Below are 57,671 nucleotides of genomic sequence, written 5' to 3'. Positions count from 1 at the left end.
GGCACCTGAAAGCAGATGGACTTACCTCCACCCGTGGGCAAGATTGCCAATGTATCTTTCCCTTGAAGCACACTTGAAATGATCTCATCTTGCTTTTCCCGGAAAGAAGCAAAGCCCCAATACTGTTGAAGAATTTGTTGAATACCCATGTCGGAATTTGGATTCGCCAGATTTAAGGATTTTAGGATTTGGATTTGTTCAAGTCAAGACTTTCCAGATTGCTACAACTCTCCTGTTAATACGGATAACAAGTTGGTCGGGACTTAATCCAAAAATCTCCGAATCTGACGAATCCAAAATCAATACTTATTTTTTGGGTGTCGTAATCTTTTTACCTCTAAGCTACGTGCACCAAAATTGATTAACAAACCTTTGTCAAGCTTATACGCTACGAGATAGTTCAATCCTTGTGCTAAATGTACATCCTCCAGTTTCACCTGCGCTTTGAGTTCAACCATTATTTCATCTGCTACCAGGAAATCGACTCTTCGTGTACCAATTTGCTCTCCTTCATAGAAAATAGGCACTTCCAATTCCCGCTTAAATGAAAGTTCCGTTTTTGTTAATTCGATCGCCAATGCTCTTTGGTAAATCACTTCCTGGAAACCATTCCCCAAAGTGCTATGCACTTTCATTGCACAGCCTATTACTTTATATGTGAGTGCGTCCTCAATCTTATCCATTTTTCTTATTTAGAATTTACAAGAATAACAGACAAGTATTTGGATTCGGTAGATTAATGGATTTTGGGATTCGGTCGCGAATGTTTGGTCGTGCCAAACGAAAAGGCAATCCTCAGCTGCAAACATAAAAGGATAAATCCAAAGATAATTTAACAATGATCCAGTTTTAAACAACGAGTCAATTTAACTAATCCGAAGAAATCATAATTTCATGAAGGAGTGATGAGCACCTCAGAACAATCCAAAAATCATCTAATCCAACGAATCCAAATTCAGACCACCCTTTTCACGAACAACCTCACTGAATTCACTGCCAGTACCACATCACTCAATCCCATTACCAGTGCGCCGAATGTTGGAGTAAGCAAACCAAATGCGGCCACAGGAATAGCGACAATGTTATAAATAAAGGCCCAGAACAAGTTTTGTTTGATGGTTAAGAATGTGTGCTTACCTAACCCTAATGCAAGAGGAAGATTCTTTAAACCGTAATCCATCAAAACAACATCTGCCGTTTGCACCGCAACCTGCGATGCCTCGCTTAAGGAAATGCCAACGGTTGCCTTTGCAAGAGCCGGGGCATCATTTATACCGTCACCAACCATTGCAGTTGGCGTTTGGCTGCTCAATTCTTCAATTTTTTTAAGCTTTTGTTCAGGTGTTTGTTCTGCTATTACAATGTCAATATGTAGCTGTGCGGCTATTTGCTCACATTTATAGCGCCTGTCGCCACTTAGCAAAACGGTTTTAATTTTTTTCGAATGCAGATAGTCAATCACTTTTGTTGCTTCCGGCCTTAGCTCATCTTGCACATCAAGCCACCCAACAAGTGAATCATTCTTTACAATATATACATTGTGATCGCCGTCTTTAGTAAGTGTTTCCGCAACTTTATAAGAGCCTGCCCAGTATTCATTTCCCTCGTTGTCAAAAGCATGCATGCCTTTTCCTTTTATCTCTTCTACTTTTTTCCAGCGCATAATATCATTGCGTTTCCAGGAGGTAGTTATGCTATCGGCTATCGGGTGGTTAGAAAATTTTTCCAGTGAATACACCAGCCTTTTGAACTCATCATCATTCATTGAGGCTTCTTCTATGTGCCAACTATTAATAATAAATTTTCCCGTAGTAAGTGTGCCCGTTTTGTCAAACACCACCTGTGTGATGTTCTTAAACGCTTCAAGACTTTTCGCATTTCTGAAGAGCACTCCATTTTTTGCCGCACGACCGAGCCCAACGGCTATTGCTGCGGGCGTTGCCAGTCCCATTGCACATGGGCACGCAATCACCAGCACTGCAATGCTTCGCATGAGCGCAGGTGTAAAGTCTTTGAGAAAAATATAATTGAGGATAAATGTCAGAGCTGCGATTCCCAACACCAGCGGAACGAAGATCGCGCTGATCTTATCTGCCAGCAGTTGGGCCGGAGGTTTATCTCCTTGCGCTTTTTTAACAAGGTCGATGATATTTGAAAGAACAGAATCTTTTGCTTCGGCCGTTACAATTGCTTTAACCGTGCCATCTGCAATAATACTTCCACCTACAAGTTTGTCTTTTGCATGCTTTTCAAGTGGTAAACTTTCTCCGGTAATGATTGCTTCGTTCACACTTGCATCGCCCCATAATATTTTACAATCTGCCGGAACCTGTTCGCCAGACTTTATTAAAACAAGGTCGCCATTTTTTAGTTGGGTGTTTTCTATCGGCAGAATCACTTCTTTGTGGTCACCATCAAAGGCAATCATATTTGCCATTACCTTTTGCGATTTCGCAAGTTTGTTCAACGAGCGTTGAGTAGTTTGCACGGACGCATCTTCGAGATAATTACCAAAGAAAACGAGTGTTATGATGGTCGCAGTTGTTTCAAAAAAAAGATATTCATGTCCCCAGCCAGCCAATACTCCGATAAGGCTGTAAACAAAGGCTGCGGTCGAACCCAACGCAACAAGAACATTCATATTCGGATAACCGCTTCGCAGGCTTTTAAAGGCACTTTTTCCAAAAAAACTCATACCTGTTATGTACACAGGTAAACACAGGGCCAATTGCACCCAACCATTCATCAGCCAATGTATGTGCACCCACTTGTCAAGCATGTGCAGCATTAGCACCAGCGTGAACGGCAAACAGATAAGCACATATCTCAACTGCTTATTCATGCCTTCGCCACTGTGATCGTGGTCGTGGGCATGGCCATCGTGATGGTGCACTACTTTATATCCCAGGTCTTCAATGCCGTTTTGCAGATGCGAGGCGTCAGTGCCTTCCACAATTTCGAATGCCACATCGCCGTCGATGGGGCTCACCTTTACATTTTTAGCACCCTGTTTTTCGAGATATTTTGATATGGTGAGCGCACAGTTGGCGCAATCCATTCCTTCTACTTTCCAGTTTTTTGCTTCCATAATTCACCTTTTTTGTCACCCTTGCAAGTTACAACCGCTTTAAACAAACTGTCATGACGAAGGGCAGCTCTTATAGAAACGATGTTGCAAAAGCGGGCGTTATGGCACACAGATGACGCTAATGGGAGAAATAACTGAATAATTGAGTAACTGAATAACTGAATGTTTCTGTTCATCAGGGTCTTTAGTTCGCCACCACTCAGTTATTCAGTTACTCAGTTATTCAATTATTTAAAAAATCGGCGCAAATCAGTCTAACCTGCGTCATCTGCGTGCTCCCTCCTATCTTTGCAACATGCAGCAGACATTTACACTGGATGAACTGCCTGTGGTGGCAGAAAAATTTTGGCAGGAAAATGAGGGGAAAAAGGTGTTTTCCTTTCACGGCAATATGGGCGCGGGAAAGACAACGTTTATAACGGCGTTGGCTAAGGCTAAAAACGTAAAAAACACCATTAGCAGCCCCACCTATTCCATTATTAACGAGTATGGGTATGATAACGGCAAGATCTATCATATGGACCTTTACCGGCTCAAGGACACTGAGGAAGCCATACAAGCAGGGGTGGAAGATGCCCTATACAGCGGGAACATTTGCCTGGTAGAATGGCCGGAAAGAGCTGTGGAATTGTTTCCGGACGATAATGTAAATGTTTACCTGGAGGTTGTTAACGACTCAACACGTAATATTTCAATAAAATAGAATAGTTATTTTTGAAGTAGGGATAAATAATTACCCTGCATTCAGGAAGATATTTTATGTTTGACTCCCGGATTTTTTTATTTGAAAAATAAATGATTCTTGCCTCATGGCGCAACAAAGACCTCTTATAAGCACTTCTTTCAGCTACGAAACACTCGAAGAAACATTGGATGTTAAGCCGAAAGGCGAGTCAATAAGCATTGGTATTCCCAAAGAAACTGCCTTCCAGGAAAATCGTGTGGCACTTACGCCGGAAGCCGTAAGCGTGCTGGTAAGCAATGGCCACCATGTGTACATAGAGCACAATGCGGGCGATGCCTCTCACTTTCGCGACAAAGAATACAGTGAGGCTGGCGGGAAAATCGTTTATAACAAAGAAGATATTTACAAAGCACCTATAGTAGTGAAATCTGCGCCGGTGGTGGAAGAAGACCTTCCTTACCTGCAAGCCGGCCAGGTCATCATTTCTCCAATGCACCTGAGCGTAATGAAATCTGAGTGGCTGGAGAAAATGATGGAAAAACGCATTACTGCACTGGCATTTGAGCACCTGAAAGATGATAGTGGCACATTGCCAATAGTTCGCAGCATGAGCGAGATTGCCGGCAATGCGGTGATGCTGATCGCGGGTCAATACCTTGGTTCTGCCAATCACGGCAAAGGCGTGTTGCTCGGAGGTATTTCCGGCGTTCCACCCACAAAAGTGATCATCATCGGAGCAGGCGTTGTTGGCGAATACGCTGCAAGGGCTGCTCTGGCATTGGGTGCGTCAGTGAAGGTTTTTGATAACAGCGTTTACAGATTAAAAAGATTGCAGAATAATATCGGCCAGCGACTATGGACCTCGGTTCTTGAGCCAAAAATCTTGGCGAAACAACTGAAAACTTGCGAGGTAGCTGTTGGCGCACTTGGTTCAAACGGAGGAAGAACACCTATTGTGGTTTCAGAAGAAATGGTGAGCAATATGCGCCCCGGCAGTGTGATCATTGACGTGAGTACCGACCGTGGCGGCTGTTTTGAAACTTCAGAGATTACGAGCCATGAGAATCCTATTTTCATGAAATATGGCGTTATTCATTATGGCGTTCCAAATATTCCGTCGGGCTTTTCGCGTACCGCCTCCCAGGCCATCAGCAATGTGTTGATGCCTTTGTTAATTGAAGCTGGAGATGCAGGTGGTTTCGAAAACCTGATCTGGCACAAGGTCAATTTGCGCAGTGGCATCTACCTGTTCAAAGGCGCTTTGACAAATTTCCACCTCAGCGAAAGATTTGACTTAAAATATACTGACCTGAATTTGTTGATCGCCAGCCAGCGTTAGTTGTTATTTTAAAGTTTGATTTTATAGATTTAATTTGTCGGGGTTCACCCTAACCGAACCTTATGAACCGTTTAATACACCCTATCCTTTTATTATTTTCATGCCTGCTTCTTTCTTATGGTGGCATATCACAGTCGATCGTCAATTCTACAGGAAACAGCTTGCAGACCGCTACCGTTAGCATTGAATATTCAATAGGAGAAATAGGCATCACCACATTATCCTCCACACAAAATTTCGCCACACAAGGTTTGCTGCAACCTATCATTATCCATTTCAAGGACTGCAATTTATTTCAGTTTATTCCAAACGCCTTTACACCAAATAATGATAACAGAAATGATTTTTTTGGTGTAAAAAACTGGCCGGAAGCTACAGACTTCGAACTAAGTGTTTATAACAGGGCCGGACAGCTTGTTTTTAAAACGAACAATATACTCGAATGCTGGGATGGCAATTATCATGGAATGCAGCAACCGGCAGGCACATACGTATATATCATTTCGGCAAATACTGCGCAGTGTGGACGCGTTATCAACAAAGGCACAGTTATACTAATCCGCTAACCCCTTTAACCCTATTTCAGTGAAAAAAAGTTTACTTTCTTTAATTGCAATTATTATTTGCATCAGCACTTATTGTCAAGCACCACAAGGATTAAATTATCAAGCCATTGCGAGAAATGCTGATGGAAGCGTTATTTCAAATCAGTCCGTTACAGTAAAATTCAGCGTACTGGAAAATAGCGCAACCGGAAGGGCTATATATCAGGAAACTCATTTAGCAACTACCAATAATTTTGGATTGTTCACCCTTTCTATAGGCAAAGGAAATGCGACCTCAGGGAATTTCTCTTCAATAAATTGGGGATCTGGCTCTAAGTTTTTGAGTGTAGAAATAGCATTGAAAGGAAATGCCTTTTCGTTACAAGGTACTACCCAATTGCTCAGTGTGCCTTATGCTTTATATGCTGAAAAGAGCGGCAGCAGCCCGAAGGGAGATCAGGGCGTGCAAGGGCCAGCCGGACCGCAAGGCCCACAAGGTATGCAGGGCATACAAGGCATTCAGGGGCCTACAGGTCCCCAAGGCCCAGTGGGTGCACAGGGTGAAAAAGGCCTACAAGGGCAAGCAGGGCCTCAAGGCATGCCTGGGCCAACAGGCGGTACAGGATTGACTGGACCAACAGGGCCACAAGGGCAAACGGGCCCACAAGGCTTAAACGGCAAAACCATTTTGAGCGGCACAATTGCTCCTGCAGCAAATATTGGCACCGATGGCGACTTCTATCTGAATACTGCTTCACTTGAAATATTTGGCCCTAAAGCGGCCGGAAACTGGGGCTCGCCTGCAAGTCTTAAAGGCAACCAGGGAACACCGGGATTAAAAAGTTTGATTGCCATTGAAAATGTTCTAACCAGCCCCGATTGTCCGCTTGGAGGGGTTATTGTAAAAACGGGTGTCGACCAAAACAACAACAATGTGCTTGATGCCAGTGAAGTCGACAACACTAAGCCGATTTGCTTTAGTCAAAATGTTGCGCTGGATAAACAAATAATATTACCGATAACTACCATGGGCCCTTCATTTTCGGGTACGAACTCCACCACACCGCAACAGTTCGGTGCGCTGCTGAAGTTTAATAAACATAATTACCCGGGAGTAGATTCCATCATTTTAGTGTGTACACCGTGGGTTAATGATGCGAGCTATACAGCCAACCTGCAACTTTACAACCTAACGGATAAATTACCTATCGCCAATGCTTCAATAGTAACAAATAATGTGTTTAATTATAGTAATCCAGTAGGAACTATTCTTCAAACGAAGAATTTGTATGACTACTTGCCGGACTATGATGTCACGTTGACTGTAAGTTTATTTTCCAGCGCCGCCAACAGACAAGTCTCGGCCGGCTACTGCTATCTATATCTTTTCAGAAAATAATCAACCAAACAATTTCTTTTACTGGCTGTTACCCTTTTTGAAAAATAATAAAAAGGGTAACATTGCTTTATGAGCAGAGATCTCTACTTCGTCGCGATCATTCCCCCGCAAGATATTTGCGATGAAATAACGTCTTTCAAAAAGGAAATTGCCCGTGATTATGACAGTCACAGAGCACTGAAAGTTATACCACACATTACTTTAAAGGCTCCCTTCAAAATGCCTGCGGCGCACCATGCAGGACTGTTTGACTGGTTCAGAAATATCTATATCAACACAGGATCATTTACAATAGACCTTGAAAATTTTGGAGCATTTCACAACAAAAACAATCCGGTGATCTTTGTGCATCCTGTTATGAACGTGCAACTGGCTGCTGTTCAAAAAGAGATCATTCGAAGTTTTCACAATCATTATCCTGAAATAACGATCATGGATGTTGAACACAAGTTTACACCTCACATGACGATTGCTTACAGGGATTTAGAATTCTCACGCTTTCAAGAAGCATGGAAAGTTTATCATGATAAACAGTACAAGAGAGCTTTTACAGTGAATGATTTTCATTTACTGCAACATGATGGTGTGAAGTGGAATGTTGTAGAAACGTATGGGTTAAGTAAAAAGTAACCCGCCCTGCCCCTCCCGGGAGGGGATGCGTACCAGTCGTGATTAAATGCGCCTTTCCTTTAAAAGGTGTAACTTTCAATATAAGGAGCACGTTATGAAATCTGTAAGGCTCGCTATTTTGCTTGCATTCATATTCATCGGCGCAAAGGTCTTTGCAAATGATGAACCACCTTTCTATATACAGCAACTCGACAACAGGAACGGCCTCTCCAACAGCGCCATCAACGCTCTGTTTAACGACAGCGACAACCTGCTTTGGATCGCAACTTGGGACGGACTCAATCTATACGATGGCACTAGTTTTCACGTATTTAACTACAGCAAAGAGAACAACACTTCAAGCATTGGCAATAATGTGGTGCAGCAAATTCAGCAGGACAAAAATGGTTTCATTTGGATCAGCACAATTGAAGGCTTGTCGAGATATAGCAAGCACACAGGCACTTTTGCCAATTATTTCTATACGCATTCTCCACGTTTAGGCATAAGTGAAAGAGAATATGCTTTGCTGAATGATTCTTCCAAAAACATTTACTGCCTTACCCGCCAACACGGTCTTTTATTTTATGATTTCAAAAGAGATTCTTTTGTTAGTTGCAAGGTGCCGTTTCCTGACATAAAAATTTCACGAGCGGTCTTTGATGAAACAAACAGGCTTTGGCTATTGCGACAAAACGGAACACTGGAAGTCTATACAGTAAATAAAGATCAATACACTTTACTAAGGCAGTTTAGAAACGCAAACAATTTTTTCATCAGCAACAACAAAGTTTTTTACACCACAGCAACGAAGGAATTATATGCGGTAGATGCTACATTGAAGGCGAATTTCATTTCTCAATTTCCCAACGCCATAAAAGCAATAACTTCTTACAAGGACCACTTCCTGGTTGCATGGAGCACACATGGCTTTGCCGTATTCGATCAAAACTTTCACCCTTCTGATTTCATGAAAGATGAAGTAAGTGGTTTGCAAAATACGAAGATCACTTCCTGGGAAAACGGCACGGAACAAATACTCTGGTGCGGAACAGATGGAAACGGTCTCATTAAAATTTTTCCCGAACAGAAATATTTTGGCTCAGTAAACAGTGCCGGAAATACGCAGGCCTTTAATAAATCAGTGCGGGCTTTTTGTGAGAACGGCAACGCGCTGTGGGTCGGCACAAAAGGAAGTGGAATCATCAGCCTGCCTAAATTCAACGCCTCCTCCACCTCTCAGGATATTGCTCCTGAAAAACCCTTTGCGGGAGAGCTTGACAACAACAATGTATTTGCCTTATTCAAAGGAATTGACAATCTCATTTACATCGGCACAGATGCAAAAGGAATCAGCGTGTATGATCCTTCGCGGAAGGTTTTGATTAAATGGGATGATATTGCGGGAAGCGATGAGCTTCCATCGTTTGCTTCTGTATACGCCATATTGCAGGATGAGGATTCTTCTGTGTGGCTGGGCACAAGCGGCTACGGCTTGATTCATATTTCACTGCAAAGACAGAATGAAAAAATTGCCGTGAAACATTTTGAGCAATATGTTTTTGATGGCACATCAAAGGGCCCGGCTAACGATATTATATATGCGCTGGAACATGGATCGGAAAACAAACTTTGGATAGGTTGCCGTTATGGTGGGCTGAATTTGTTTGATAAAAAAGAAAAAACTTTTCGCATTTTTAAAGCCTTCTCTTATGAGGGAAGTCTTTCGCACAATGATGTTCTGGCACTTTACAAAGACCAGCACAACAGGGTTTGGATCGGCACGAGTTATGGACTTAACTGGATCAATGAAAGCAATATCAATTCACCTCAACCTTATTTCACCAAGATCACAACGGCAGATGGTTTACCCAACAATACCATTCACGCAATTACAGAAGACAATGATCAACACATTTGGATAAGTACCAACAAGGGACTTGTAAAAATAAATCCGGAAACGCTTGCCATATCTCAATTTCAACAGAAGGATGGTTTACAAAGCAATGAGTTTTGCGATGGTGCGGTTTGGAAAGACGCGAATGGCGTTTTGTTTTTCGGCGGCATATTTGGCTTCAATTATTTTGAACCCAACAAAATACAATTGAATACCAGCTTTCCCAACCTGTTGATAACAGGGCTGCAACCGGGAAGCAAAGCAACAGATGAAACGGGGCTGTATGTATTGAAACCAAATGAAAATTCCAGTTTGCAATACACTTTGAGTCGCCGTGAAAACTTTTTTGAATTACAGTTACGAGCCCTTAGTTTTTCGAATGCAGAAAAATGTGAGTACGCTTATTACCTGGAAGGCTACGATAAAAAATGGCACTACTCAGGCAGCGATGGAAAAATTTCTTACAGCAATATTACTCCGGGCAAATACACTTTCAAAGTAAAATGGTCGAATGGCGATGGCGTATGGACAAATGAAACAGTTCTGTTTCCACTTACCATCAAACAATATTTCTGGCTTACCTGGCCGGCATTCGCCTTGTATGCGTTGCTGATTTCTTCCGGCGCAATCATTTTTGGTTTGTACAAACGCAGCCAGTTCAAAATGAGGATGCAATTGCAAATGGAGCATGCACTTCGTACAAAGGAAGAGGAAATTCACAATGAGAAAATGAGCTTCTTTACCAACATCGCTCATGAATTGCAAACGCCACTCACGTTGATTGTTGGTGCTTCGGAGCAAAACATCCAGCAGAAAGACGATCCTTATTTCAAATCATTATTGCATCAGCAGGCGTCAAGGCTTACTTATCTTGTTCAACAATTGATGGATTTTAGAAAAGCTGAAAATGGTTTCCTGAAAAAACAATTTGTATTCCTTGACATTTCTTCTTTTACCAAAAACATTACCTCCCTGTTTATACCCATTGCCAAACAGAAAGCCATGAAGTACAACATGGCGATCGACGAAAACATTCAGGGCTGGGTTGACAAGGACAAGCTGGAAAAAATGTTGTTCAACCTTTTATCGAACGCATTCAAGCATTCTCCGAGAAATGAAGAAGTGGATGTCGACATTCAACAAAACGCAACAAGCAAAACACTTAATGTAACCATCACCAACACGGGTTGCCACATTCCCGCAGATCAGCTGGATAAAGTTTTTCATCGCTTTTTTACATCGGGCACCTCTTCGCAGGAAAAGTTCAGTTCAGGAATCGGGCTGGCTTTTACAAGACAACTTGCTGAATTACTGGACGGCTCCATTACGGTAAGCAGTGAAAATAACTATGTGAAGTTTTGCCTTAGTTTGCCATTGCCTGAAACGGTAGATGCTGCTTCCATTATTGAAACGGAATCAACGAGCCTGGCGCCGTCTTACTTATTGCGATCCATTATTTCCTCCGCAGAAGAAAAAACGCAACCTGCGGTCGCTAACAATAAAATGGCTACGCTGGATCACATTGAAAATGATAACAAACAGTCGGTTTTGATTGTGGACGACGAAATGCCGATTCGTTCATTGATCAGAGAAGTCATCGGCCACCTATATATTGTGTACGAAGCAGAGAACGGCACGGAGGCATTGGAATTTATGAAACAAACACAGCCGGACTGTATCATCAGCGATGTGATGATGCCGGACATGAACGGCCTCGAGTTCTGCGAAAAAATCAAAGAAACGCCTGCAACCTGCCACATACCATTTATATTGTTATCTGCAAGAGGGACTATAGAACATAAAACAGAAGGCTACGAAGCGGGCGCCGATGCTTACATAGCCAAGCCATTTCATACGGAATATTTGCTGGTGCGCATCCGCAAATTGCTGGAGTATAGAAAACGAATGCACGACATTTTTAAGAAGGACAATATATATTACGAGATCGAGGAGGAAGAAATTGCGGACGAAGACAAAACCTTTCTCAAAAATCTTGTCCGCTTTATTGAAGAAAACATCGACGACGAAAAACTGGGGGGCGAGGAATTGGAAAAACATATGTGCATGAGCAAAATGAATTTCTACCGGAAAATAAAAGCGCTATCGAACATGACGCCTGCCGAGTTCATCAGACATATCCGCCTGAAAGAAGCAGCACGACTTTTAACCACCACCCAACTTACCGTGTCGGAAATTTTCTACAAGACAGGTTTCAATAACCAATCCTATTTTTTCCGCGAGTTCAAAAAATTATATCAATGCTCCCCGAATGAGTATAGAGTGTCGCAGACAAATATTGGAGGCTGAGGGCAATGACTGAATAACTGAGTAACTGAATAACTGAGGGTTCGCTCAACGCTTAAAGCCGAATGCTTAACGCAACACCTGCAGCTCTGCGGGGCTTGTAGCCTCGCAGCATTATTCTGTTGCCTCAGGCAACATTGTTATCGCCAGAGGCGATAGAATACAACTCCGAAGCTAAAAGCTTCGGAGAGCGAGAAGCTGACGGATTGCATTCGCTCCACACATCATTTTCAATTTTCAATTACATGCCAATCAACCTGATTATCAATCAAAACAACTGTACGCCCTCCAACAATCTTCCTGCTTGTACAGTTTTTTGGGACTATAGTACAGTGCCCGGGATATGAATGAATTTACATTAGCGTTACAAAAACCGCATCATTTGATTGCGTTTATTTTGTTACACGAGCCGGGTATGAGATTTTATTCATCCTTATAAAACTTGCACGTATGAAAAAGCAACCAGGATTATCTGTATTCATTCAATTGATCCATTTCTTTCTTCCAGGTCATTCCTAAAACAATTTGTCCAATTTTTTTATTACTGGTATTTCATCAATACCAACCTGTAAAAATCAACTTTTTGATTGCATTTTTCTGCGCGGTAACCTGTGGCTTATGATACTGTAATTGACTATTATTTTAAACTTCCCATTATGAAAAAACTGAAAAGCTGCTTTTCAAGTAGTTCACAGGACAAGCGGTTGTTCCTGGAACATTTTCGACAAACTCATGGTACAATTTTATTTTCCTTCTTATTGACACTCTTCTTTTTCCCCGCCGTTTTATTTGCCCAAAACACCGAGAGAATGCCTGTAACCGGTGTTATTACGGGGCCGGACAATGCGCCGTTGGCCGGTGCCACGGTTACGGTCAAAGGCACAACAATAGCCACCTCCAGCAATGCGAGTGGTGTGTACACGATCAGGGCCAACAGCAGTGATATACTGGTCTTTACGTTTGTAGGCTATGAGCGATTGGAAAGAGCAGTTGGAAATAACACCATACTAAACATCTCACTTGCAGCGGCAGGCAATACTAATCTTGATCAGGTTGTAGTGGTTGGTTACACCAGCCAAAGAAAAAGGGACATTACGGGCGCTGTATCTGTGATCAATAATAAAGATGTTGCAAACATACCCGTTGGCGGGGTGGATCAGATCTTGCAGGGTAAAGCTGCGGGTGTTTCTGTGACACAATCTACGGGCGCGCCAGGCGGCCCTATCGCAATGCGCATTCGCGGTGTGGGAACCATTAACAACAACGATCCCCTGTATATAATTGATGGTATTCCAACGAAAGATGGCATCAATGAAATTTCACCAAACGATATTGAAAGCATCAGCGTTTTGAAAGATGCAGCCTCTGCAGCCATCTACGGTGCACGTGCCTCAAACGGTGTTATTATCATCACTACCCGCAAAGGAAAATCCGGCAGGCCGAGAGTAAATATAAATAGCTATGTAGGTGTACAGAAGCCTGCTGATCTTATTAAAATGGCAAATACGCAGCAATACATTACCGCTTACAATAACGCTGCCATTGCCGATAGTGCGACGAATAAACGCACGCTCATTCCAACCGGCATGATCGATACCCTGCCGGATGTAAACTGGCTGAAAGAAGTGCTGAAACCAGCGCTGATCACCAACTCACAAATCGCTGTGAGCGGTGGTAACGAAACTTCAACCTACATCGTATCGGCCAACTACTTCAAGCAGGATGGTTTGATCATGAACTCAGGTTTTGAGCGTGTGAATCTTCGCACGGCTCTCACCACAAAAATCTCGAAGATCTTCAGCATGGGAACCAACGTGAATTTCTCGTACGGAAACACACGACAAGTAGGTAGTTCCGGTGATGGTTTTGGCGCTGGCAACCCCGGCCCAAGTGTTGTACGTTATGCTTTGTTCAGAACACCGGCAACTCCCGTTTACAATAGCAACGGCGATTATGTTGACTTACCAACGCATCCTGAATGGTTCGGCGATGGCTTGAATCCAGTAGGTCTGGCAGCAAACACCGATAGAAATTTTTATACCTATTCTTTGCTGGGTGATGTTTACGTAGAAGCAGCCATTCTTAAAAATCTGAAGTTGAAAACTGACTTCGGCATGAACTTCATCAACACAGATTATAAACAGTTCTTCCCCACATGGGGCGTTGACAGGCATATCAACTCTCCTAACAGTCTCGCACAATCGACAGCAAAAGATTTCAATTATAACTGGACGAACACCCTTACTTACAACACCACATTTTCTGAAAAGCACAATCTGACGGTATTGCTTGGTACAGAAGCGATCCAGGATAGGATCAATCAAATGTCCGCTTCACGTACAAACTATACCGATCAGAGTTCGCAGTTCCAATATTTGGACAACGGTTTAGGTAGAATAACAAATGGAGGTAACCAGGATAACTGGGCGCTCTTCTCTTTGTTCGGCAGAGTTAACTACGATTATGATGGCCGCTACTTTGCAACCTTTAATGCAAGACGCGATGGTTCCTCACGTTTAGCAGAAGACAATCGTTACGGCAACTTCTTCTCCGGTAGTGTGGCATGGAGAATAGACAAGGAAAAATTCATGGATAACCAGGACATCTTCTCGCTCTTGAAATTAAGAGCTGGTGTTGGCCAAAATGGTAACCAGGAAATCAGCAATCACGCTTATGTTTCTGTCATCGGCGCAGATGCATTCTATCCTTTCAATGGCACGGCAACACAGGGCTACAGCATTACACAAAAAGGCAATCCTAATGTAAAATGGGAAACAAGCACACAAACGGATATTGGCCTTGACATGGGCTTCTTAAAAAACAGGTTGAACGTAACTGTTGACTACTTCGTGAAGAATACGTCCAACATGTTGATTCCATACCCAACACCACCAAGCTCAGGCGGTGCGGGCAATCCATATGTGAATGCTGGTAAAGTGCAAAACCAGGGCGTGGAAGTAGAAGCATCTTACAACACAGACTTTGGCAAGGATTGGCACATGCAATTGAGCGGTAACGTAGCGTTTCTGCATAATAAAGTCGTTTCTCTTGCAGACGGGCAACCAATTGCGGCGGGTCGTATCGACAACAACATCTTTGCTACTTTAACCGCACAGGGACATCCAATTGGCGCATTCTATTTGTTGCAAACAGATGGTATTTTCCAAAACGATCTGGATGTCTTCACTCATGCATACCAGGGACAAAATATCAAACCGGGTGATGTTAAGTTTAAAGACATTAGCGGCTCTGAAGGAAAACCCGACGGTGTAATTGATGATAACGACAGAACCTTTGTAGGGAACCCGATTCCAAAAGTAACCTACGGCTTCACCGCTAATTTCCAATACAAAGCATTCGATCTTTCCATATTCTTCCAGGGAGTGAGTGGCAATAAAATTTACAACCAGGTGCTTACAGATATCGAAGGCTTCTACCGTCCGTTCAACATTACAGAACGCATGTATAGCAATGCATGGCACGGAGAAGGCACCAGCAACGAGTTTCCACGTTTATCATGGGAAGGAGCAACAAACAACAAACGTCCTTCTACACGTTTCCTCGAAGACGGTTCTTACCTGCGTTTGAAAAACGTACAGCTAGGCTACAACTTCAAAGGAAGCTGGATGGGCAAAATCAGTCTGTCTTCAATGCGAGTATATGTAAGTGCGCAAAACCTTTTCACCATTACAAAATATACAGGGCTTGATCCTGAAATGTACATCAGCGACAATGGTGCGGGAGATGGCGTAAAAGCCGTGGGCATAGATTGGGGTACATATCCGGCAGCGAGAACATTCTCTTTTGGAATCAACGCGAATTTTTAACAAGTAAAAACTCAAAATTAAAAATTCAAAAACGAGTGTGAATAGGATCTAACCGAATAACTAAAAAGAAAAAATCATGAAACGCATTCTTATATATTCATCCATTCTCTTTGCTTCGGTAACTGGCGTTGGTTGCAAAAAAATGCTCGACCAGCCGGTGCAGGGCGCATATGAGGCGGACAAATTTTTCAACTCAGATGTCAATGCCAATTTAGCTGTTAACGATGCTTATCCTGCATTGCTGTTCACGGATGGCGGCTCCAATGCCATTTGGGTGCTGGGCGACGTTGCTTCCGATGATGCTGTGAAGGGTGGCCTTCCCGGCGACCAGGCAGATTTCGACAACGTTGACAATTTCAATATTCTTCCTTCGAACTCAGCCGTAGAAGCAGTTTGGAGAAGATATTATGACGGCATTTTCAAATGCAACGTAGCACTAAGCGGCGTGCCGGATGTTAACACCATGGTATCTGATTCTGTAAAAAAATCTGTTACGGGCCAGGCGAAATTTCTTCGCGCTTATTACTATTTTCTATTAACCAGTTGCTACGGAAATATTCCGCTGCATCTTAAAGTAGAAACCGTTGAAGAAACACAACAACCCGCAGCGCCCCAGGCAGATGTTTATGCACAAATAGAAGCTGATCTTACAGACGCCTCGGGCAAATTGCCTTTAGCTTGGGATGCGGCCAATAACGGCAGACCCACAAAAGGCGCAGCGCTTGCGTTGCTTGCCAAAGTGTATTTGTTTGAACAAAAATGGCAACAGGCTTCTTCTACAGCGCAGTCTGTTCGCGACCTGAATATTTACAGCTTAACAAATTTGTTTACAGACAATTTTAATCAAAACAAAAAGCTGAATACAGAAGCGGTGTTTTCCGTTTGGCACCAAACAGCGTCTTCGCAATCATTCCTTGGAAACAATTTGAACCAATGGTTTGCACCAAGAGGTTCCTTGAATGGCTATGGTTTCTTCAATCCTACACAAAGTCTTGTAGACAATTTTGAAAAAACTACAGGCGGTGTTGTTGACCCGCGTTTAGATTACACCATTGCAAGATTTGGCCATCCATATTACGATGTAGATTATGATTCATCATGGAGCACAACCGGCTACATGAGTAAGAAACAAATTCAGCCATTGAGTGAAATTCCCGCGACCATAAAAGGCGATGGCAACCTGAACTATGAAGCTATCCGTTTCAGCGATGTGCTGCTCATACAAGCCGAAGCGCTCAATGAGCAAGGTCTTGGCGCACAAGCATTGGCTCCTTTGAATATGGTAAGAAAAAGGGCAAGGGAAAGCTATTTGTATGACAACACACTGCCTGACTTTGGAACAGTTCCAGACGGACTTCTGCCTGATGTTGTAGTAACAGATCAAGGTCAATTGAGAGACATCATTCGCAAGGAACGAAGATCAGAACTGGCGCTTGAGTTCCATCGCTATTTCGATGTAATAAGATATGGTTCGGCCTATGCAAACAGCGCATTAAGCGACAAGCCTGCATTCAATTACGATCAGGATAAATTCTTCCCGATCCCTCAAAGCGAAAGAGATACCAATAAGAAATTGTAACAACGGTTACTGTCAAAAATGTCTATTATGAAATGAGCGTCAAAACAATTTGCCATACGAAAGGCATGTTATTTAATGCGAATTCCATCTGACCAAAATCAAATAAAAAATAAACAGATGAAAACAAATAGAAAATATTTCATCCTTACCATAATGGCGCTGTCGGTTTTTGCTGCTTGTAAAAAAGATGACAGCAGTACACCAAATTACAACGCAGACAAAGCGGAACTTAACAAGCTGATCGATTCTGCCACCAATGTTTACAACAGCGCTGTAGAAGGTAAACAAGCCGGTCAATATGCCGTTGGTTCCAAAGCAGATCTTAACGAAACAATTGATCTCGCAAAACAAGTAAGCACCGGAACCACTTACACACAACAGCAGGTAGACAATTCTGTCGCAAACTTTGAAAGATCATTGACCGCTTTTTACTCAAGGCAAATACAAGATGTATCTGTAGAAAACCTGATGGCCTACTGGAAATTCAGCGGCAATGCAGGCGACTCTTCCGGTAATGGAAACGATGGCATGCTTAAATCAGGCATCATCGGCGCAACGCCCGTTGATGGCGGAGTGCTGCCACAATTAACTTCTGACAGGTATGGCAATGCAAACATGGCTTACAAGTTTGACAATGGCGCGTACATTGAAATACCTTACAAGGCATCGCTCAATCCAAAATCATTTACCATTAGTTTGTGGGTGAAGCGTGGTGAAACATTCAGCGACAACTACATGGTGTCACTGGATCGCTGGAATGGATTTAAGTTCCAGTTGCAAAGCAACAACTTCTTGTTTCTTACATTGAGTAAAGACAATGGCATCAATGATGTGGATAGCAACCCTGCATCCGTTCCTCAAGATGATTGGACACAAGCCGCAGTGTCTTACACAAACGGTTCCATGAAATTTTACGTGAATGGTGATTTGAAAAGAACCGTTGCCATCACAGGCACGCCGATAACATTGCCAACTCCGATCAATCTGTGTATCGGCCAGCAATTGCCAAAAGACAAATTCAGTTTTACAGATACAAGCGATCCTAATTATTACTGGGGTCCATCTTATTTCAAAGGTTCGCTGGACGATATCCGTTTTTATAACAAAGCATTGAGCGATGCAGAAGTGCTTTCCATCTACACAATGGAAAGTTATAAATAGGTACTAGCATGCCTTTGTTTCCCATTCCTGAATAGGCATAAGCAGGGAAGCAAACCTCATCATCCTTCGCAATGGCGTTACCTTACGTCATTGCGAAATGACGAGGAACGGCTTAGCAACGGCCTGCTGAAAAAAAATATCGTTGCAGCACAATCAGAAAACAAATGACAAGCAATAACGCTTTACTTATGAAAGACATTGCAAAACGCTTTGATCAAAACCCCATCTTGCGTCCCGCAGATCTGCCACCAAGCCGCGAAGGCCTGGAAATAGCTTGTTTGCTCAACCCTGGTGTATTTGATTTTGACGGGAAAACATGGCTGCTTATCCGCGTAGCAGAAAGGCCGAAACAAAAAGACGGCATCATTTCTTTTCCTGTTCTGAAAGATGGCGGCATTGAGATCATTGAAATAGAAAAGAACGACCCTGCACTTGATGCGAGCGATCCAAGAGTGATCAATTACAAAGGCGCAGATTATCTTACAACGCTCTCCCATTTGCGGCTTGTTTGCAGCGATGATGGCATTCGTTTCTATGAACCGTCCGGCTATCCAACGCTACACGGCGAAGGCATATTGCAGGGCTTTGGCATTGAAGATTGCAGGGTAACAAAGATCAATGACACTTACTATTTAACTTTTACAGCAGTCTCCGAAAATGGCGTCGGCGTTGGGTTACGCACCACGAAAGATTGGAAAAAATTTAATTCGCACGGCATGATGCTGCCGCCGCACAATAAAGACTGCGCCATTTTTGAAGAAAAAATTAACGGCAAATATTATACACTTCACAGGCCCAGCAGTGTCGATATCGGGGGCAACTATATCTGGATCGCGGAATCGCCGGACACATTGCATTGGGGCAATCACAAATGCATTGCACGAACCCGCAAAGGCATGTGGGACAGCAAACGTGTAGGCGCAGGAGCCGCACCAATCAAAACAGAAAAAGGCTGGCTGGAAATTTATCACGGCGCCAATGAAAAACATCAGTACTGTCTCGGCGCCCTGCTGCTTGACCTTAACGATCCCTCAAAAGTATTAGCAAGAAGCGAAGAGCCTATCATGCATGCCGCCGAACCTTATGAACTAACAGGCTTTTTTGGAGATGTTGTTTTCACAAATGGTCATGTTGTAAAAGGCGATACCATCACCATGTATTATGGCGCAGCTGATGAAGTGGTTTGCGGAGCAACATTCTCCATAAAAGAAATTCTCTCGACCTTAAAAATGTAGAACAAATAAAATGGCTAAAAACTTCACCTCAGAAATAGAACATTTTCGCAGGCAGCCATTCAATTTTAAAATGTTGATATGGACAAATGTCGTGTACACCCTCGTAATGCCGGTGATCGACATTTTTGTGGCGGCCTACGTAATGCGCAACTCCAATGATCCTACCAAGGTGGTCATTTATCAGCTTACCATTTACACAGGCATACCATTGACGTTTTTACTCAATGGATTTCTGTTAAGCAGGTTCAATATTAAACTGCTTTACTCAATAGGCATGATGCTAAGCGGTGTTTCAATGATGATCATGATGTCGCTCAAAACCCTTGATGTCACGGGCATTGGCGTTGCGGGCATTATCATGGGAATGTCATTCGGTTTCTATTGGGCAAACAGGGACTATCTTGCCTTGTCCATCACCAACGATAAAAACAGAAACTACTATTACGGCCTCGAAACATTTTTCTACACCGTCATCGCTGTGATCATTCCCTTTTGTGTGGGCTGGTTTATCGAACTTGTAGGCAATAAGGAAAATGCCAACTTCGCTTACCGCATTGTAACAGGCGTCGTTTTTCTCATCACCATTGCAGCGTCCATTGTTTGCTTTCGTGGCGACTTTAAAAATCCCGAACAAAAGAAATTCATCTACTTTAAGTTTCATCCTTACTGGAGAAAGTTATTGGTGCTCGCTTCCTTAAAAGGTTTGGCACAAGGCTATTTGGTAACAGCTCCTGCAATGCTCATCATGCGTTTGCTCGGCAAAGAAGGCGCATTGGGCACAGCACAATCCATCGGTGCCATCATCGCCGCGGTCATCATGTACATCATCGGTCGTGTTTCCAAACCGGAACACCGTATCTATATTTTCTCTGCAGGCCTTATCCTATTCTTTGTGGCCGCCTTATGCAATGGCATTTTGTTCAATGCTACAGGCGTTATTCTTTTCATGCTATTTTTATTGTTGGCAAAGCCAATGCTCGACATTTCCTACTTTCCTATACAGTTCAGCGTCATTGATATTTTGTCGAAAATTGAAAACCGCAATGAGTTTGCGTACATCTTAAACCACGAAGCAGGATTGTATGTTGGTAGATTCATCGGCGCAGGAACATTCATCGTTCTTGCCTATTATTACTCAACGGAAGTGGCGCTGCGATATGCGCTCATCTTTATAGCGCTGGCGCAATTGCTTTCCATTTTTGTGGCGCAAAACATTATTAAGGAAGGTAAGGTATTGGCAAAAGAACACGGCATAGAAGAGGCAGAAGAAAAAATTCTGACAGAAGCGCCGTTGACGGGAACGCTGTAGTAGTTGCCAGTCTTGGAAAGACCGGAAAGCGATATTAATGCCCTACGGGCAAAACTCGTCGCCCGTACTATTTTCTATTGATATTTTTTCCCTACGGGAAAATTGTTATTGCCCGTAGGGCATTAATATCAATAGAACCGTAAGAATACACGGCCCTTTGTCCGTAGGACATTAATTCGAACGCCCGATTTTCTAATAAAACAGCATGCGATGGCGGACATCCCTATCAACAAAACAAGTTACACACAAACACCGGCTACCGGCCCCTGGCCACCGGCTACTCAAAAAAAGGACTATGAAAAAAACTCTCGGATATATCACGCTCGCGGCAACTCTATTCGCATGTAACGGGCAACAACAAACGAAACAGGAGCCGGTTGCTCAAAAACATTTGAGTCGTGTAGACTCCATGTCAAACATGCCGCAGCCTTTTGAAATCATCGATTGGAAAATGATGGCGCAAAAGTTTGACAACACTGTTTTTGATTTCACCGCTACTGGCGAACACTGGCCGCTTGTATGGTGGGACAGTACACGACATAACTACAATCAAAATGTAGTGGGCGTGTTCACTGCGATTGGAGATGACAGGCAGGGCACGCACAACAAAGGCATGTTTCATGAAGCGCTGGCAAACATGGGCGCCGTGCTGGGCGCTACTTTAACGGGCGTCAACAAAAGCAACCAGAACGGATTGAACTATGTGGGCATGTTGAAAAATTATTTTAATCGCGAAACTGGTTGGAACATCATGATGAACAACACTTGTCCCGAAGTTGCGCTGCTTGGTGGCGGTTATGGTCGCGACTGGTGGTACGATGTTTATCCAAACATGTTCTTCTATGCCATCTACAGCAAGTATCCTGACCAAAAAGATTTCGACAGCATTGCACATAGCATTGCAGAAAAATTTTGCGGAGCGGATTCCATTCTAAACGGCAACTACGATTATTCATTTTTCGATTACGGAAAAATGAAACCGATGAAGAATAATATTTGCACACAACAGGATGCAGCCGCAGGCCACGCTTTTGTTTTGTATGCAGCTTATAAAAAGTTTGGTGATGACCGTTATTTGAAGGCTGCAAAAAGTGCTTTGTCTGCTTTGGAAAAACAACCGCAAAATACTTACTACGAAATCTTCATGCCGTTTGGCGCTTACATGGCCGCAAAGCTCAATGCAGAGCAGGGAACAAAATACGATGTACAAAAATTCCTGGAGTGGACATTTGACGGCACACCGAAATGCCGCGAAGGCTGGGGCACACTCGTGGGCAACTGGAATGGCATTGACATCTCAGGTATTGTTGGCAGCACCACCGACAGAGGAGGCTACGGCTTCCTGATGAATACTTTTGACCAGGCATGGCCGTTGGTTCCTTTGGTTCGCTACGATCCTTCTTATGCAAATGTTATTGGCAAATGGATGTTGAATGCAGCCAATGCTGCTAAACTATTTTATCCGCAATACATGCCAAAGGATCACCAGACCATTCCGCAAAAAGCGGATGTGACGAAAGGAGTGATTGCTTATGAAGGCATCATCCATTCGCCAAGCTATCCGCAGTATAAGAATCTGAAAGCTCCCGTAGCGCAGGGAGACGGACCGCTATGGGCGCCCAAAAATCCGGATGTCTCTCAATTCAGTGTGTATGGTAGTGGTCACGTCGGCATTTTTGGAAGCATCATTGCCACAACTGATGTACCAGGTATTCTACAACTTGATTTGCTGGCGACAGATTTCTTTCACGATAAGGCTTATCCATCTTATTTGAGTTATAACCCTTACGCAGAAGCAAAAAAAGTAACCATTGCAGCAGGAAATGAAGAGGTCGACGTGTATGATGTCATCAGCAGATCTTTCGTGGCTAAAAAGGTAAAGGGCTCTTGTGAGGTTAATATTCCGGCCCAGTCGTCAGCTATACTCGTTATGATTCCGGCAGGCGCCCACATCGAGCATAAAGACGGTAAAATGTTCGCCAACAATGTAGTGGTAGATTATGGGGCAGGACAAACGCCATAGGCAAATTAATAATTAATAATTGATAATTAATAGGCGTGGCCGAATAATTGAGAAATGACATTCCTATATTTTATAAAATTAAACGGGCCACATTCATTACTGAATGCAGCCCGTTTAATTATTAATTATTAATTATTAATTCGATTTAAACCCGCTCCGTCAACAACTGTTTCACCAATTGTTCCAGTTCAGATAATCTCTTTTCAAGATCAGGAAGATTGCGGCTAAGTGCCTGGCTGCGCAATGCACTTGTGTAGTCAAATGCAGGGCTGCCGGTAACCGCAGTGTTTGGCGCTTTAATGCTTTTGCTTACTCCACTCTGTGCGTTGATCTTGCTGCCATCAGCAATAGAAATGTGGCCAACTATACCAGCTTGTCCGCCAATCATTACATTTCTTCCAAGTTTCGTACTTCCGCTCACGCCGCTTTGAGCAGCCATCACGGTATTGTTACCAACCTCTACGTTGTGTGCAACCTGGATAAGGTTGTCCAGCTTCGCGCCGGATTTAATCAGCGTAGATCCTATAGTAGCGCGGTCAATAGTCGCATTGGCGCCTATTTCCACGTTGTCTTCAACTACTACGTTACCTATCTGGGGAACTTTTTTAAAGCTACCATCAGCTTGTGGTGCAAAACCGAAACCATCACTACCAATTACAGTACCGGCATGAACGGTAACGTTTTTGCCTAGTACGCAGTCGAAATAAATTTTTACGCCTGCGTGCAAAATTGTGTTGTCGCCAACTTTCACATTATTGCCCAGGAAGGTGCCGGGGAATATTTTTACGTTATCGCCGATCACAACATTTTCACCAAGGTACACAAACGCTCCGATGAAAATATTTTCGCCCAACTTAGCGGTAGTAGAGATGTAGGATGGCTGTTGAATACCGGTAAGCTGTTGCGTCATTATTTCCTGGTATTTGGATAACAATGTTGCAAAAGCAGAATAAGCATCCGGAACGCGAATAAGGGTTGCGTTAATAGGTTCCTTCAACTCCTGAGCTTCGTTTACTATAATAACAGAAGCATCAGTTTTATACAAAAAGTCCTCGTATTTGGGATTTGCTAAAAAGGATAATTGGCCTTTAGTGGCTTCTTCAATTTTTCCAAAAGAACCAACGGCAGCTTCAGGGTTACCTTCAACTTTGCCATTGATAAGAAGCGCAATTTGGGCAGCAGAAAATTGCATACTCAATTTTAATATTTGTTAAGAGTTAATGTTCAAACTTTTAAGTAAACGTCTTCCTATACTCTTTGGGTTTTTAAACATTAAGAAAGCAAATGTAATGTTTTTTCACAGGGCTTGACAAATTCCGGTGAATTAGTGCATTATCCACTTGTGAAATGTCCTTTACGGAGCCGTCTTTAAACAGAATATTTATACTTTCTTCGGTAGGATCATACGTGGTATTAATAGCTTCTCCACTGAAAACATAATATTCTGCATCGTTTTCGTCGATACTTAACGTATTACAAATTTTTTCCTTTAATGTTTTTTCGAGAACAGGATCGATTGGGTCCGGTGATAATTTTAGTTTATAAAGCCTTCTGTTAATTAAAGAAGTGCTCAAAAAAGAAAGGATCTTATCTTGATGGAACATCCATTTTTTAAATGTACTTACCAGGTCAGTATCATCAAGCAAACAAAACTTGTCCAGGTGGTTTTCGAGATCATCGCTGGCGGATGGATTGTGCAGAAAAAAATCCAGCATGGGCGTGGAGCAATCTACCTGAACGCCGTTTTTAACAAGTTCCTTTGCACGGGCAATTACTTTTACCAGCATCATTTCTGCACTGAGCACCGTTTTATGCAGGTAAACCTGCCAGTACATCAGCCTTCTTGCCACCAGGAATTTTTCGATGGAATAGATCGCTTTTTCTTCCACCATCAGTTCGTCATTGTGCACTGTAAGCATTTTTAAAATGCGGTCATAACCAATTACGCCTTCGGAAACGCCGGTAAAAAAACTGTCCCTTGTAAGGTAGTCCATCCTGTCAACGTCCAGTTGCCCGGAAACCAACTGATGGAGAAACGGCTTGTTGTACTTGTTGGTGAAAATATCAATCGCAAGCTGCAGTTTCCCTTCAAATATTTCATTGAAGCGCTGCATGATCAACAACGATATTTTTTCGTGATGCATTTTTTCTATCAGCGTTTTTTCCAGCGCATGAGAGAAAGGGCCGTGGCCAATGTCGTGCAGCAGAATGGCAATCTTTGCTCCTAACTCCTCTTCTGCAGTAATTGCGACACCTTTATTTTTTAACTCTCCTAATGCACAACACATCAAGTGATACGCGCCCAGCGAGTGATGCAAACGAGTATGCACGGCACCCGGGTACACGAGCGAAGCAAACGCCATCTGGTGAATGCGGCGCAAACGCTGATAATATGGATGAGCAATGATTTGAAATAAAAGCGGATGATCTATAGTAATGAAGCCGTAAACGGGATCGTTGATTATTTTTCTCGTCACATTTGCCATGCTGTTTCAGCTTTGTTAAAATTAATTCTTGCGGAAAGCCCAAATGTACAATTTAGTGGAGGGAAAATTTATTTTTGACCTATAACCTTGAGTAATTAATAATTAATAATGAATAATTAATAAGATTACATTCGCTATAGAATGTAGTCTTTTTATTGTTTAAACAGACTCGTGACATCACTTTTTTCCGCAGACATGTCACTTTATTAATTATTCATTATTAATTATTAATTATTTTAAAATGGCGGTAGCTACAATTCTTTGGGTGGACGACGAAATGGAAAGCCTGCAATCACAGAAAATGTTTTTGGAAAACAAGGGATACCAGGTGCATACTTTGTCAAACGGGTTTGATGCGATAGATTATGTGAAGGAGAATATGGTAGATGTTGTATTGCTGGATGAATCCATGCCCGGTATTTCAGGCCTTGAAACCCTCGCAAAGATCAAAGAAATAAGCCAGCAGATTCCCGTGATCATGATTACCAAAAATGAAACGGAAAATGTGATGGATGATGCTATCGGCAGCCAGATAAGCGACTACCTTATAAAACCGGTGAACCCCAACCAGGTTTTGCTTAGCCTTAAAAAAATTCTCGACAATAAAAGACTGGTGGCAGAAAAAACTACTTCAGCTTATCAGCAGGACTTCAGAAATTTATTCATGGCACTCAGCAGCAATCCCGATTACAACGAGTGGATGGAAATCTATAAAAAACTTGTTTATTGGGAGCTTGAAATGGAAAAAAGCGACAGTCCTGAAATGCGCGAAGTTTTCCAAACACAAAAGGAAGAGGCCAATACAGAGTTTGGAAAATTCATCTCCAAAAATTATTCATCATGGGTAAATCCTAAAAGCGTTGATATGCCCATCATGTCGCACACTTTGTTGCAGTACAAAGTGCTGCCACACCTGGAAAAAGGCGTACCTACTTTTTTTGTACTAATAGACAATTTGCGATTTGACCAATGGAAAGCCATTCAGCCAATTTTTGCTGAAAGCTTTCGCATACTGCAGGAAGATTCTTTTTATGCCATTTTGCCAACGGCCACACAATATGCACGCAACGCCATCTTCGCGGGAATGCTGCCGATAGACATTGAGAAAAAATTTCCTGTTCAGTGGAAAAATGACGACGAAGAGGGCGGCAAGAATTTGTACGAAGAAGAATTTTTTAAAGACCAGTTGAAACGTTTGAAAAAAGACAACCTGCGTACTTCTTATACAAAAGTTTTGAATCACAATGCAGGTCAGGATCTGGTGAGCAATATTCACAATTTGCTGCAGAACGATCTTAATGTGATCGTGTACAACTTCGTAGATATGCTTAGCCATGCCCGCACCGAAATGGAAGTGCTGAAAGAACTTGCCAACGATGAAATGAGCTATAGAAGCATTACTGCCAGCTGGTTTGAGCATTCACCGTTGCACCAGGCACTAAAGCGCATTGCCGACAAAAAGGTAAACATCATCCTTGCCACCGATCACGGCAGTGTGCGTGTAAACAGCCCGCACAAGGTTATTGGTGATAAACAAACAACGACCAACCTTCGTTATAAACACGGCCGCAATCTTAATTACGAACCAAAGGAGGTAATTGCCTTCCGCGACCCACGTGAGGCAGGATTGCCTACACCAACTGTAAACTCGTCATTCATTTTTGCCAAAGCAGACGGCTATTTATGCTACCCCAACAACTACAACTATTTCGCAAACTACTACCGAAACAGCTTCCAGCATGGCGGCGTAAGCCTGGAGGAAATGATCGTTCCGGTGATTAAAATGACCAATAAGGCATAATTTGAAAATGTGCTAATTTGAAAATTTGAAAATGGGGTAGCGCGAGGACTTCAGCGTGTCCAGAAATGTGGCATCCGATGACAGTCTACACAGCTTGCGGAGAGCCCCACAGCTCATTTTCAAATTCTCAAATCCTCAAATTTTCAAATTAAAGCGCTTCGCGCTGCCTGTGGATAATTTGAGGTTAACTAATATGTCCAAAACGCTTTATAGGGGTAGATTTGCAGTGATAAATTTAGAGTAATCAGAAACCTGAGCGCATGAAATACACACAAAACACGTTAGAAAAAGTAGAAAGAATTTTATTGGAAAATGATTATATCATTCGATATGAAAGAGGCTCTTTTCAAAGCGGTTATTGTATTTTGGAAGCCAAAAAAGTAGTCGTTCTCAATAAATTTCTTCCAGTGGAAGGCAGGATTAATACCCTGTTAGATATTATTCCCCAACTTAATATCAACCCCGATACGTTAAGCAATGAATCCCGAAAAACGTATGAGGATGCAATGACGATGAAAAGAGACGCGGAATAATTTGAAAATTTGAGGATTTGAAAATTTGAAAATGCTTTCTGCGTTTACCCACAAACAAGTTTATACAGTCTTGCTGAATTATTTGAATGTGAAAAGATAACTATTATCAAAAGGTGGCTCATTGCGAGCCACCTTTTTTTTCATGAGTAACTACTCAGATTCATCTTGAATATTCAAGGCGTAAGAATATTTTTTGGCTTATGCGCGGAAAGCATTTTCAAATTTTCAAATCCTCAAATTTTCAAATTACCCCACCATTCCCGATTCTTTATTAAATTCGCTTGTGACATGTCCTCCTCTTACAATAACATTTCTTGGAACAGGCACCAGTAATGGTGTTCCAATGATTGGCTGCACTTGCGCCGTTTGTACGTCCACCGATAAAAAAGATAAAAGATTGCGCAGCAGCGTGTTGATACGCTCCGCCAAAACAACATTGGTAGTGGATACCACCCCAGATTTTCGGTACCAGATGCTGCGTGAACACGTAATGCAGCTGGACGCAGTTGTGTTTACTCACCCGCATAAGGACCACGTTGCCGGCCTGGACGACATTCGCGCCTATAACTATTTTTATAAAAAAGAAATGCAGGTATATGCGAACGAAATGACCCAGGAGGTGATCATTCGCGAGTTTCCATATGCCTTTTCCGATTTTAAATACCCCGGTCTTCCCGAAATAAAACTCAACACCATTGATGGATCTCCCTTTATGGTGGGCGATATTCCAATTATCCCAATCACAGTTTGGCATTTGAAAATGCCGGTGCTCGGATTCCGCTTTGGCAATTTTACTTATATCACCGATGCCAACAGAATCGAGGATAGCGAAAAGGAAAAAATCAAAGGCAGCGACATTCTGGTGGTGAATGCGCTGAGAAAAGAAAAGCACATTTCGCATTATACACTACAGGAAGCGATTGATCTGACGCACGAACTACATGTGCCCCAGGCTTATTTCACACACATCAGCCACCAGCTCGGCAAGCACGAAGAAGTTACTGCGGAGTTGCCGCCCGGCATGCATTTGGCGTATGATGGATTGAAGCTGCAGCGGGAAGAGACGGAGTTGAATAACTGAGTAACTGAATAACTGAAGCCTATGTGCGACTGTCCTCGAAACAATTTTCCATTCTTTCTGTGATTGGTCAACAAGACAGCACGTCATTGCGAGACCGGCAGAGGACGAATAGCCAAGTAACAAAGGCAAAGACAGACAGTCAAGAACAGGGCGAAGCAATCTCAGCAACCTCCCGGAGATTACTTTACATCTCAAGTTTTACCACTAAGGCGCTAAGGACACTAAGCCTCGCTTAGGATTCTCTTAGTGAAACTTAGTGTCCTTAGTGTCTCAGTGGTAAAGAAACAGGTTAAATTCTCTCAGTTATTATTTAACGGCAACCACTACACGAAAATAAATTAGTCAAACATCCGCAAACAATTTATCATTGCATCTCCAACCTGCCGACCGGTACAGACCTTGAATAACATTCTCAAACATTCATTTTCTGTATGCCGTTTACAAACAAAAAATGGTGGAAGGATTATTTTTCTTTCACTAAAAAAGAAAGAATTGGAGTAATTGTTCTGCTGATAATAGTTGTTATTGTCTTTCTATTGCCCGCCTTTTTTTCAAATCCTGGTCCTCCGGATGATGCAGTCGTAAAGGATTTCAAGGAACAGGTAGCAAAACTACAAACCAAAAAGGAGACCCGCTCTGATTACAATAGTCACTATGAGAAAAAAGATTACCGCGATTTTAACAACGATAAAACTCCCACACATGGCGAGCTGTTTTATTTTGACCCAAACACAGCGTCGCAATCAGATTGGCAACGGCTTGGGTTAAACGAAAAAAATATCCATACAATTCTCAACTACGTATCGAAAGGGGGAAAATTCAGAAAGCCGGAGGACCTCTTAAAAATATATAGCCTCAGGGAAGCAGATGCACAAAGGCTTATTCCATATGTTAGAATCGATGACGCGGAGACATATAAAACTGACATGCATAAAGATCGTGTTGCCACAAAATCGGAGAAGAAACTTTCCATTATTGATGTTAATAGCGCCGACACCAATCTGCTGAAATCACTGCAGGGAATTGGCAGCAAGCTTCCCCAGCGCATAGTTAACTTCCGGGAAAAATTGGGAGGATTCAGCGATGTGAGCCAGATAGCAGAAACGTACCGTTTGCCTGATTCTACTTTTCAAAAAATAAGCAGTTATCTAACTGTTGGAAAGGGCGGTATAAAACAGATAAATATTAATGTTGCCACGGCAAATGACCTAAAACAACACCCTTACATAGGCTGGAAAATTGCCAACGCAATTGTGCAATACCGCTCTCAACACAATGAATTTCAATCCATTGAGGACCTTCGAAAGATTGCCTTGATATCTGAGGACGACTATAAAAAAATTTATCCATATGTGTCAATAAAATAAATTACTAACGAATGTTAGTTTCTATTGAAATAGTTTCTATATTGCAATGCCTTTAACGATTTGCTTACTATATATTGTCAGACATGAACGGCTGACAATTGCATTATTCTCTGGTTGCTTGCCATTAACGATTGCTTGTTTTTTTTAAACCACGATTGCTTGCTTATGAATTTTGATACACAGGATCTCACAATACAAGTAGCGCAGACGGCCAGAGATTTTGCGCTCCGATACATAAAACCCCACGTTTCTGAGTGGGATGAAAGTCAACATTTTCCTGCAGACATATTTAAAGAAATGGGTAAACTGGGCTTCATGGGCGTTTTGGTCCCTGAAGAGTACGGTGGCTCAGGACTGTCGTATGCCGAGTACATTGTTGTGATACAGGAGATATCCAAAGTCTGTGGTGGTATTGGCCTGAGCCTTGCCGCACACAACTCTTTGTGCACTGGCCACATTTTGGCCTTTGCCAATGAAACGCAGAAGAAGAAATATCTTCCGTTGCTTGCTTCCGGAGAATGGCTCGGTGCCTGGGGACTTACAGAACCCAACACCGGCAGCGATGCGGGAAATATGCAAACGGTAGCGGTAAAACAGGAAGGCGGCTGGCTGCTAAATGGTACCAAATCATGGATCACTCACGGCAAAAGCGGCGACGTAGCGGTTGTAATTGCGAGAACCGGCGAACCGCGCCAGCACAATAATGCCACTGCTTTTATAGTTGAAAGAGGAACACCGGGATTTTCCGGTGGAAAGAAGGAGAACAAGCTGGGCATGCGTGCCAGCGAAACCGCCGAAATGATCTTCGATAATTGCTTCATTCCTGATCAAAACGTTCTGGGAAGTGAAGGCAACGGTTTTCATCAAGCGATGAAAGTCCTGGACGGCGGACGTATTTCAATTGCGGCGCTTAGTCTTGGTATTGCCAAAGGTGCTTACGAATGCGCTTTGCAATATTCCAAAGAGCGCCATCAATTCAATAAACCCATTTCGCACTTCCAGGGAATCAGCTTTAAACTGGCAGATCTTGCCACGGAGATAACAGCTGCGGAACTATTGACCCAACAAGCCTGTGATCTTAAAACAAAACATTTGCCGGTGACCCAAAAGGCTGCGATGGCAAAATATTACGCCAGTGAAATTGCCGTAAAAGCCGCTACAGAAGCCGTACAGATTTTCGGTGGGTATGGCTACACAAAAGATTTCCCTGCAGAAAAATATTACCGCGATGCCAAGCTTTGTACCATCGGTGAAGGCACTTCAGAAATTCAAAAGATTGTCATAGCCCGTGAGGCTTTAAAATAGGTTTTCTACGATTGCTTACTATAATTCGTGCCCTTTTTTCTAAGAGGGCATTTTTTTAGAAGTTAGGAATTAGAAATTAGAATATAGCCATGCAAAGCAGTTTCACCATTCTTTCTGATTCCTAACTCCTAATTTCTAATTCCTGGTTTCTGATTCCTAATTGTTCCTTATTTTGCGGCCTCAACAAAAGCGCCCTTGCAGACCTCCATCTATAGCACTTTCATCAATTGGCTGCAAAGCCATATGCTGGCTTGTCCTTCAAAAAAATTCCTGCATATAGATTGTCCGGGTTGTGGCTTGCAAAGAAGCGTGATCTACCTGCTGAAAGGTGATCTAGCCGAAAGTTTGCAGATGTATCCGGCAACCATCCCAATAATTCTAACCATTTGCTTTCTTATATTGCATCTTCGATTTAAATTTAGCGCCGGCGGAACCGTGCTTAAATATTCGCACTTGTTTTGCGCGGTAATTATTATTTCATCTTATATTTTTAAAACAATCAACAATTTTAAAACCTTTTAACTGATGGAAAACTTCCAGGAACCAAACCAAGAACAGAACTTTTTGAATTTCCAACAAACACCATTGCCCAATGCAACAGCAGTCCTTGTGCTGGGTATCATTTCAATTGTAGGATGTTTTTGTTATGGCATTGTGGGCCTTATTACAAGTATCATTGCGCTGATTCTTGCAAAAAAAGACATGGCACTTTATAATGCTAACCCTTCGCTGTACATACCTTCATCTTATAACAATTTGAAAGCTGGCCGCGTTTGTGCTATTGTAGGAATCATTCTTTCAGCATTGTATCTGCTGTTCGTAATTGCTATAATTATTATTGCGGGTGCTGCTGCATTAAGCGATCCTTCGCACTTTTTAAAGCACGGACAGTTCTAATTTTTACACAAGATCTGACCATAAATAAAAAAGCTGCAACAGAAGTTGCAGCTTTTCTTTTTCTTGAGAGGATTCTATTACGGCATAAAATCTTCTTCCTCACTAGGACCGTATTTGTCGAACAATTTATCAAGTGCTCCGCCGAATAAAGGGAATTTCTTCTTTGCAAAATTCTTAATTACTTCAATCGCTTTGTAAGCCTGTTGTTCTGTCAAACCTTCTGCCATTAATTGTTTAATCAGTTCGTCCATATGTTTAAAGTTTTTATCTCTCAGTTAAACGTGTACGGTGTACGAAGTACGATGTACGAAAGTCATTAAGCTAACAGCACCAAAAACATTTCGTACATCGCACTTCGTACACCGCACATCAAAAATCTTATTCTTAAGCTACTTTCAACAAGCTCATCTTGCTCTTGTCAAATTTCTTCTTCGCATACTCAAGCGTAAGATGGAACTTGGTTTCTTTGCTTGATGGCAGTTCGAACATGGCGTCAGTTAAAATGCTTTCGCAGATAGAACGCAATCCTCTCGCACCCAACTTGTATTCCATTGCTTTTTCTACCATGAAATCATATACATCGTCATCGATTGCCAACTCAATTCCTTCCAATTCAAACAATTTCTTGTATTGTTTTGAAAGTGAGTTTTTAGGCTCTGTAAGAATTGAGCGAAGTGTTGTAGTGTCCAGCGGATTCAGATAAGTTACAACAGGCAAACGTCCCAACAACTCTGGTATTAAACCAAAACTCTTCAAATCCTGCGCGTTCACATATTGCAGTAAATTCTTTCTTGCTGCTTCCTGGTGCTCTTTGTTTACATTGAAACCAATCGCATTGGTATTTACCCTGCGTGAAATGATTTTGTCAACGCCATCAAATGCGCCACCACAAATGAACAATATATTGTGTGTATTTAGTTTGATCAGTTTTTGCTCAGGGTGTTTACGTCCGCCTTGTGGTGGTACCAGTACATCGGTTCCCTCCAAAAGTTTCAGCAAACCTTGTTGAACACCTTCTCCACTTACATCACGGGTAATGGAAGGGTTATCGCCTTTACGGGCAATTTTATCAAGCTCATCTATGTAAACGATTCCTCTTTCTGCTGCGGCGACATCATAGTTACAAACCTGCAGCAAACGGGTAAGAATGCTTTCAACATCTTCACCTACATAACCGGCTTCTGTAAATACAGTTGCATCAACGATCGCAAAAGGAACATTCAACAATTTGGCAATTGTTTTCGCCAACAGGGTTTTACCGGTTCCGGTTTCGCCCACCATTACGATGTTACTTTTCTCAATTTCTACTTCACCTTCTGTGCCTGTTTTCTGCTGCAGACGCTTGTAGTGGTTGTATACCGCAACTGCAAGTATTTTTTTAGCATCATCCTGTCCAATCACGTATTCGTCGAGGTATCTCTTTATTTCAACCGGTTTCTTAACCGTTAGTTTAAAAGATGATGAGGAAATGGTAGCATCGGTACGGATCATCAGCTCCTGCTCAATAATCTCACGGGCGTGCTCCACGCAGTTTTCACATATGTGTCCTTCCTGTCCCGCAATAAGGATTTTCACTTCATCCCTGCTGCGCCCGCAAAAAGAACAATGTAAAGTGTTTTTAGCCATTTATTAGTTTATATCAGTTTTACAAAGTTACCCAATAGTTGCGGATAAGCAACTTTTAGGGATTATTCCCGGTGGGGTGAATGCGATTCCCCCGTAATACGACAATAATAGGCAAAAAACCGCTGCAATAAGCAGCGGTTTTTTATATACCTAATTAGTTGTCAACACTTTAAAAAATAGACAAAATTATAGTTTGTCCAATACGCCGTCCACAATGCCGTATTCAATAGATTCTTTAGCATCCATCCAGTAATCACGGTCAAAGTCCTTCATAATTTGTGCCACGGTCTTGCCGCAGTTGTCAGCCAGGATCTTCGCGCCGATCTCTTTTACCTTTCTTGTTTGCTTTGCCTGAATTTCCAGGTCAGCGCTCACGCCCTGCATAAAACCGCCAAGGCTAGGTTGGTGGATCATTACTTCCCCGTGTTCGTAAATGAACCTGCGTCCTTTGGTACCGCCGCTCAACAAGATGGAACCCATTGAGGCTGCCAAGCCCATACAAATGGTGCTTACCGGACTTTTGATCATTCGCATAGTGTCATAAATAACCATACCGCTGGTTACCATTCCACCCGGGCTATTGATGTAAAATTTAATTTCTTCACCTGGTTTATCTGCATCGAGCAACAACATTTTAGTAGTTACTTCACGTGCGGATTTATCGTCAACGACGCCCCATAAATAAACGGCTCTTTTTTCGAAGAAAAGCTGTTCCAGTCTTTTGTTAAGCATTATCAGCTCATCTCTTCTGCCTTCTTCTGGTTTTTCTTCCTCTTCATCGTCCATTCTAAGTGGCGCTATATATTTTGAATAATTCATCTTGAGTTATGAGTTTTAAGTTATGAGTTATAAGTTTTGAGTTATAAGTAATAAGTTGTGAAGAAGGTCAAAAATTATAACCAGAAGCTCTCGACATAAGTTCAAAGCTGCTTTCTCAACTCAAAACTTATTACTTACTACTTAAAACTTCTTTAGCTTTCTTTTGCTTCTTTGCGAGGGTTTACCAATAATACTTCGTCTACCAGACCGTATTCTTTTGCCTCGAATGAAGTCAACCAGTAGTCGCGGTCGCTGTCTTTTTCTACTTGTTTTATTGGTTTCCCAGTGTGTAGAGAGATCACTTCATACAATTCTTTTTTCAGTTTTCTGATCTCATTTACAGTGATTTCGATATCGCTGGCCTGACCGCCGATGCCGCCGCTTGGCTGGTGTATCATGATACGGCTGTGTTTAAGCGCTGTACGCTTGCCTTTTGTTCCGGCACACATCAGCACCGCGCCCATTGAAGCCGCCATGCCTATACAAATGGTAGACACATCCGGAGTGATGAATTGCATTGTATCGTAAACCGCCATGCCGGAGTAAACGCTACCGCCGGGGCTATTGATATACATTTGAATATCACGGCCGCGGTCAGTGCTTTCCATGAATAGCAACTGGGCAGTAATGATGTTTGCCACTTCGTCATTAATAGGGTAACCAAGGAAAATAATACGGTCCATCATCAAACGGCTGTATACATCCATAACCGCGATGTTCATGGGCCTTTCCTCTATAATATTTGGAGTAAGATTATTAACCTGGTACTTATTATAATCGTTTAGTGTATTGCTGGAAATACCCCGATGTTTAACGGCATATTTCTCAAATTCTTTTTGAAAATTCATACGTATTTCCTTTCTGATTATTAATTAGTTTGAAAGTATGTATTTATTACCAAATCTCCTTCCAATTTTTAAAAATTGTAAAAAACTGACAGAGCGTCAGGAACAGTGGAGAATTGAGAGTGGAGAGTGGAGAGTTGGCTCGCTGTGATGGAGTTGCTTGTTGTTAATTGCCAGGCTTTACGTGTATCTAACCTTTTGACAGATCGTTTCATTAATTGGCTAACAACTACTAACTAACAACTCTCAATTCTCCACTCTCAACTACCTAATGTTTTCCAGCAAGTCAATCACCTTCTCCCTCTTCAAAATCAGGTACCCCAGCCTGTCGTTGCTGATGCCTTCTTTTAACTGGTAATTGAATACAAGTTGATCTTGCGACACGGAGGTTTCGAAATAACGGAAGATGATGTTTGGAAAAACTTTTAACTCTTCGCCTATTTCGTAGAGATGCGTGGAAAGTATGAAGAGTGAATTAGGAATTCTTATCAATCCTTTGATAACGGTTGATGAGCACTTCATTGCATCCTGCACATTTGTGCCTTTGAAAAGTTCATCGATGAGCACGAGCCATTTTTTACCGTTGTTGATGGTTTCAATGGTTCTCTTTATGCGCTGCACTTCGTTAAAGAAATAGCTTTCTCCTTTCACGATATTATCGCTCACGTTAATGTTGCTCAAAATGCCGTCGAACAAGCTGAGCTCGAAATTCTTTGCAGGCACGCCCATTCCCAAATGTGCAAGGTAAACGGCTGACCCAACAGCCTTGATGAAGGTGCTTTTCCCCGCCATGTTTGCGCCGGTTAAAAAAAGAAAATTATTGCTCGTATCAAGCTTTACATTGTATGAAACAGGCGTTGGCAACAGCGGATGATACAAATCTTTTGCATCGAGATATGCCTGCTCGCTTTCGATGAAAGATGGAAAAGTAAGGTTGAATTTTTTTACCGCCATCGCCATAGAATACCATGCATCGATGCGACCAAAAATATTGATCAGCTCATTTGCTGATGACTTGTACCTGTTTCTCAAATAGTGCCCGAAGTAAACGGTTTGCACCGGAGAAAGTTTTACGTCTTTTTCTATTTGCGCCAGCTTATCAATGATCGCGGGCTTCATGAGATCCTTCGCTCTCGTTATAAAAGTGCGCAGCATTTTAGGCGTATCGCTATTATCGAATACTTCAACAAGCTTCATGAAACCTTTTACCAAATCGGCAAAGTGTGTAACAGAATATCGTGTAAGAGAGTAGTCAGGAGCATGTAAAAGTTTGTAGGAAATAGCATTGACCATATTTGCATGGTCGGGCAATGGGTCCATGCCATAATCATAGAATTTCTCAATCACCATAATAGTTCCATTGGTAATTTGAGTGGGCCACTGCGCCTCTTTTTCTATAATTGTTTTAATGATCTGTTGCGTTTCCCTGATGCGGGCAATATCTGTAAAAGGCTCGGAGAAAAATTTCGCCAGCCACGCTTTACCATCTGTTGTTTGCGTGAAGTTGAATTTATGAAAAAGAGAAAACTCCTCCTCATGAGAAAAAATGGACAGGTCGTTGAAGGTAACTTTGTCGATGTTCATAGAGTCAAGTTAGGGAATAATTGAATAACTGAGTAACTGAATAACTGAGTAGTTGAACGTCGGAGAAAGCTATCGAATGCGGGCTTTCTGTAAGGCGAATAACAGAATAACTTAAAGTTGAACGTCAGAAAGAATCAAGAAATATGAAACTCAAATACCCAACCATTCAGTTATTCAGTTACTCAGTTATTCGATCAGTCTCTGTCAAACCTCAATCTCATTCCCTTATTAGATTCATCCCACACACCATTTCCATACACAAGATTTCCATTTACAAAAGTATGCGTGATGGAGGCTGGGAAAGTAAAGTCTTCGAGCGGGCTCCAGCCACATTTGTAAAGAATATTTGACTTGTTTACAGTGGTGGGCGCATTCATGTCTACGATAACGAGGTCGGCAAAATAACCTTCGCGAATGTAGCCTCTGTTCTCAATCTGGAAACATTCCGCTACCGCATGGCTCATTTTTTCTACCACTTTTTCAATTGAAATTTTTCCCTGCTTTACATAATGCAGCATTAAAGAAAGCGAATGTTGTACCAGCGGTAATCCCGCATGCGCTTTCTCGTAAGGTTCATTTTTTTCGGCCCATGTGTGTGGCGCATGGTCGGTGGCAATAATGTCCAGTCTGTCATCCAGCATCGCTTGCCAAAGTGCTTCTTTGTTGAACGGCGCTTTAATGGCAGGATTGCATTTTATAAGATTTCCGAGGCGTGCATAGTCATCGCTTGTAAAGTGCAGGTGATGCACGCATACCTCTGTAGTGATCCTTTTATCTTTCAAAGGGATCATGTTGGTAAACAACTGCAATTCTTTTGCCGTGCTTATGTGCAGAATGTGCAGACGGTTATTATGTTTCTTTGCCAGCTGAACGGCAGCAAATGAAGATTCAAAACAGTTTATATCATCCCTGATAATCGGGTGATCAGCGGCTGTGAGCGGGCGGTTTTCTGCCTTAACACGTTCCAGGTTTTCGCGAATGATTCTTTCGTTTTCGCAATGCGTGGCGATCAGCACTTCGCTTTCACTAAAAATTTTGTCGAGCGTGAGATAGTTGTCTACCAGCATATTTCCGGTAGAAGAGCCCATGAAGATCTTTATACCGCAAACATCTTTTCTCTTGTCATTTGTTTTTAAAACCTCATCGCTGTTGTCATTGCCCGTACCCATGAAGAACGAATAGTTGGCCAGCGAGGTGTTTGCCCCGATGGTATATTTTTCTTCCAGCAATTCCTGCGTTAATGCATTGGGAATGGTGTTGGGCATTTCCATAAACGAAGTTACACCACCGGCAACGGCTGCTTTCGACTCTGTATAAATGTTAGCCTTATGCGTTAAGCCGGGTTCGCGAAAATGCACCTGGTCGTCGATTACGCCGGGCAATAGAAATTTATTTTCACCGTTTATTTCCGTAACCGAGCCGTTGGTATTAATATTGCTTCCTATTTTTTCTATCCGGCCATTGTTGATCAATACATCTCCCGGCAAAGATTTACCGTCATTAACGATAGTAATATTTTTAATCAGGAATTTTTGCATATTTTAAAAAAATAAATATTTATATAATCGTACCAGCATGCAATTTATAAAAACACTTTTTAGGGCTATGATAATTCTTAGCCCTTCGATTGCGATTGCCCAGTCCAGTTTGCTGCCGCAGCAGACAAAATACCAGCAAATGCTCGACAGGCTGGAGATTAAGGCTCAAAAAGATTCGGTGCTCAACTTTTCATTTGTGAAGCCGCAAAACAGAAAAATGCTGGTGGAGAGAGCCGAACTGTTGTTGAAAACCGACTCACTGGATGGCAATTTAAAATTATCCAATGTGGACAGGGCCAATCTTCAAAGCTTTTTTGCCAATAACATCGAATGGGTAAGCGGCGACAAATCTGCTTACAATAGCAAACATCCTATCTGGAACACGATCTATAAAACAAAGGCAAATTTCTTCCAGGTTGACACTAAAGACTTCTTTCTTGCGATAAATCCTGTGTTGCAGTTTCAAATCTCGAAAGAAAAAGACAATAACGAAAGCCTTTTCCTTAACACACGCGGACTAAGTGGCCGTGGTTTGATCGCTAAAAAGATCGGCTTCGATTTTTATCTTACCGACAACCAGGAACGCACTCCGGGTTTTGTGCAAAAATGGGTTGACAGTTTCCACGCAGTGCCGGGAGCAGGTTTTTACAAGCCATTTAAAACAACGGCTTACGACTACTTCGACGGGCGGGGTTCTATTTACTTCAACGTTACAAAATACATTAATGTACAATTCGGCTTTGATAAAAACTTCTACGGAAATGGCTACAGAAGTCTTTTCCTGAGCGACTTTTCAAACAACTATCTTTTCCTGAAATTAAGCACAAGGATTTGGAAGCTTAATTACGAGATGCTGGTTAATGAGCTTGTGCCGCAAGACAAAAACATTACAGCAGGGAATACAGTTGTAGACAAAAAATACTCTACCATACATCGATTGAGCATGAATGTTACAAAATGGCTGAACGTTGGCCTTTTTGATAATGTGGTGTATGGCCGTACCAATAGCATTGAACTTGCTTACCTGAATCCAATTATTTTCCTGCGTCCGGCGGAGTCGAACAATGGTAGTGGCGATAACTCAATGATTGGCATTGACCTTAAAGCAAACGTGGCTAAAAAACTACAATTCTATTCACAGATCATGCTGGATGAGTTTGTGCTGAGCCATGTAAAGGACCAGGATGGCTGGTGGGGCAACAAATATGGCATTCAGGCCGGTATGAAATACATTGATGCGTTTGGCATTAAAAATCTTGATATCCAGGGTGAGATCAATGCTGTTCGTCCTTACACTTATTCTCACTATGATTCAGTGGCCAACTGGACGCACTACAACCAACCGCTGGCGCATCCATTCGGGGCCAATTTTGTAGAAGGCATCGGCATTATCCGTTACCAGCCTTTGAGAAAACTCTCTATCCAGGCTAAACTGATTGCATGGAGACAAGGTTTGGATTCTTCGGGCACCAACTACGGTGGAAACGTTTTCAAAGATTACAATACACGTCCGGGCGATTTTGGGTTCAATATTGGAAGCGGTGCAAAAGGAACCGGTGTAAATGGTTCGCTGTGGGTTGGGTACGAAGTGTTGGAAAACCTGTTTGTCGACGGAACTTTTATGTACAGAAAATTAAGTGTTCCGAGTTATTCGAGTTATAATAACAACAGCACGATGTTTACGCTGGGGCTGCGGTTGAATATGTTCAGAAGGGAATACGACTATTAGTCTACGATGTATGAAATGTTTATACTTCAATGTCGCCACAGCTTGTGGTGACATTTTTTTGTGCCATGGTTCGTGTCTCCACGAACCGCGAAAGCTGAATAGTGGTTCGTGGAGACACGAACCAAGGCGTTAGGAATACGACTACTAATACTAAGTAAAAAATCAAAAGTAAAAAGTAAAAAGCGCGGCGATGCCGCAACAAAGCTTTTTACTTTTTACTTTTGATTTTTTATTTAACACTGATTAAACATGCGTCTCTTATTGCTCAGCAACTCCACCAATGCCGGAGAACAATATCTTGAATATCCAAAAAAATACATTGCTGACTTCTTGCAAAAAAGCAATGTAACCGAAGTTGTTTTTATTCCTTTTGCTGCCGTTACTTTTTCTTATGATGAGTATGAAAGCAAGGTACAGGAACGCTTTGCAGAATTTAACGTAACGGTAAAGTCCATTCATAAAGCGGCAGATCCGCTGCAGGCTATAAACAATGCCCAGGCAATTGTAACCGGCGGTGGAAATACTTTTCATTTATTAAAAAATTTACAGGACTTGAACCTTGTCGAGGCTATTCGTGACAAGGTTTTGAACGGGACTCCTTATGTTGGCTGGAGCGCGGGAAGCAACATCGCTGCGCCTACCATTTGCACAACGAACGATATGCCGATTGTGCAACCGCAAAGTTTCAACGCACTTAATCTTATTCCGTTCCAGATTAACCCTCACTATTTGGATGCACACCCGGAGCATCACGCAGGTGAAACACGCGAACAGCGGTTGCTGGAGTATATTGAAGCAAACAAAAACATGTATGTAACGGGGCTTCGCGAAGGATGTATGTTTTTAGTAGAAAACAAAAGTATTTCTTTAGTAGGAAGCAGAACGCTAAGGCTGTTCAAATACGGGCAGGAAATAAAAGAATTGGAGGCGACTGATGATTTTGGTTTTTTGCTGAAGTAGCAAGTCTCGCATCTGCACTCGTCATTGCGAGACCGGCAGAGCGTGATAATTCAACAACAAAAAGAGTGTAACACTACGGAGACCGGGTGAAGCAATCTCATGCGCACGGGGATTGCTTCGCCCGCACGCTGATTTTTTAACTTTGCTCTTGTGGTGCAAGCAATGGTTCACCGCAGGGCTCGCAATGACGTCGTCGATAATACTAGTTCCATGCCTTGTTAATCAACATGCCATCTTAAAAAGTGCAACACCTTTTACTTACTTTAGTTAAACCATGCTCCAAAAGTCAACCATACAACTGCTCCGGTTTCATTTTTCTATTTTTTTATTGCCCGTTTTCCTGTTTGCGGTAAGCCAGGTCCCCCAAATAAATCTATGGCATACTTTTTTTGTTTTTTTAATACTCCATGTTCTGGTTTATCCATCCAGTAATGGCTACAATTCCTACATGGACAGAGATGAATCTGCCATTGGCGGTCTTTCCAAACCTATGATGCCCACCAAAGAGTTGTTCTACCTTACCGTTATTATGGATGCAGTAGCTGTTGTTGCAGGAACAATCGTTATTGATCTAACTTTTGGCATTGGTTCGTTGTTATATATTCTGGCATCAAGAGCATACAGCTATCGTGGTATCAGGCTCAAAAAATATCCTGTAATTGGTTATTTGACGGTTATTATCTTCCAGGGTGGTTTCGTTTTTGCATTGGTATATTATGGTTGTAGCGTTGAAAGATCTTTGGATATTCCGCTGGTATGTATGCTGGCCTCTTCGTTTTTGATCGGAGGTTATTATCCGCTTACTCAAATTTACCAGTTTGAGGAAGATGAAAAAGACGGAGTGAGGACCATTAGCATGTTACTGGGAAAAAGGGGCACGTTTATTTTTTGCAGTATAATATTTTCACTTGCAGCAACCTGCATCTGGTATTTATCGTATATACATGGAAACGACAAGATCCTGTATCTGTTTCTTACCATCATGACACCGGTTCTTGTCTATTTTTTGTGGTGGATGAATGCCGTTTGGAAAAACCCTCAAAAGGCAGATTTTAAAAACAGCCTGCAAATGAATATCATTGCATCGGGCTGTACTTGTATTTACTTTATAACGCTTCTATTTTTAAGATAACCATTGAGCAAGATAATAAACATAGCAACGGCGGTTCCGCCACATAAGCACAGCCAGGAAGATATCCTGCAATTCATGCAATGTGTCTATGCACTGGATGCCGTAGGAAACCGCAAGCTGAAATTTCTATATCACCATAGCAACATAGACAGTCGATATTCAGTTATTCCTGATTACAGCAGGTCAGTACCCGATTGGCAGTTCTATCCTCAATCTGAAAACCTGGAGCCGTTTCCTTCACTTGAAATGCGTATGCAATGGTTTAACAAATTTGCTCCGGAATTGTCTGTAAATGCGATCAGGAATTGCCTCGAAGAAACATCGCTGGATAAAAACGACATTACGCATCTTATTACCGTAAGCTGTACGGGCATGAGTGCGCCGGGCCTTGACCTGCAGGTGATGGAACTACTTGATTTGCCCAATAATATATTTCGCACTTCCATAAATTTCATGGGTTGTTATGCAGCTATTCATGCTTTAAAACTTGCAAACGCCATTTGCCTTGCAGATGAGCAGGCAAAAGTAATGATCGTGTGTACGGAACTTTGCACGCTGCATTTTCAAAGAGAATCTGACCCCGACAATATTGCCGCCAGTTTGTTATTTGCCGATGGCGCGGCGGCTGTAATGGTTACGGGGAATAGCTACAGTGAAGAAGGGCTTTTGATTGACGGCTTTTACTCGGAAGTATTGTCAAAAGGCAAGAACGACATGAGTTGGGAGCTTTCTTCCAAAGGCTTTTTGATGACGCTGAGCGGTTATGTGCCCGAACTAATTGAAGAAGACTTTAATTCACTTGTGAGTCGTGCAATGGAACACTATAAATCTTCAAAAGCGCAGATCAACGAATGGTGCATACACCCTGGTGGCAAACGTATTCTGGAAGCAATTCATAAAAGCCTTGACTTGCCGGAAAATGCTTTGCAGGACAGTTACAATGTTTTGAAAGAATACGGTAATATGTCCTCGCCAACTATCCTGTTTGTGCTGAAAGACATTATGAAGAAAAGATTGCAAAACAGGGATGATTGCAAAATATTTGGCGCCGCCTTTGGGCCGGGGCTCACTATGGAAACGATGTTTCTGGAAAAGGAACGCAGATGTTCATGATTGTCATGATAGGTCAAGATCTTTTGATTTGAGATTTGACATTTGATATTGAAGAACTCCTCAGATCTTAAATCTCAAATCATTAAAAATCATGACAACCATGACAATCTGCGTTCTTTCTAAATCAAAATGATGAATTTTTCGCAACGCTCATATACCCCGGAACTCCTCGATCGTGATGATATTCCTTTCAACGATATCAAACGCAATATGCAGGAGCTTGATTTTATCAACACCTGGTTGGGCGGCCATGGCATTACACTCGACGGAATAAAGGAATTGTTACAAACACAAAAACTTGAAAGGGTTATCATTTGTGAGATTGGCTGTGGTGGTGGTGACAATCTTTACGCCGTAAATAAATGGTGCGAAAAAAATAACGTTGCCGCGTTTTTTATCGGCATCGACATTAATGAACATTGCATCGAGTATGCGAGGGAAAAAAACCCTTCATTAAACTGCGAGTGGATAAGGTCTGACTACGCGAAAGTGATGTTTACTCAAAAACCGCACATTATTTTTTCTTCCCTTTTTTGTCACCACTTTTTAGAAGAGCAATTGCAAAAAATGTTTCAATGGATGCATGACAATAGCTCTCTCGGTTTTTTTGTAAATGACCTCCATCGTAACAGACTGGCTTACTATTCTATAAAAATGCTGACGGTTATTTTTTCGCGATCCTACCTTGTGAAAAATGATGCGCCGCTTTCAGTATTGCGTGGCTTCTCGAAAAGTGAATTGAAAACGATATTGTCAGGCGCCTCTCTTCATAGACATTCTATTAAATGGAAATGGGCATTTCGATGGCTGATAATTGTAAAACGATGACATGAAAAATGACGTCTGTGGAAACTAGTCAAACAAATACTACAACATACGATATTGCGATCGTTGGCGGCGGCCTTGCCGGTTTATCGCTTTCCATACAGGCCGCAAGGGCCGGGTATAAGGTCATTTTATTTGAAAAAGAAACCTATCCTTTTCACCGGGTGTGCGGAGAATACATAAGCCTCGAAAGCTGGCCATTTTTGGAATCGCTGGGTTTGCGGCTCAAGGAAATGGATTTGCCCATTATAAAAAAACTCATCGTCACCTCGCCGGATGGACGCAGTATTGAAGAGCCCCTACCGCTGGGTGGCTTTGGTATCAGCCGTTACGCTATCGATTTTGAATTGTCAAAACTTGCCCGGGAGGCAGGCGTTCTCTTACTGGAAAATACCAAGGTGACGGATGTTGTTTTTGAAAACGGAAGCTTTTGCGTGAAATACAACAATGAAGAGTTATTGTGTCAAATGGCTGTTGGCTCGTATGGCAAGCGTAGCAATCTTGATGTAAAATGGAAGCGTCCGTTCATTCGACAAAAACCCAACAAGCTCAATAATTATATAGGCGTCAAGTATCACATTGAAACGGATTTTCCTGCAGATACCATTGCATTGCACAATTACAAAAATGGTTATTGCGGTATGTCGCGGGTGGAGGGCAATAAATACTGTTTGTGTTACTTAACCACGGCTGCGAACTTGCAGGAGAATGATAATTCATTTGGAAAACTCGAACAGAATGTCTTGTTCGAGAACCCTTACCTAAAGCAGATCTTCAGCACTTCTAGATTTCTATTTTCATCACCGGTTACCATTTCACAAATCTCGTTTGAAAAAAAATCGCTCATTGAAAATCATGTTTTCATGGTTGGTGATGCGTGTGGGATGATTACACCACTTTGCGGCAATGGCATGAGCATGGCACTTCATGCAAGCAAAACTGCATTTGAAAATATTGATCAATTTTTGCAAGGCAAAATAAGCCGCGACCGCATGGAGAGACAATACATCGGCACGTGGAACAAACATTTTTCAACTCGCCTTAAAACGGGGCGCTTCATACAAAGCATGTTTGGCAAGGAATGGATGACGAATGCATTTATCAGGACCATCAAGCCGTTTCCAAAATTTATTGGATATTTGATCCGCCAAACCCATGGCAAACCCTATTAACCGAAGTGATAACCCGTATCTAAACGTATGAAATTTAGCAAATTAGTGTGCCTTGTATTGCTTTTTACATGCATTAACAAGGCTTTTTCCCAGGATGGCAACCTATATCTTTTCAATGAAAAATGGGAGCAGGCTACAGATCTTAAAAAAGCCAAATATTTACTCGAACTAAGAAAGGTGAACGATAGCAGCTGGCAGGGCTGGTATTATAATTTTTCCGGACCCTTGTTGCGAATTGAGTCATATAAAAATATCGAAACACAGGCATTGGACGGAGAATGTACCATTTTTAAACCAAACGGATACATTGATTCCGTAAGCAACTACAAGAATGGCGTTCTGGATGGAAGTACGTTATGCTTTAGCGATTCCAACCAATGCATAAAAGAAGTAATTTTCTCCAACGGTAAGATCGTTAAAGAGCTAAGCCAGGCAGAGCGGGCAGCGGGTATTAAAACGACAAATACCAGCAAAGAAAGTATTGAAATAGAATCGTCGTTTCCGGGCGGTACAAGTGCCTGGGGAAAATATTTGTCAAAAAACCTGAAGTACCCCGAAAGAGCTTTTAATCATGACTTCCAGGGGAATGTTGTTCTTCAGTTTATTGTTTTGGAAGATGGATCGCTAACTGATATTGAAATTTACCACTCGGTTGAATACTCGCTCGATAAAGAAGCGTTACGTATGCTACAGAAATCTCCCAAATGGCAACCCGGCCAAAAGAACGGAGTGAACGTTAAAACCTATAAACGACAACCCATCACTTTCAGGCTACAATAAAACAAATTTTCATTAATTTTTGAAAATTCAGAAAGTATATTCTATCTTTACTTTATGAAACTTTCAGAAGCTAAACAGCAATTCATCGCATCTTGGGGAGCCTTTGGCACACATTGGGGCATTAACCGTACTATGGCGCAAGTGCATGCATTGTTGCTTATCAGTCCTGATCCTTTAACGCAGGATGATGTGATGGAGCAGCTCTCCGTGAGCCGTGGCAATGCAAATATGAACATTCGTGAACTGATAGATTGGGGGCTTGTGGACCGCGTAATTGTTCCGGGCGAGCGTAAGGAATATTTTACTGCCGAAAAAGATATCTGGAAAGTAGCTACGCAAATTATAAAGGAGAGAAAGAAACGTGAGCTGGATCCAATGATGAAACTGATCAATCAATTATCAACTGTAGAAGGCGATAAAAAAGATAAAGAAACGAAGGCTTTTCTCGATACCATCAATGGTATTAAAAAGTTTGGCGAACAAGCCGACAAGACGTTGGATACGATGATCAAGAGTGAAGAGAGCTGGTTTTTGAGTACAATGCTGAAGATGTTTAAGTGAGAGGCGAATTAATAATTAATAAAGAATAATTAATAGGAGGAGCCTCCAATAGATCTGACAGGTTTTACAAGATTCGTGAATAAAAGCAAGAAGTCGCGTAAACCTGTCAGGTCTTTATAAAAAGCTGTTTTAAAACGGCTTTTTTAATACCCCGTCATTTCATTTTTTTCTGAAAGTTCAAAACATACAGACATGAAAAACAAAAAGATCATTATCGCAGGCGGAACTGGATTTATTGGTCAGCGGTTGGCGAGATATTTCTGCGAAAACAATCGCATTGTTATTCTTACAAGGCAATTGCCGGATCAGCAAAACAATGCTTATCAATCGTCGCTTATTCACCACTCGAATATTGAGTATGTAAAATGGGACGGAAAGAATCTTGGCACATGGGCGCTGTCATTCATGAATGCAGATGTGGTGATTAACCTTGCCGGTAAATCTGTTAACTGCCGCTACAACGAAAAAAATAAAAAGGAAATTTTTGATAGCCGTACCAATGCAACAAAAGCGATAGGCGAAGCGATCCGTACCATCAGCAATCCCCCTACACTCTGGATCAATGCAGCTTCTGCCACCATTTACCGCCACGCCGAAGACAGGCCGCAGGACGAGTACACCGGTGAACATCACAATGATTTTTCTGTGCAGGTTTGCAAACTTTGGGAGAAAAACTTCTACGAAGAAACCACTCCTCAAACCCGCAAAGTAGCGCTCCGCATGGCGATCACACTCGGCGATGGCGGCGTAATGGTTCCTTACTTTAATCTTTTAAAATTTGGATTGGGTGGTCATCAGGGAAGTGGCAGGCAAATGTACAGCTGGGTTCATATTGAAGACGTTTGCCGATCCATTGATTGGATATACAATCATCCTGAAATGAATGGCACTTACAACATCAGCTCTCCGTTTCCTGTTCGGAATAATGAATTTATGAAAACACTTCGCAAAGTGAGTGGACATGTAATCGGCCTTCCTGCTTTCAAATGGATGCTTTACATCGGCACAAAACTCATCGGTACGGAAGCAGAACTGATCTTAAAAAGCCGTTGGGTAGTTCCTACAAGGATGCTTGAAAGCGGCTTTGTATTCAAGTATGCGGAATTGGGCCCCGCTATGGAGAGCATTGTGCAGAGTGTGCCGAGAAGGTGGTATCATTTGTTCTGAGATTCAAACTTTGTGTGTTAATGTCCTACGGACAATTTTGTACATGTTACTATATTTTCTATTGATATAAATGCCCTACGGGCAACCCTTCCGCGTAGCGGAATAATATTAATAGAAATAAGCATAGACGGACTACATTGCCCGTAGGGCATTAACATGGTAACTAAACGACATAGAGTTAATAAAACCCCTAACCTGAAAATTCCTAACCCAACACCATGACACATTCAGAAATACTTCAAAAAGTTGACTGGAAAGATTTGAGAAAACTTTCAACGAAAGAAATGTTGATTGAAAACAACCTGACCATCCCATGGTTTTTCGCTTCTTGCGCTCTGGCATATTATCACTACTATGTTTTGGCTCTTCCATTCTCAGCTTTCTTTTTCCTCACTTCTTTACGCCAGGTGCACAACGGTTTTCACAATTCACTTGGCACCAATAAATTTCTTACATGGTTTTCACTGTTCTCCAATAGCATTCTAATGATTGTATCCATTCACGCGGTAAAATTCAATCACTTGAGGCACCATAAATATTGCCTTTCGGAGAAAGACCAGGAAGGCAAGTCTGCACATATGAGTTGGTTCGGCGCCATTTTTTATGGGCCGGTGCATATGTTTCTTATACACCAAATCACTTTAAAAGAAGGCAATAGAAACTATAAAAAGAATGTGCTTGCTGAGCTTGCGGCCGTGATTGTCTTCGCTTCCGCCGTGTTTTATTTTCAGATCCATTTTCTCATTTACCACATCGTGGTTATGGTCATCGGTGAATTTTTAATGGCTTTCTTTGCTGTGTGGACCGTTCACCATGATACTGAGGAAAATCCTTCAATGGCAAGAACACAAAGGAGTGAATGGAAAAACAGATTAACCTTTGGCATGTTCTATCATCTTGAACATCATTTGTTTCCCGCAGTCCCTACCATCAAATTACCCGAACTGGCGAAAAGAATAGATGAAGCAATCCCCGACCTTCAAAAAAAGAAGACTTTCTAAATATGCCAGCGAACTGGCCTGGACCTAAAACATTGACAAACCTGTCAGGTCTGGAATTTTTAATAAATTTATGGTATGAAAAAGAAGACACTAGTTTTAGGGGCATCAGACAATCCGGCACGTTACAGCAACCTCGCCATCAATAGCTTGAAACAGCACGGGCATCCTGTTGTAGCTATAGGCCGCAGAGACACCAGCATAGCGGGAATAGATGTTACCAAAGACAAAAAGGAATTTGAGGATGTAGATACTGTTACTCTTTACCTGAACGAAACACATCAAAAGGAATACTACGATTATATATTATCGTTGAAGCCTAAACGCATCATCTTCAACCCGGGCACTGAAAATACTGAGCTGGAAAAACTGGCGGAGGATAACAACATTAAAACTCAGGAAGCGTGTACACTGGTTTTGCTGAGCACCGGCCAGTACTAGTGGGCACGCAGATGACGCTGATTTGACTGATTTACACTGATTTTTTTGCGGTCGAATATTTCTTACAGATTTCGATTCTCTTCTTGTGCTTTTCCGTTGGCTAAAGCCGAACGGCAATGAATTAGGTTGGCCTTACCGTTAGTGATATGGACTTCCTCGTTGAAAAAGTTATCAACTATGCGCAATGCCCGACCTCCAGCATTCTTAATTCTTAATTCCTAATTCTTAATTGACTTCGCTAATTTTTTCCACATCAAAACAATATTCCCCAGAAACCACCGTTTGTGATAAATAATCATTGCCTCCGGGCAAGTCACCGTACCCTTTAGAGATCGTTTAAAATCCAAAAATTCAATTCCATGAAAGCCGTGCTTTTCAACGGGGGTATAGTGTTATGTCTAGCCCTTTCACTTAATGGTTTTTCTCAGCAACGCAAGATTGCTGAAAACACTACTTCGCCGCAGCCTTTACTGTTCAAAAACTTACAGACGAAAACCAATTGTTCACTGTCGGTTATTGACAAATCTTTTAACTACAACAAAGGCAGACAAATCATTTTAAACATCGACAGCAATCTTACCATTGCGGGAGAGGTTCTTGAAAAATCTCAGCCGGATCCGCAGGTGGAAACGATCAATGTTCGTTGCACAAACTACAACAACGCACTTCTCACGCTTTCACGAATAAAGCAGGAAAATGGCTCCGTTTCGTATACTGGCATTATGCATAACCGTGCATCTGGTGATGTATTGTTGCTTGTAAATGAGAATGGTCGCTACTTTTTCAAAAAACAACAGCGTTCGTTGGTCATTGCAGATTGTCCATTACCCGAATAGATTTTCCCTGTTATATATGTTCTATTAGCGTTTAATCCGTACCCTCTTAGAAAACTTGAAGTGTTTATTTCGAATATCCAATGTTTATGAAAGTCCTATTACGTGTCCTATGCATAGCCATCATTGCTATGTACGCACCAAAACTAATTGCCCAGGTACCTATACTGAGCAGCTATCCGTCTGCAAAGGCGACCGTTTATCTCGACTTTGATGGTCAATACGTTACCGGCACCAGCTGGAACTGGGATGGACCGATTGATGCTCAGCCATCTGGCCTTACAACTGCCCAGATCACTGAGATCTTCAATCGCATTTCTGAAGACTATCGTCCGTTCAACCTCAACATTACAACAGATTCCACAGTGTTTGCGAAAGCTCCTGTAACACAGCGCATAAGAGTGATCTTTACCCCTACCAGTTCCTGGTATGGTTCTGCGGGCGGTGTATCTTTTGTAGGATCTTTTGCATGGGGAAATGGAACGCCTTCCTTTGTTTTCAACAAACTGCTCAATAACGTTACCAAGTATGTAGCAGAATCGGCAGCGCATGAAATAGGCCACACGCTTGGCTTACAGCACCAAAGCACTTATGATGTAAACGGCAACAAAACGGCTGAATACAACGGTGGCCAAGGCACCGGTGAAATTGGATGGGCCCCTATTATGGGTGTAGGATATTACAAGAACCAAACTACCTGGCACAAAGGCCCCAATACAGAAAACGCACTCAATATTCAAAGCGACCTCGATATCATTTCAGGAAGCGCTAACAATTTTGGCTACAGAACCGACGATGTTGGTAACACTATGGCCAAAAGCACTGTGGTAAATACGCCGGATCTTGGTTTTACTGCCTCCGGCCTTATCAATTCTGCAGTGGATGTTGACGTTTTTAAAATAACTTTTCTAAAAAAGAATCGCTTCAGTCTTTCAGCCATTCCACAAAATGTTGGCGCAAATGACGAAGGAGCAAATATTGATATTAAAGTTGCTTTGCTTAACGGCAACGGCGATACACTTAACAGGTACAACCCTTCGATGTTGCTAAACGCAGGTATCGACACTACCTTAAATGCCGGTACGTATTACCTTGCAGTAGATGGTGTTAGCAACATAAACCACTCAGAATATGGAAGCCTCGGCTACTATACTTTAACTGCAAAATCTTCGCTGGCAACACTTCCGCTACATAACCTGCAGCTAAAAGGCAACAGCAATAACGGCACGAATCAGTTTACATGGACATACGAAGCGGATGAGCCGGTGAGTGTCTTAGCCATGGAAAGTTCTACCGATGGTGCAAATTTCACGCAGCTTACGGATCTGTCAACAAGTGCAAGATCATACTCTTACAAACCACTAACGAATGGCACTTTGATGTACAGAATAAAAGCCATTACCGCCAACGAACAGAAAACGTATTACTCGAATGTTGTGAGCATTAAACAAGATGGAAACAATGAAGGCCTGAAAATATGGTCAAACTTGGTGACAAACACCCTGAAAGTGACCAGCAGCAAGGCCTACAACTACCAGGTTGTTGACATGGCGGGTCGCGTGATCGCGAGGGGCATAACGCCAACAGGCACTGCGAATATTCAATTGCCGTCAACTGCAACGGGTATGCTATTTTTCACCTGGAACGATGGAACATCGCAGCAAAGCGAGAAATTAATCAAACAATAACATAATAAGTTTTTGTTATACAATGAGTTTTTCGGTAAATTCGGAAAACTCATTTTTTATGATCTGGAGAAAGTTTAATGGTGACACTATTGAGCTACCCATAACGCAGGCTGTGGAAACGGCCATCAAGCGTGAAGTTGAACGTGGGTTTAGATTGAAAGTGTGCATCGGTACAGATTCGCAGGTAAAAGGTATCGAAACTGAATTTGCAACTGTTATTGTTTTCCTGCGTGAAGGACATGGAGGTTTCATGTTCATTCACAACGATAAAACAAAACAGAAATTCAGTATTAAAGAACGTATGCTGGTAGAGGTTGCAAAGAGTATTGAAATCGCTTACGAGCTTTGCGATCTGTTTACTGTGTACGATGTGGACATGGAAGTTCATGCCGATATCAACACCAATCCGCATTTTAAAAGCAACGATGCTTTAAAAGAAGCGATGGGTTACATTTTGGGTATGGGCTTTGCCTTTAAAGCCAAGCCGGAAGCCTTTGCCAGCAGCAGCTGCGCAAATAAAGTGGTGAACTAAAACCGGCACACTCTCTCTACAATTTCGCACTCCTCTAAAGTTGTGTTACACACAGCTCAGGTCATTATCTCCCCTATACTTAGCAATTAATAATTAATAATTAGTAATTAATAGTTCAACACCTTAAGGTTTTGTGCTTTCATTTGTATTGCAACACCGGAAATAAGAGATCGCAGCTGACACAAAAAAACAAAGCAGCAATCTATAAAGACTGCTGCCTTATTAATTATTCATTATTAATTATTAATTACATCCCTACTTATAATAAATATAAATCTTCGCCTTAGGATTAGCATTAATTTTCACCGGAAGCTTGCTTTCTTTGAAAGCTGGTGTTTTAAAACGTGTTGCCGCAACTTTCGCGGTTCCATGTACAAGGACATCTTCTGGAATGGCGGAATATTTTCTTTCAATGGCGGTGTCCGGGCTCATTATGTGTGCATTAAAATCCGTTGCCACATTTGGTGATATATCGTAAATGTAAAGAACCAGGTAACTTTTACTGGGATAGATGTAGAAGGATGCGCCGTTGGTAGCGTTGAAATTTATCAATGACTTGTAGCCATTCTTTACCGCCCTGTCTTTTGCGGCTTTAGCCACCTCCTTTGAATCTTTTTCATAGGTTGGGGACTGCGCAAAGGCAAAGGATACATTAAAAAGTAAGAAAAATAAAAGGAGTCGTTGTTTCATAACGTAGAGTTTTTCAATACTCTGAAACAAGCAAACTCATCAAAAGTTTATCCGAAACGCTCTTTTTTGGGAAAAAAGCGGCTATTCGTAAAATCTTTCGTTCACTTCTCCAATGTAAGTAAGAATCTTATCGCGACCGTGGGTTTTTACCGAGCTACTCACAAAATGCTGAGGCAGGAACTGCCAGGTTTCGCGCATTTTGTTCAAAAAATCCTTTACATTTTTAGCCACAACCGCTTGCGTTTCTTTATCTGATTTTGTAAATATTAAAGAGAAAGGAACATCCCATTTTGCCAATTGTTGCAGAAATTCAAGATCAATTTTTTGCGGGCTGTGGCGGCTGTCTATCAGCACAAAAACGTTTGCCAGATTTTCTCTTTTGCGAAGATAATTTTCTATCATTTGCTCCCATCTGCGGCGGCTGCTTTGCGAAACTTTGGCAAAGCCATATCCCGGCAGATCCACAATGTACCACGGTGCCGGTTTTTTGTCCCATTCGTTTTTAACACTAAGAACGTTAAAGTGATTGATCATTTGCGTTTTCCCCGGAGATCCAGATGTTTTTGCCAGCTTCTGATTATTGCAAAGCATATTAATGAGCGAAGATTTGCCCACATTGCTTCTTCCGATAAATGCATACTCCGGCCTGTCCGGCGCAGGACATTTCTCGTAGTCAGGACTCGATATGAGGTAACTGGCAGTTTTAATAAGCATGTGCAAGGATAATTAATAATTAATAATTAATAAAGAATAGGGCGACATTCTTGAGAAAATGCACCTTCCAAGCTATTTCAAGCTTGCAAGAACTCCCAAAAAAGGAAGCGGCACTCAGTCATGAATGCCGCCCCATTAATTTTTAATTATTAATTATTAATTATTAATTGAGATACTTCGTTATCTCCTCACTCATCGGCTTCACTTTGCTTGGAAAAACCGTCACCAGTTTTCCATTTTCGTCAATGAGGAATTTTGTAAAGTTCCATTTAACAGGATCTTCAATGCCTAATTTTTTAGCTTCTTCATTCAGGTATTTATACAAAGGATGGATGTCATCGCCTTTTACAGAAATTTTTTCTGCCATAGGAAAACTTACACCATAATTCTTTTTGCAAAACTCCTGTATCTCAGAATTGGAGCCCGGTTCCTGCTGATTAAAATTGTTTGCAGGAAAACCGATGACAACTAATTTGTCCTTGTATTTTTCATACAATTTTTCAAGCTCATCATATTGCGGAGTGTAACCGCATTTAGATGCCGTGTTTACAATGAGAATCTTTTTTCCTTTATAAGAAGCAAGGTCTATAGTGCCATTGCCATCCAGTGCAGGAACTTTAAAATCATAAATGCCAATTGCAGTTGTAAGTATTACTGCCAGCAACAAAGTTTTAAGCATACGTGTATTTTTAAAAGTGGTTTACAAAGTTCTATTTCAAGTGAAAAGTAAAAAAGCAAAATTCAAAAAGTTTCAAATTCCGTCAAACTAACTATTTGTTAACTTACTGATATCAGCGTCCATCAATTTTGCCTCTCAGTTATTAAAGATCCATAAGCATAGAAGCACTTAAAGTTTTTGACTTTTGACTTAACGCACTCTACTGGCGCTCGTACGACCCGAGATCCGGCGTATTCACGCTTCTTGGGTTTCCGTCCAAATCATAGGCCAAAGTTGTGGGTACGCCTTTGTTAACAGCAGGGGAAATTTCTTTCAACCTAAAGTTATAGAAATGTTTGGTAGCATCGATGCTGTCAAATGCAGGCGGTTGATTAAATACATTGGTGGCAGTTACGTTTTGCGGCGTGGTGGTAACTTTCCAGAGACAGCTGGTAAAATTTACAGCAAATGGATTACTGCCTGTTTTATTCACAATAACCTCATCTGTAATACTGCCGCCTTCGCTCCAGATGATACAGTTTACAAACGAAGCACTCAAAGAGCTTGTCTGCGTAGTTCCATCCTGTGAATAAGCGTCACTTAACCAAACGTCAGCGCTCAAATGTGGTACATAACTATTCGAAATAGATGCGATAGTGCAGTGCGTGAATTTATAATCACCACCATATTGTACAAAAACATTTTTCCCGCAATTGCTTATCAGGCAATTGCTTGCAGTCAAAGAACTTTTTGTGGCAATGATGCCGGCGTCGGAAATGTTATCAATAATGCATTGGTCAAGCGATACGTTGGGTACAACAACATTATTTGGCTGCTGCATAATTATTCCCTGGTAAGCATTCCTTATCGTAGCATATTGCAGCGCATTACTCTTACTCGTTTGTCTGAAAAAAATGCCCGGCCAACTCCCCGGATAGTCCCTGTAAGGATCATCCAATCTGTCGCCCGCAAATACAACCCTCATGCTGTCATATTTTTCACCCGTTACTTTTAATGTGCCGTCGATGAGTATTGGTGCGTCTGCATGTGCATAAACACGACACCCTTTTCCAATGCTTAGCATTGCATTTTCCTTTACCTGCAATCCGCCGAGTATAACATACGGAAGATCGTTCGTCCAGGTTGTGTTGACATCAATAATTTTATTTTTAAGAAAGTGTGCATTTTGTCCCCAAGCGCTCAACTTCACGTATCTCTTATTACCATTATAAGTCAGCAAAATGCTATCTTCTACAATAAAGGGTAAATTATTTGCAGTAGGATTGATCGATGCAATTACAAAAACGTAAATGCTGTCTTTCGCTTCAATCTCAATGTCATTCATTTGCGGAACGGCAGCACCATCAATATTTATTTTAAACGGAGAAGCGAGACCGCCGGCAAGACTCACCGTTGTGAGTTTTAATTTTTGATCATTGTTGTTAATGATCTTTATTCCCTGTGTTACAGAACCGGCAGAAGTAAAAACGGTATCAAAATATAGTGAGTCGCTACTTAATATTATACTTGCTTCGGGGCTCGTTATAAAAGAATCCTTTTTGCACGCAAGCAATGCACACAGGAATGAAGTGATGATTATGGGAAATGGTTTGTTCATGAATTCAATTAATAATTAATAATTAAAAATTAATAGAGCTGCCTTCGTTATTGAATGAACTCCTCCTGTTTTCAAACATTTCGTGATATCGATTTCATGATGCATATTACCCTATTAATTATTCATTATTAATTATTAATTACTCTATTCCTCCACAGCAAATGCCAAACTCAAAATACTCAACTGCGCTCCTTCGGCTTTTAACAATTCGACGCCGCAAGCTTCCAATGTGGCACCGGTCGTTATTACATCATCTACCAACAAAATATTTTTATTCCTTAACAGATCCGCTTGCTCGAGAAAAAATTTCCCTTCCATGTTTTCCCATCTTTCTTCGCGGCTTTTATGTGTTTGTGTTTCCGTAGCCGACAAACGTTTTACTGCATGTTCGATCACCGGAATTTGCAACTCATTGCCAATCGCTTCACACAGAATGGTTGCCTGGTTATATCCCCGCTTTTTTTCACGGGCTGCAAACAAGGGCAACGGAACAAGCGCATCAATATCTTTAAATCTGTTGCAGTCTTTTATCTGCCTCGCCATTTGCCTTCCGAGAAAATATCCGATCTCTTTATTGCCTTTGTACTTTAATGCATGCAACATGTTTTGCAACTGCGAACCTTTTGTAAAATAAAATGTGCTGGCCGCTGCCTTAATGGGCAAGCGCCCCCAGAATCTTTTCTCCAGTGCATTGTGTGCCTGATGACAAAAATTAGTGAACGGCATTTGAGACTCGCACTGCAGGCAAATGATCTGCTCTCCCGCAATATCGTTTCCGCACCCCACACAAATATGAGGAAAGAACAAATGACTTAAAGACGACAAGGCTTGTTTTACCATAAAGTTATTAGTTGATAGTTGTTAGAAGGGAAGTTCGACTATAAGGTCTAACAACTATCAACTAACAACTTCTTTTACGCAAAAAGCAAATTATAAACTTCCTCCACTCTTCCTACAGCCACTACTTCAATATTTGTCTTCAGGTTACTAAGGCCCTTTTGGTTATAACGGGAAAGGATTATTTTTTCAAAGCCCATCTTTTCTGCTTCGGCAATGCGTTGTTCAATCCGGTTCACGGCTCTTATTTCGCCACTTAAACCAACTTCACCGGCAAAGCAAATGTTCATGGGCAAAGGAACATCTTCATAAGAACTCAGCAAGGCGCACAATACCGCAAG

50 protein-coding genes (2 of these 50 only partly in view) are annotated in these 57,671 nt (G+C 41.9%); 33 read left to right on the top strand and 17 right to left on the bottom strand.

The features are described from left to right. The 3 genes from KTO63_RS05290 to KTO63_RS05280 form a co-directional block, all read right to left on the bottom strand. Nucleotides 1-149, bottom strand: partial view of a RecQ family ATP-dependent DNA helicase gene (locus KTO63_RS05290; protein WP_217790185.1) — the 5' portion only. 1,753 nt of this gene lie to the left of the window's left edge; only the first 149 of its 1,902 coding nucleotides appear in the window; its start codon is at nt 147-149; its stop codon lies beyond the left edge, outside the window. Between the two features lie 150 nt (nt 150-299). After that, nucleotides 300-683: a GxxExxY protein gene (locus tag KTO63_RS05285; protein ID WP_217790184.1), complete on the bottom strand. Its 384-nt coding sequence runs from the start codon at nt 681-683 to the stop codon at nt 300-302. A 272-nt stretch (nt 684-955) separates the two neighbouring features. Continuing rightward, nucleotides 956-3,088: a heavy metal translocating P-type ATPase gene (locus KTO63_RS05280; RefSeq protein ID WP_217790183.1), complete on the bottom strand. Its 2,133-nt coding sequence runs from the start codon at nt 3,086-3,088 to the stop codon at nt 956-958. A gap of 295 nt (nt 3,089-3,383) precedes the next feature. Here KTO63_RS05280 and tsaE point away from each other — a divergent pair, with 295 nt between their 5' ends. The 12 genes from tsaE (at nt 3,384) to KTO63_RS05220 (ending at nt 23,000) form a co-directional block, all read left to right on the top strand. Next, the gene (gene tsaE, locus KTO63_RS05275) at nt 3,384-3,791 is read left to right on the top strand and encodes a tRNA (adenosine(37)-N6)-threonylcarbamoyltransferase complex ATPase subunit type 1 TsaE (RefSeq protein ID WP_217790182.1); all 408 of its coding nucleotides are present in this window, start codon (nt 3,384-3,386) and stop codon (nt 3,789-3,791) included. 106 nt (nt 3,792-3,897) lie between these two features. Continuing rightward, nucleotides 3,898-5,112: an alanine dehydrogenase gene (locus KTO63_RS05270; RefSeq protein ID WP_217790181.1), complete on the top strand. Its 1,215-nt coding sequence runs from the start codon at nt 3,898-3,900 to the stop codon at nt 5,110-5,112. A gap of 62 nt (nt 5,113-5,174) precedes the next feature. Beyond that, nucleotides 5,175-5,678: a gliding motility-associated C-terminal domain-containing protein gene (locus tag KTO63_RS05265; protein ID WP_217790180.1), complete on the top strand. Its 504-nt coding sequence runs from the start codon at nt 5,175-5,177 to the stop codon at nt 5,676-5,678. Nucleotides 5,679-5,697: 19 nt separating this feature from the next. Beyond that, a complete protein-coding gene (locus tag KTO63_RS05260) occupies nt 5,698-7,056 on the top strand; it encodes a collagen-like protein (protein ID WP_217790179.1) in 1,359 nt (452 codons plus the stop codon). A gap of 69 nt (nt 7,057-7,125) precedes the next feature. After that, nucleotides 7,126-7,686, top strand: coding sequence for a 2'-5' RNA ligase family protein (locus KTO63_RS05255; RefSeq protein WP_217790178.1), 561 nt, complete (start codon nt 7,126-7,128; stop codon nt 7,684-7,686). Nucleotides 7,687-7,780: 94 nt separating this feature from the next. Next, on the top strand, nt 7,781-11,869 hold the full coding sequence (locus tag KTO63_RS05250) for a hybrid sensor histidine kinase/response regulator transcription factor (protein WP_217790177.1): 4,089 nt from the start codon (nt 7,781-7,783) through the stop codon (nt 11,867-11,869). A gap of 653 nt (nt 11,870-12,522) precedes the next feature. Further along, nucleotides 12,523-15,693: a SusC/RagA family TonB-linked outer membrane protein gene (locus KTO63_RS05245; protein WP_217790176.1), complete on the top strand. Its 3,171-nt coding sequence runs from the start codon at nt 12,523-12,525 to the stop codon at nt 15,691-15,693. Nucleotides 15,694-15,769: 76 nt separating this feature from the next. Continuing rightward, nucleotides 15,770-17,272 (top strand): RagB/SusD family nutrient uptake outer membrane protein, encoded by a 1,503-nt coding sequence (locus tag KTO63_RS05240; protein ID WP_217790175.1) that lies wholly within the window; start codon nt 15,770-15,772, stop codon nt 17,270-17,272. A 117-nt stretch (nt 17,273-17,389) separates the two neighbouring features. Continuing rightward, nucleotides 17,390-18,433, top strand: coding sequence for a LamG domain-containing protein (locus KTO63_RS05235; RefSeq protein WP_217790174.1), 1,044 nt, complete (start codon nt 17,390-17,392; stop codon nt 18,431-18,433). A 188-nt stretch (nt 18,434-18,621) separates the two neighbouring features. Beyond that, nucleotides 18,622-19,668, top strand: a complete 1,047-nt coding sequence (locus KTO63_RS05230; RefSeq protein ID WP_217790173.1) for a glycoside hydrolase family 130 protein — start codon at nt 18,622-18,624, stop codon at nt 19,666-19,668. 10 nt (nt 19,669-19,678) lie between these two features. Further along, nucleotides 19,679-20,977 (top strand): MFS transporter, encoded by a 1,299-nt coding sequence (locus tag KTO63_RS05225; protein WP_217790172.1) that lies wholly within the window; start codon nt 19,679-19,681, stop codon nt 20,975-20,977. Between the two features lie 295 nt (nt 20,978-21,272). Continuing rightward, nucleotides 21,273-23,000 (top strand): glycoside hydrolase family protein, encoded by a 1,728-nt coding sequence (locus tag KTO63_RS05220; protein ID WP_217790171.1) that lies wholly within the window; start codon nt 21,273-21,275, stop codon nt 22,998-23,000. Nucleotides 23,001-23,145: 145 nt separating this feature from the next. Here the strand turns inward: KTO63_RS05220 and lpxD are convergent, their stop codons facing one another. Next, complete coding sequence (lpxD, locus tag KTO63_RS05215) at nt 23,146-24,192, bottom strand: UDP-3-O-(3-hydroxymyristoyl)glucosamine N-acyltransferase (protein WP_217790170.1); 1,047 nt, start codon at nt 24,190-24,192, stop codon at nt 23,146-23,148. A 73-nt stretch (nt 24,193-24,265) separates the two neighbouring features. Then, entirely contained in the window at nt 24,266-25,486 is a 1,221-nt protein-coding gene (locus tag KTO63_RS05210) for an HD domain-containing protein (protein WP_217790169.1), read from the bottom strand. A gap of 241 nt (nt 25,487-25,727) precedes the next feature. Between KTO63_RS05210 and porX the strand changes: the two genes are divergently transcribed. From porX to KTO63_RS05175, 7 genes are all read left to right on the top strand, one after another. Further along, nucleotides 25,728-27,287 carry a T9SS response regulator signal transducer PorX gene (gene porX, locus KTO63_RS05205; protein WP_217790168.1) on the top strand — a complete coding sequence of 520 codons (1,560 nt, stop codon included), beginning with the start codon at nt 25,728-25,730 and terminating at the stop codon, nt 27,285-27,287. A gap of 260 nt (nt 27,288-27,547) precedes the next feature. Next, the gene (locus KTO63_RS05200) at nt 27,548-27,820 is read left to right on the top strand and encodes a hypothetical protein (protein ID WP_217790167.1); all 273 of its coding nucleotides are present in this window, start codon (nt 27,548-27,550) and stop codon (nt 27,818-27,820) included. A 283-nt stretch (nt 27,821-28,103) separates the two neighbouring features. Beyond that, nucleotides 28,104-28,901 (top strand): MBL fold metallo-hydrolase, encoded by a 798-nt coding sequence (locus KTO63_RS05195; protein ID WP_217790166.1) that lies wholly within the window; start codon nt 28,104-28,106, stop codon nt 28,899-28,901. A gap of 431 nt (nt 28,902-29,332) precedes the next feature. Next, the gene (locus KTO63_RS05190) at nt 29,333-30,268 is read left to right on the top strand and encodes a helix-hairpin-helix domain-containing protein (protein WP_217790165.1); all 936 of its coding nucleotides are present in this window, start codon (nt 29,333-29,335) and stop codon (nt 30,266-30,268) included. 165 nt (nt 30,269-30,433) lie between these two features. Beyond that, the gene (locus KTO63_RS05185) at nt 30,434-31,573 is read left to right on the top strand and encodes an acyl-CoA dehydrogenase family protein (RefSeq protein WP_217790164.1); all 1,140 of its coding nucleotides are present in this window, start codon (nt 30,434-30,436) and stop codon (nt 31,571-31,573) included. A gap of 243 nt (nt 31,574-31,816) precedes the next feature. After that, nucleotides 31,817-32,095, top strand: coding sequence for a DUF2752 domain-containing protein (locus KTO63_RS26515; RefSeq protein WP_394371617.1), 279 nt, complete (start codon nt 31,817-31,819; stop codon nt 32,093-32,095). A gap of 3 nt (nt 32,096-32,098) precedes the next feature. Beyond that, nucleotides 32,099-32,470 (top strand): CCC motif membrane protein, encoded by a 372-nt coding sequence (locus KTO63_RS05175; RefSeq protein WP_217790162.1) that lies wholly within the window; start codon nt 32,099-32,101, stop codon nt 32,468-32,470. A gap of 77 nt (nt 32,471-32,547) precedes the next feature. On the opposite strand, the gene KTO63_RS05170 is transcribed toward KTO63_RS05175, so the two are convergent. The 6 genes from KTO63_RS05170 to KTO63_RS05145 form a co-directional block, all read right to left on the bottom strand. Next, nucleotides 32,548-32,721: a hypothetical protein gene (locus KTO63_RS05170; RefSeq protein WP_217790161.1), complete on the bottom strand. Its 174-nt coding sequence runs from the start codon at nt 32,719-32,721 to the stop codon at nt 32,548-32,550. Nucleotides 32,722-32,854: 133 nt separating this feature from the next. After that, nucleotides 32,855-34,096, bottom strand: coding sequence for an ATP-dependent Clp protease ATP-binding subunit ClpX (gene clpX, locus KTO63_RS05165; protein WP_217790160.1), 1,242 nt, complete (start codon nt 34,094-34,096; stop codon nt 32,855-32,857). A 186-nt stretch (nt 34,097-34,282) separates the two neighbouring features. Further along, nucleotides 34,283-34,915 (bottom strand): ClpP family protease, encoded by a 633-nt coding sequence (locus KTO63_RS05160; protein WP_217790159.1) that lies wholly within the window; start codon nt 34,913-34,915, stop codon nt 34,283-34,285. A 152-nt stretch (nt 34,916-35,067) separates the two neighbouring features. Further along, entirely contained in the window at nt 35,068-35,763 is a 696-nt protein-coding gene (locus KTO63_RS05155) for a ClpP family protease (protein WP_217790158.1), read from the bottom strand. Between the two features lie 261 nt (nt 35,764-36,024). Then, nucleotides 36,025-37,344, bottom strand: a complete 1,320-nt coding sequence (locus tag KTO63_RS05150; protein ID WP_217790157.1) for a MutS-related protein — start codon at nt 37,342-37,344, stop codon at nt 36,025-36,027. Between the two features lie 194 nt (nt 37,345-37,538). Then, a complete protein-coding gene (locus KTO63_RS05145; protein ID WP_217790156.1) occupies nt 37,539-38,882 on the bottom strand; it encodes a dihydroorotase in 1,344 nt (447 codons plus the stop codon). A 67-nt stretch (nt 38,883-38,949) separates the two neighbouring features. Here KTO63_RS05145 and KTO63_RS05140 point away from each other — a divergent pair, with 67 nt between their 5' ends. The 14 genes from KTO63_RS05140 to KTO63_RS05075 all read left to right on the top strand — a co-directional run bounded on the left by KTO63_RS05140 (nt 38,950) and on the right by KTO63_RS05075 (nt 52,813). Continuing rightward, nucleotides 38,950-40,611 (top strand): hypothetical protein, encoded by a 1,662-nt coding sequence (locus KTO63_RS05140; RefSeq protein WP_232373030.1) that lies wholly within the window; start codon nt 38,950-38,952, stop codon nt 40,609-40,611. 249 nt (nt 40,612-40,860) lie between these two features. Beyond that, complete coding sequence (gene pepE / locus KTO63_RS05135) at nt 40,861-41,571, top strand: dipeptidase PepE (RefSeq protein WP_217790154.1); 711 nt, start codon at nt 40,861-40,863, stop codon at nt 41,569-41,571. 274 nt (nt 41,572-41,845) lie between these two features. After that, entirely contained in the window at nt 41,846-42,703 is an 858-nt protein-coding gene (locus KTO63_RS05130) for a UbiA family prenyltransferase (RefSeq protein ID WP_232373029.1), read from the top strand. 3 nt (nt 42,704-42,706) lie between these two features. Then, a complete protein-coding gene (locus KTO63_RS05125; protein WP_217790153.1) occupies nt 42,707-43,816 on the top strand; it encodes a type III polyketide synthase in 1,110 nt (369 codons plus the stop codon). 129 nt (nt 43,817-43,945) lie between these two features. Beyond that, the gene (locus KTO63_RS05120; protein ID WP_232373028.1) at nt 43,946-44,644 is read left to right on the top strand and encodes a methyltransferase domain-containing protein; all 699 of its coding nucleotides are present in this window, start codon (nt 43,946-43,948) and stop codon (nt 44,642-44,644) included. Nucleotides 44,645-44,661: 17 nt separating this feature from the next. After that, complete coding sequence (locus KTO63_RS05115) at nt 44,662-45,813, top strand: NAD(P)/FAD-dependent oxidoreductase (RefSeq protein WP_317195739.1); 1,152 nt, start codon at nt 44,662-44,664, stop codon at nt 45,811-45,813. 27 nt (nt 45,814-45,840) lie between these two features. Next, the gene (locus tag KTO63_RS05110; protein WP_217790151.1) at nt 45,841-46,593 is read left to right on the top strand and encodes an energy transducer TonB; all 753 of its coding nucleotides are present in this window, start codon (nt 45,841-45,843) and stop codon (nt 46,591-46,593) included. Nucleotides 46,594-46,647: 54 nt separating this feature from the next. Continuing rightward, entirely contained in the window at nt 46,648-47,154 is a 507-nt protein-coding gene (locus tag KTO63_RS05105; RefSeq protein ID WP_217790150.1) for a GbsR/MarR family transcriptional regulator, read from the top strand. A 192-nt stretch (nt 47,155-47,346) separates the two neighbouring features. Beyond that, nucleotides 47,347-48,321: a TIGR01777 family oxidoreductase gene (locus tag KTO63_RS05100; RefSeq protein ID WP_217790149.1), complete on the top strand. Its 975-nt coding sequence runs from the start codon at nt 47,347-47,349 to the stop codon at nt 48,319-48,321. A 218-nt stretch (nt 48,322-48,539) separates the two neighbouring features. After that, nucleotides 48,540-49,322 (top strand): fatty acid desaturase family protein, encoded by a 783-nt coding sequence (locus KTO63_RS05095; RefSeq protein ID WP_217790148.1) that lies wholly within the window; start codon nt 48,540-48,542, stop codon nt 49,320-49,322. A gap of 75 nt (nt 49,323-49,397) precedes the next feature. Then, nucleotides 49,398-49,760: a CoA-binding protein gene (locus KTO63_RS05090; protein ID WP_217790147.1), complete on the top strand. Its 363-nt coding sequence runs from the start codon at nt 49,398-49,400 to the stop codon at nt 49,758-49,760. 359 nt (nt 49,761-50,119) lie between these two features. Further along, nucleotides 50,120-50,596, top strand: coding sequence for a hypothetical protein (locus tag KTO63_RS05085; RefSeq protein ID WP_217790146.1), 477 nt, complete (start codon nt 50,120-50,122; stop codon nt 50,594-50,596). A gap of 86 nt (nt 50,597-50,682) precedes the next feature. Then, nucleotides 50,683-52,281, top strand: a complete 1,599-nt coding sequence (locus tag KTO63_RS05080; protein WP_217790145.1) for a T9SS type A sorting domain-containing protein — start codon at nt 50,683-50,685, stop codon at nt 52,279-52,281. Between the two features lie 58 nt (nt 52,282-52,339). Beyond that, entirely contained in the window at nt 52,340-52,813 is a 474-nt protein-coding gene (locus tag KTO63_RS05075) for a ribonuclease H-like YkuK family protein (protein ID WP_217790144.1), read from the top strand. A gap of 255 nt (nt 52,814-53,068) precedes the next feature. On the opposite strand, the gene KTO63_RS05070 is transcribed toward KTO63_RS05075, so the two are convergent. The 6 genes from KTO63_RS05070 to radA form a co-directional block, all read right to left on the bottom strand. Continuing rightward, nucleotides 53,069-53,503 carry a hypothetical protein gene (locus tag KTO63_RS05070; RefSeq protein ID WP_217790143.1) on the bottom strand — a complete coding sequence of 145 codons (435 nt, stop codon included), beginning with the start codon at nt 53,501-53,503 and terminating at the stop codon, nt 53,069-53,071. A gap of 81 nt (nt 53,504-53,584) precedes the next feature. Next, nucleotides 53,585-54,217 carry a ribosome biogenesis GTP-binding protein YihA/YsxC gene (gene yihA, locus KTO63_RS05065; RefSeq protein ID WP_217790142.1) on the bottom strand — a complete coding sequence of 211 codons (633 nt, stop codon included), beginning with the start codon at nt 54,215-54,217 and terminating at the stop codon, nt 53,585-53,587. Nucleotides 54,218-54,380: 163 nt separating this feature from the next. After that, on the bottom strand, nt 54,381-54,896 hold the full coding sequence (locus KTO63_RS05060; RefSeq protein ID WP_217790141.1) for a glutathione peroxidase: 516 nt from the start codon (nt 54,894-54,896) through the stop codon (nt 54,381-54,383). A 199-nt stretch (nt 54,897-55,095) separates the two neighbouring features. Then, the gene (locus KTO63_RS05055) at nt 55,096-56,493 is read right to left on the bottom strand and encodes a choice-of-anchor Q domain-containing protein (RefSeq protein WP_217790140.1); all 1,398 of its coding nucleotides are present in this window, start codon (nt 56,491-56,493) and stop codon (nt 55,096-55,098) included. Nucleotides 56,494-56,637: 144 nt separating this feature from the next. After that, nucleotides 56,638-57,333, bottom strand: a complete 696-nt coding sequence (locus tag KTO63_RS05050; protein WP_217790139.1) for a ComF family protein — start codon at nt 57,331-57,333, stop codon at nt 56,638-56,640. A 74-nt stretch (nt 57,334-57,407) separates the two neighbouring features. Further along, on the bottom strand, nt 57,408-57,671 hold the 3' portion of the coding sequence (gene radA, locus KTO63_RS05045) for a DNA repair protein RadA (RefSeq protein WP_217790138.1). The gene runs 1,113 nt beyond the window's last position; 264 of the gene's 1,377 nt are visible here — the last part of the coding sequence; its start codon lies off the right edge, out of view; it ends in the stop codon at nt 57,408-57,410.

Origin of the sequence: Pinibacter aurantiacus (assembly GCF_019130065.1) — a bacterium.
GTDB lineage: Bacteria > Bacteroidota > Bacteroidia > Chitinophagales > Chitinophagaceae > Pinibacter > Pinibacter aurantiacus.
This window is presented reverse-complemented; position numbering and strand designations above follow the sequence as displayed.

Coding starts and splice junctions, on each gene's coding strand:
- KTO63_RS05285 (WP_217790184.1), bottom strand. CDS start 683: ATGGATAAGATTGAGGACGCACTCACATATAAAGTAATAGGCTGTGCA.
- KTO63_RS05280 (WP_217790183.1), bottom strand. CDS start 3,088: ATGGAAGCAAAAAACTGGAAAGTAGAAGGAATGGATTGCGCCAACTGT.
- tsaE (WP_217790182.1), top strand. CDS start 3,384: ATGCAGCAGACATTTACACTGGATGAACTGCCTGTGGTGGCAGAAAAA.
- KTO63_RS05270 (WP_217790181.1), top strand. CDS start 3,898: ATGGCGCAACAAAGACCTCTTATAAGCACTTCTTTCAGCTACGAAACA.
- KTO63_RS05265 (WP_217790180.1), top strand. CDS start 5,175: ATGAACCGTTTAATACACCCTATCCTTTTATTATTTTCATGCCTGCTT.
- KTO63_RS05255 (WP_217790178.1), top strand. CDS start 7,126: ATGAGCAGAGATCTCTACTTCGTCGCGATCATTCCCCCGCAAGATATT.
- KTO63_RS05250 (WP_217790177.1), top strand. CDS start 7,781: ATGAAATCTGTAAGGCTCGCTATTTTGCTTGCATTCATATTCATCGGC.
- KTO63_RS05245 (WP_217790176.1), top strand. CDS start 12,523: ATGAAAAAACTGAAAAGCTGCTTTTCAAGTAGTTCACAGGACAAGCGG.
- KTO63_RS05240 (WP_217790175.1), top strand. CDS start 15,770: ATGAAACGCATTCTTATATATTCATCCATTCTCTTTGCTTCGGTAACT.
- KTO63_RS05235 (WP_217790174.1), top strand. CDS start 17,390: ATGAAAACAAATAGAAAATATTTCATCCTTACCATAATGGCGCTGTCG.
- KTO63_RS05230 (WP_217790173.1), top strand. CDS start 18,622: ATGAAAGACATTGCAAAACGCTTTGATCAAAACCCCATCTTGCGTCCC.
- KTO63_RS05225 (WP_217790172.1), top strand. CDS start 19,679: ATGGCTAAAAACTTCACCTCAGAAATAGAACATTTTCGCAGGCAGCCA.
- KTO63_RS05220 (WP_217790171.1), top strand. CDS start 21,273: ATGAAAAAAACTCTCGGATATATCACGCTCGCGGCAACTCTATTCGCA.
- lpxD (WP_217790170.1), bottom strand. CDS start 24,192: ATGCAATTTTCTGCTGCCCAAATTGCGCTTCTTATCAATGGCAAAGTT.
- KTO63_RS05210 (WP_217790169.1), bottom strand. CDS start 25,486: ATGGCAAATGTGACGAGAAAAATAATCAACGATCCCGTTTACGGCTTC.
- porX (WP_217790168.1), top strand. CDS start 25,728: ATGGCGGTAGCTACAATTCTTTGGGTGGACGACGAAATGGAAAGCCTG.
- KTO63_RS05200 (WP_217790167.1), top strand. CDS start 27,548: ATGAAATACACACAAAACACGTTAGAAAAAGTAGAAAGAATTTTATTG.
- KTO63_RS05190 (WP_217790165.1), top strand. CDS start 29,333: ATGCCGTTTACAAACAAAAAATGGTGGAAGGATTATTTTTCTTTCACT.
- KTO63_RS05185 (WP_217790164.1), top strand. CDS start 30,434: ATGAATTTTGATACACAGGATCTCACAATACAAGTAGCGCAGACGGCC.
- KTO63_RS26515 (WP_394371617.1), top strand. CDS start 31,817: ATGCTGGCTTGTCCTTCAAAAAAATTCCTGCATATAGATTGTCCGGGT.
- KTO63_RS05175 (WP_217790162.1), top strand. CDS start 32,099: ATGGAAAACTTCCAGGAACCAAACCAAGAACAGAACTTTTTGAATTTC.
- KTO63_RS05170 (WP_217790161.1), bottom strand. CDS start 32,721: ATGGACGAACTGATTAAACAATTAATGGCAGAAGGTTTGACAGAACAA.
- clpX (WP_217790160.1), bottom strand. CDS start 34,096: ATGGCTAAAAACACTTTACATTGTTCTTTTTGCGGGCGCAGCAGGGAT.
- KTO63_RS05160 (WP_217790159.1), bottom strand. CDS start 34,915: ATGAATTATTCAAAATATATAGCGCCACTTAGAATGGACGATGAAGAG.
- KTO63_RS05155 (WP_217790158.1), bottom strand. CDS start 35,763: ATGAATTTTCAAAAAGAATTTGAGAAATATGCCGTTAAACATCGGGGT.
- KTO63_RS05150 (WP_217790157.1), bottom strand. CDS start 37,344: ATGAACATCGACAAAGTTACCTTCAACGACCTGTCCATTTTTTCTCAT.
- KTO63_RS05145 (WP_217790156.1), bottom strand. CDS start 38,882: ATGCAAAAATTCCTGATTAAAAATATTACTATCGTTAATGACGGTAAA.
- KTO63_RS05140 (WP_232373030.1), top strand. CDS start 38,950: ATGATAATTCTTAGCCCTTCGATTGCGATTGCCCAGTCCAGTTTGCTG.
- pepE (WP_217790154.1), top strand. CDS start 40,861: ATGCGTCTCTTATTGCTCAGCAACTCCACCAATGCCGGAGAACAATAT.
- KTO63_RS05130 (WP_232373029.1), top strand. CDS start 41,846: ATGCTCCAAAAGTCAACCATACAACTGCTCCGGTTTCATTTTTCTATT.
- KTO63_RS05120 (WP_232373028.1), top strand. CDS start 43,946: ATGATGAATTTTTCGCAACGCTCATATACCCCGGAACTCCTCGATCGT.
- KTO63_RS05110 (WP_217790151.1), top strand. CDS start 45,841: ATGAAATTTAGCAAATTAGTGTGCCTTGTATTGCTTTTTACATGCATT.
- KTO63_RS05105 (WP_217790150.1), top strand. CDS start 46,648: ATGAAACTTTCAGAAGCTAAACAGCAATTCATCGCATCTTGGGGAGCC.
- KTO63_RS05100 (WP_217790149.1), top strand. CDS start 47,347: ATGAAAAACAAAAAGATCATTATCGCAGGCGGAACTGGATTTATTGGT.
- KTO63_RS05095 (WP_217790148.1), top strand. CDS start 48,540: ATGACACATTCAGAAATACTTCAAAAAGTTGACTGGAAAGATTTGAGA.
- KTO63_RS05090 (WP_217790147.1), top strand. CDS start 49,398: ATGAAAAAGAAGACACTAGTTTTAGGGGCATCAGACAATCCGGCACGT.
- KTO63_RS05085 (WP_217790146.1), top strand. CDS start 50,120: ATGAAAGCCGTGCTTTTCAACGGGGGTATAGTGTTATGTCTAGCCCTT.
- KTO63_RS05080 (WP_217790145.1), top strand. CDS start 50,683: ATGAAAGTCCTATTACGTGTCCTATGCATAGCCATCATTGCTATGTAC.
- KTO63_RS05075 (WP_217790144.1), top strand. CDS start 52,340: ATGATCTGGAGAAAGTTTAATGGTGACACTATTGAGCTACCCATAACG.
- KTO63_RS05070 (WP_217790143.1), bottom strand. CDS start 53,503: ATGAAACAACGACTCCTTTTATTTTTCTTACTTTTTAATGTATCCTTT.
- yihA (WP_217790142.1), bottom strand. CDS start 54,217: ATGCTTATTAAAACTGCCAGTTACCTCATATCGAGTCCTGACTACGAG.
- KTO63_RS05060 (WP_217790141.1), bottom strand. CDS start 54,896: ATGCTTAAAACTTTGTTGCTGGCAGTAATACTTACAACTGCAATTGGC.
- KTO63_RS05055 (WP_217790140.1), bottom strand. CDS start 56,493: ATGAACAAACCATTTCCCATAATCATCACTTCATTCCTGTGTGCATTG.
- KTO63_RS05050 (WP_217790139.1), bottom strand. CDS start 57,333: ATGGTAAAACAAGCCTTGTCGTCTTTAAGTCATTTGTTCTTTCCTCAT.